This is a genomic window from Delftia sp. DT-2 (assembly GCF_028401915.1).
In the GTDB taxonomy this organism is placed as follows: Bacteria; Pseudomonadota; Gammaproteobacteria; order Burkholderiales; family Burkholderiaceae_C; genus Comamonas; species Comamonas tsuruhatensis.
This window is the reverse complement of sequence record NZ_JAQOTI010000011.1, coordinates 1-54770: the sequence shown is the minus strand read 5'-3', so window position 1 is coordinate 54770 and position 54770 is coordinate 1. Positions and strand designations below refer to the sequence as shown.

Genomic DNA, 54770 nt, shown 5'->3' with positions numbered 1-54770 from the left:
AGCGGCCCAGGCGCGCCCACAGCGCATCGGACACGCGGCGCGTGGCCTGCAGCATGTGGATGGTCAGCGGCGCAATCAGGCGCAGGCCGCCGGCGCGGCCCGTGCGCAGCCGGTGGGCATCGTCCATGCGCTTCCACTGCACGAAGAAATGCTCGGTGAAACGCAGCATCAATGCCAGCTGCAGGGCCACCTGTTCGGGGGAGATGCCGATGCGCTCCAGCGGCGCCAGCAGCCGCTCCAGCACATCGACCAGATCGCTGGGGCGCGTGCTCACGGTCAGCGCCATGCCCAGCGTGGAGGCGCAGACCAGGCGCAGCGCGCTGGAGGCGGCCAGGGCGTAATGCTGCATCCACACATGGAAGGCAGCCACCAGCAGGGCGGCCACGGTCACCGACAGCATGAGCCGCCGTGCGCCCTCGGTGGCGCGGCCCAGCGACAGCCACAGCAGGCCGCAGGCGGCGCCGGCCAGGGCCAGCAGCCACGGTGAATCGATGAGGAACAGGCCCGTTCCCAGCAGCGCCATGAGCAGCAGCTTGCGGCCCGCACTCCAGGCATGGAGCCAGCTGGTGTATTCGCTGTAGAGGCTTCCCATGGCGGCCGGCTCCTGCGTCAGGACTGCGTCTGCAGCCGCCGGGCCACGTCGGCTTCATAGGCTGCGCAGACCTCATGGCCGGGGCCGTCTGCGCGCACCTGGCCGCGCTCCAGCCAGAGCACGCGGCCAAAGCTGCGCACGTGGTCCAGCACATGGGTGGAGACCAGCACCTGCTGCTCGGCGGCCGCGATGTCTCTGGCCAGCCGCGCCTGGCCCGGCAGGTCCAGGCTGGCGAAGGGCTCGTCCAGCAGCAGCACGCGCGGCGCGGCAATGAGCAGGGCCAGCCAGCACACCTGCTGGCGCTGGCCCTGGCTGAGCCCGGCCACGGCGCGCGGTGCCCAGTCGGCCAGGCCGCGGCTGCTCAGCAGGGCGCGGGCGCGCTCCGTGGCCTCGCGCCGCGAGATGCCCGAAGGGCGCAATCCCAGGGCCAGCTCTTCCTCCACGGTGGGGAAGATGATCTGGTCGTCGGGGTTCTGGAACATCAGCCCGACCTGGCCCGGCCGCCTGGCGCGGGCCTCGTGCAGTTCGGTGCCGTCCAGCAGCACGCGCCCGGCCTGCGGCGCATCCAGGCCGCACAGCAGCCGGAACAGACTGGTCTTGCCCGCGCCGTTGTCGCCGATGAGTCCCACGCGCGGCTCGTCCAGCTGCAGGTCCAGGCCATCAAAGACGGTTGTGATGCCACGCCGCAGGCGCACCGCTTCCACGCGCAGGCTGGCGGCGCAGGCGGGGCAGTCGGCAGTTCGGGAGGATTCAGCCATGGCGAATGAAAGCGGGTACTTACCTGTAATGCACGCAACCACAAGGAATCTTGCCGTTGTACAGGCCTGTCGGGGGCGGATTCTAGCAATGCCGTCCAGGCCGTACATCAAGGCTTGAAAGACGGCAATCGATATAAGCACCGTATTTTTTATTCTTTTGTTTGAACAACGTTTTGCAACACACTCGTTAGAACACTAATGACGGCAGATCCTGGGGATTCGCCTGTGCTTGGCGACGACGCAAGACAACGCATGCCCATCGGCTTGCAACTGCGTCCAACTGCGCAGCACAGGGCCCGGAAATTGCGCGCCATTGCCTGGAGATGGCGGTGCAAAGGCTGCCGTTGCCGATCCCAGGACCGTTTTCACTGCCGAACCGAGACTCCATGACCGTCCAGACCGCCCATTTGGCCCCGGAAAACGCGCTGATCCGCCTGCGCGACCTGCAAAAGAAATTTGTAACAGCCGATGGCAAGCACTTCGATGCCGTGCGTTCGGTATCACTGGACATCGGCCAGGGCACGGTCTTCGGCCTGATCGGCAAGAGCGGTGCGGGCAAGTCCACGCTGCTGCGCCTGATCAACCTGCTCGAGCGTCCCGACAGCGGCGAGGTGGTGGTGGCAGGCCAGCGCCTGACCGATCTGGGCCGCCGCGCGCTGCGCGAGGCGCGCCAGAACATCGGCATGATTTTTCAGCAGTTCAACCTGCTGCAGAACGCCAGCGTGTTCGAGAACGTGGCCTTTCCGCTGCGCATCCATGGCGGCCACTCGCGCGCCCAGATCGAGCAGCGCGTGCGCGAATGCCTGGACATCGTGGGCCTGGCCGACAAGGCCGGCAGCTATCCGGCCCAACTGTCCGGAGGTCAGAAGCAGCGCGTGGCGATTGCGCGTGCCCTGGCGCCGCGCCCGCAGGTGCTGCTGTGCGACGAGCCCACCTCGGCGCTGGACAGCGAGACCACGCGCTCCATCCTGGCCACGCTGGCGGACATCAACAGCCGCCTGGGCGTGACCATCGTCATCGTCACGCACGAGCTGGCCGTGGTCGATGCGCTGTGCAGCGAGGTGGCCATCATCGAGCAGGGCCAGGTGGCCGAACGCTTCACGCTGCCCGCCCTGCCGCAGGGCCGTGCCTACGAGGCGCCGCAGCGCGCCACGCTGCTGGGCAGCGAACTTGAGGCCCTGCGCGTGGAGCGTGCCGACAAGGCCCTGCGCGAGCGCGGCGCCACCCGCCCCGTGGTGCTGCGCGCCGTGGGCGGCTCCGAGCACTGACGGGCTTTCGCCCGGTCCCGTTTTCCTCTTCTTTTAGCTTCCGCATTCCCATGTCTGAAAACATCGTCGAAATCCTGCCCGAGCTGTGGCTGGCCATGGGCCAGACCCTTTTGATGCTGGGCATCGGCCTGTCGGCCGCCGTGCTGATCGGCGGCCCGCTGGGCGTGCTGCTGTTCCTGCTGGGCCCCGGCCAGTCGCTGGACAACCGCCCGGCCTTTGCCGTGCTGAACTGGACGGTCAATACCGTGCGGTCCTTCCCCTTCATCATCTTGCTGGTCGCGCTGGTGCCCTTCACGCGCTGGCTGGCCGGCACCTCCATCGGCCCACTGGCTGCGGCCGTGCCGCTGTCCGTGGCGGCCATTCCCTACCTGGCACGCCTGGTGGACCAGTGCCTGCGCGACGTGCCGCGCGGCGTGATCGAGGCCGCGCACGCCATGGGCGCCTCGGAGCTGCAGATCGTCTGGCGCGTGCTCATCGTCGAGGCGCGTTCGGGCCTGGTGCTGGCGCTGACCGTGCTGGCCGTGAGCTTTCTGTCGTACTCGGCCATTGCCGGCGTGGTGGGCGGCGGCGGCATTGGCGATCTGGCCATCCGCTACGGCTACTACCGCTTCCAGACCGATGTGATGGTGCTCACCGTGACCATCCTCGTGGCCATGGTCCAGGTCATCCAGTTCGTGGGCAACACGGCGGCCCGCCGCCTGGACAAGCGCGGCTGAGCGCGCTGTCCAGACCCGCTTTCTTCTTTCTTCCCGCTCCCTCCCAAAAAAAGGATTCCGACATGACCGCATCCCTTTCCTTCGTGCGCCGCCACCTGCTGGCCTCGGCCGCCGCCCTTGCCGCCGTCAGCGTGCTGGCGCTGCCCGCCCATGCCCAGGCCGACAAGAAGCAGCTGGTGATCGGCGGCACGGCAGGCTCCAACATCGACCAGCTCAAGCAGGGCATCGTGCCGCTGCTGCAAAAGAAGGGCTACCAGGTCAAGCTGGTGGAGTTCAACGACTACGTGCAGCCCAACCTGGCGCTGGCCCAGGGCTCGCTGGATGCCAACTTCTTCCAGCACCGTGTCTACCTGCAGAAGTTCGCGGCCGACCAGAAGCTGGACCTGGTGGAACTGGTGCAAGGCCCCATTGCCCCCCTGGGCGTGTACTCCAAGACCCGCAAGACCCTGGCCGAGGCCAAGGAAGGCGACCGCGTGACCCTGCCCAACGACCCGAGCAACCTGGCCCGCGCGCTGGTGCTGCTGGAGCAGGCCGGCCTGATCAAGGCCAAGCCCGGCATCGACCCGCTGCGCGTGTCCGAAAAGGACCTGGCCGAGAACCCGCGCAAGCTCAAGTTCATCCCGCTGGAAGCCGCGCAGCTGCCGCGCTCGCTGGGCGATACCGAATACGCCATCATCAACGGCAACTTCGCCATCTCCTCGGGCCTGAAGCTGACCGAGGCCGTCTCGCTGGAAAAGACCCCCGACCACTACCTGAACGTCGTGGCCATCAAGAAGAAGGACCAGGGCGCGGCATGGGCCAAGGACCTGGCCGAGGTCTACCGTTCGGCGGAGTTCAAGGCCGTGGTGGACAGCAAGTTCCAGGGCTATGCCAAGCCCACTTTCCTACAGTAAGCGCCGTGCAGGCAGCCACATAATGGCTGCCTGCGGGAGGTACGCCTCCCACCCGTTTTTCGCCACTTCCTCCAGGAGCAATGCATGAGCCAGATCAAGGTCGCTGTCATCGTGGGCAGCCTGCGCAAGGATTCCTTCAACCGCAAATTCGCCGACGCCATTGCGCGCCTGGCACCCGAAGGCCTGGTCTTCGAGCAGGTCGCCATCGATGCCCTGCCGCTGTACAACCAGGACCATGACGGCAATGAGGTGGACGTGGTCAAGCAGTTCCGCGCCCAGATCCAGTCGGCCCAGGCCGTGCTGTTCCTGACGCCCGAGTACAACCGCTCGATTCCCGGCGTGCTCAAGAACGCGCTGGACCAGGGCTCGCGCCCCTACGGCAAGAGCGTCTGGGCCGGCAAGCCCGCTGCCGTGGCCGGCGTCTCCGTGGGTGCCATCGGCACGGCGCTGGCGCAGCAGCACCTGCGCAATGTGCTGGCCTACCTGGACATGCCCACGCTGGCCCAGCCCGAAATCTTCATCCAGGCCAAGGACGGCCTGTTTGCCGAAGACGGCTCCATTGGCGCCGGCAGCCGCGACTTCGTGAACGGCTTCGTGCAGAAGTTCGCGGCCTGGGCGCGCAAGCACCAGTGAGCGGTGCGGCAAGGCCGCTCAAGACACAAAAAAGCCCGGCAATGCCGGGCTTTTGCGTTGCAGCTCCTGTGAGCGCAGAGGTCAGGACGCGTCAGGAAGCGGGAGACGGGTTGGCAATCGCCGCAGCAGGGCGCGCGGCGGACGACGCCTTCTCGCGCGCCTGGGCCTGGTCGATGGCGTCGATGATCACCACGCCGGTCGACTTGACACCGGGCGCCGAAAAGCCGGCACCGGGCGTCACGCCGGGATGGGCCAGCAGCTTGCGCGTCATTTCCTGGTTCAGCTGCCGCTGGCTGGGCTTGGCGGGGGTGGGCGCTGCGGCGGGCTGATCGGGCTCCTCGGGCGCAGGTGCCTCGTCGGTGTTGCGCACATAGCTGCGGTACACGCGGGAATTGAGCTGCTCCTGATCCTGCTCGCGCTGGTACTGCAGGAACTGGTAGACACCAATGCCCACCACGGTGATGGCCAGCAGGGACACGGCGATCACCGTGATCACCAGGTTTTCATCGGACGGAGGGCGGGCATGGACAGGGCCGCGGGGCCGGACATGGGGGCGGGGACTTGTGGCTGGCATGGATGGAAGGCAGTGAATGCAATGAGGCTGCCTGGATATCGGCAGGTCCGCCGGCTTTCTGAAATGCAGTCGGTTCGTGTCGGACAAAGCCGCGAATATGGCGGTGATGGTTCAGCCTAACAGCTTCGTGTGTCTGTAAAAGCGCGCAGCGCATTGCATTTTTCAAAGGAGGCGCTAGGGCGGATACCTCTTTTATTCGCACCAGTCCATCGGGAGCAATCCGGGCTGCCCGGGGCCGGTCGCTCTCGGGCGCCGTCCAAAGAAAAAGCGCCGGGGCCGAAACCCAGGCGCTTGTTCTTTGGGCGTACAGCCCTCGGCTGACCGCGATCCGCAATCAGGCGGCGATGGCCGCTTCCTGATTGGCGGCAGCCGCTGCACGCACGATGTCGTTGCGGGCCGATTCCAGGGCCTTGGCCTTGGACTCATCGCCCATGGCCACGCCTTCTGCGCGCACGATGCTCACATCGGTGATGCCCAGGAAGCCGAACACCGTCTTCAGGTAGCTTTCCTGGTGCTCCAGGGCCTGGCCCATTTCGCTGGTGGAGTACACACCGCCGCGCGTGGAGGCCACGATGACCTTCTTGCCCTTGGCCAGGCCTTCGGGGCCGGCTGCGGTGTAGCGGAAGGTGCGGCCGCCCTGGGCGATGCGGTCGATCCAGGCCTTGAGCTGGCTGGAGATGGTGAAGTTGTAGAACGGAGCGCCGACCACGACCACATCGGCCGCCAGGAACTGGCTCACCAGGGCTTCGGAGATGGCGTTCTGTGCGCGCTCGGCTTCCGTCGTGGCGGCCTGGCCGGTGCGAAAGCCCATGGACACTGCGTTCAGGTGGTCGGGGGCGTTCACGGCCAGATCCAGGTACTCGACCTTGGCGCCGGGGTTGGCGGCGACCAGGGCAGCCACGGTCTGGGCGGTCAGCTGTCGGGACACCGAAGCGGCGCCGGTGATGGAAGAGTCGATGTGCAGCACTTGCATGGAAAAGCTCCTGGGATGTCGGTTGGGATCGCGGTTGGGATCGGCCATTCGGGAAAGCTTGTAGGGCCGACGATGGGATCAATTGTGAATTTGGACAGAGTCTTTGATAAGCCGCAGAAATTGCGATAGATTGTCCTGAATTTGCAGCCAATGAGCACAGGGAGGGACGAGCGACATGATGGATCTCAACGACATGCTGTACTTCGCCGAGGTCGTGGAGCGCGGCGGCTTCGCCTCTGCCGGGCGGGCGCTGGGCATACCCAAGTCCAGGCTGTCGCGGCGCGTGGCCGAACTGGAGGCCCGGCTCGGAGTGCGCCTGCTTCAGCGCACCACGCGCAAGCTCTCGCTGACCCAGGTGGGCGAGGCCTATCTGCGCCATTGCCAGGCCATGCGCGATGCGGCCCTGGCCGCCGCCGACACCGTGGCCGAGGTGCAGACCGAGCCGCGCGGCACCATCCGCGTGAGCTGCCCCGTCACCCTGGCCCAGACCGTGCTGGGCGAGCTCATGCCCCAGTTCCTGCAGCGCTGCCCGCTGGTGCATGTGGAGATGCAGGTGACCAACCGGCCCGTGAACCTGGTGGAGGAGGGCATCGACGTGGCGCTGCGCGTGCGCCCCAGCCTGGAGGACAGCGGCTCCATGGTCGTCAAGCGGCTGGATGTGGCGCGCCAGATCCTCGTTGCCAGCCCGGAGCTGCTGGAGCGCCAGGGCACGCCGCGTGCACTGGCCGACCTGCAGCACCTGGACAGCATGTCCATGTCGGCGGTGGATGGCCAGTCCAGCCTGCTGCTGGTCGGCCCCGAAGGCCGCGAGCAACGCCTGCAACTGCAGCCGCGCTACGTGGTGGATGACCTGCTGACGCTGAAATTCGCGGCGCTGGCCGGCAGCGGCATGTGCTGGCTGCCCGACTACATGTGCCATGAGGAACTGGCCGAAGGCCGGCTGGTCCATCTGCTGCCGGGCTGGGAGCCGCCGCAGGGCATCGTGCATGCGGTCTTCCCCTCGCGGCGCGGCCTGGCGCCGGCCGTGCGGCATTTCCTGGACTTCCTGGGAGAGACCGTGCCGGGGCGAAACAGCCACGCCACGCGCGAGCCGGCGGTGCGCTGAGGCTGCACCCCGCCACGCCATAAGAAAACAACAAATCGTTCGTTGGGATCGTCGGCGGCGTTCTCCACAATCGGGGCCCATGTCCAGCAATGGACAGTCCAGGAGAACCCATGAATCCCCACCGCATCATCATCGTGCCCGGCTGGCGCAACTCCGGCCCTGACCACTGGCAAAGCCTGTGGGCACAGCAGCTGCCGCATGCCGAGCGGGTGGAACAGGACGACTGGCTCGTGCCGCACCGCGAACCCTGGGTGGCCGCGCTGGAGCAACTGGTGCTGTCCCGGCCCGAGCCCGTGGTGCTGGCCGCCCACAGCCTGGGCTGCATCACGGCCGCGCACATGGGGCCCGAGGCCAGCGCCCGCGTGCAGGGTGCGCTGCTGGTGGCGCCGGCCGATCCCGAGCGCCGTGCCCAGCTGGCCGACTTTGCGCCCGTGCCCTATGCGCCGCTGCCCTACCGCAGCGTGCTGGTGGCCAGCAGCAACGATCCCTACTGTCCGATCCGCCGGGCCGGCGCCTATGCGCGGGCCTGGGGAAGCGAGTTCGTGCGGCTGCAGAACGCGGGACACATCAATGTCGAATCGGGTTTCGGCGACTGGCCCCTGGGCCTGGCGCTGCTGCAGTCGTTGATGCAGGGTGACAGCTGGCAGCCCGCGCAACCCCGGCCTGCCGTGCGTGCGCCGCGCGTTGCCGGTGCACGGGCAGCGGTGCCGGCAGGCGCGGGCGCCCCCTGGGCCGCCGGGCTGTGAGGTGGCCGCTGGCGAAGACGGTAGGCCAGGCTTCTTATATGGAAGCAGGCCATTAACAAACAAAAATATATTCTTTTGAGTTTTAAGCCAGCGTTCGCACAATGTGACTGTCTGTGAATCCACCGCAGAGATGTCCACTAATAAAAGGCAGCGAACCATGCATTCTTTGAAGCTCAAGACTTTGTTGGCCACCCTGGCGCTGGCCGCCGCAGGAACCGTATCGGCGCAGAACCAGCTGCTCAACGTCTCCTACGACGTGGCGCGCGAGTTCTACAAGGACTACAACGCCGCCTTCGTCGCCCACTACAAGAAGACCAAGGGCGTGGACATCAAGGTGGACCAGTCGCACGGCGGCTCCAGCGCCCAGGCGCGCGCCGTCAACGACGGCCTGGCTGCCGATGTGGTGACCTTCAACACCACGACCGACGTGCAGTTCCTGGCCGACAGCGGCGTGGTCGCCAAGGACTGGGCCAAGAAATTCCCCAATGACGCATCGCCCACCACCTCGACCATGCTGTTCCTGGTGCGCAACGGCAACCCCAAGAACATCAAGGACTGGAGCGATCTGACCCGTCCCGACGTGAAGGTCGTGGTGGTCAATCCCAAGACCGGCGGCAATGGCCGCTACGCCTACCTGGCGGCCTGGGGTTCGGTGCGCGAGAAGGGCGGCACCGATGCGCAGGCGGCCGAGTTCGTGCAGCAGCTCTACAAGAACGTGCCCGTGCTGGGCAAGGGCGGCCGCGATGCGACCAGCATCTTCCTGCAACGCAACATCGGCGACGTACTGATCACGTTCGAGTCCGAAGTGGTTTCCGTGGAGCGCGAATTCGGCAAGGGCAAGGTCGATGCCGTCCATCCCTCGGTGTCCATCGTGGCCGAGAACCCCGTGGCCGTGGTCGAGCGCACCGTGGCCAAGAAGGGCACGGGCCAGCTGGCGCACGACTACCTGGCCTGGCTGTACTCCGACGAAGCCCAGGAAATCGCCGCACAGCACGCGCTGCGTCCCCGCTCCGAGGCCGTGCTCAAGAAGCACGCCGACGTGTTCAAGCCCATCAAGCAGTTCACCGTGGCCAAGTACTTCGGCTCGCTGTCCGAAGCCCAGAAGGTGCACTTCAACGACGGCGGACAGTTCGACAAGATCTACGTCCCCGGCAAGTAAGCACGCAAGCAGGCATGAAGGCGGCGAAGTCCGCCTGAGGCTCCCTCCCCACACTGGCTGATTTGGAATCCAACATGGTGTCTGCCGTTCCGACCAGCCCAAGGCCTGGCGCCGACGCTCCTGTGCCCGCACCGTCCGGTGCGGCGCGCAAGGGGCGCGGCGCCAAGCGCGTTTTGCCCGGCTTCGGGCTGACCTTGGGCTATACGCTGTTTTATCTGAGCCTGATCGTGCTGATCCCGCTGTCGGCACTGCTGTTCAAGACCTTCTCGCTCACCTGGCCCCAGTTCTGGGAGGCCGTGGCCTCGCCGCGCGTGCTGGCCTCGTACCGGCTGACGTTTGGCGCCTCGTTTGCGGCGGCCTGCGTGAACCTGGTGTTCGGCCTGCTGATCGCCTGGGTGTTGGTGCGCTACAAGTTTCCGGGCAAGAAGATCGTCGATGCCCTGGTGGACCTGCCCTTTGCCCTGCCCACGGCCGTGGCCGGCATTTCGCTGACTGCCTTGCTGGCCGGCAATGGCTGGGTGGGCCAGTACCTGGAGCCCTACGGTATCCAGCTGGCCTTCAATCCGAACGGCGTGGTGATTGCGCTGATCTTCATCGGCCTGCCTTTCGTGGTGCGCACGGTGCAGCCTGTGCTGGAGGATTCGGAGAAGGAGCTGGAGGAGGCCGCCACCAGCCTGGGCGCCTCGCGCTGGCAGATCTTCTACAAGGTGATCCTGCCGGCCATCACGCCCGCGCTGCTCACGGGCTTTGCCATGGCCTTCGCGCGCGCCATCGGCGAGTACGGCTCGGTCATCTTCATCGCGGGCAACATGCCCATGATTTCCGAGATCACACCGCTGATCATCATCGGCAAGCTGGAGCAATACGACTACGCAGGCGCCACGGCCGTGGCCGTGGTGATGCTGCTGTTCTCCTTCGTGATGCTGCTGGTCATCAACGCGCTGCAGGCATGGCAGCGCAAGCATTCGGGAGGGGCTTGAGATGGCGTTGTCTCCACAGGAAGCATTGCTTCTCAAGATCATTGGCGCGGTGCTGGTCGCCGTGTTGGTGCTGTACAGGCTCACGGCGCCCCCGAAGGGCCGGCGTGAAAAGCTCTCCACCACCGAGCCGCGCGCCGTGCGCTGGATTCTCACGGGCATTGCGCTGACCTTCATCGGCCTGTTCCTGGTGCTGCCGCTGGCGGCCGTGTTCACCGAGGCGCTGCGCAAGGGCTGGGATGCCTATGTCGCCGGCCTGCAAGAGCCCGATGCCTGGTCGGCCATCAAGCTGACGCTGATCACGGCGCTGATCGCCGTGCCGGTGAACCTGGTGTTCGGCGTGGCGGCGGCTTGGTGCATTGCCAAGTTCCAGTTCCGTGGCAAGGCCTTCCTGATCACGCTGATCGACCTGCCGTTCTCGATCTCGCCCGTGGTGGCGGGCCTGATGTACGTGCTGGTGTTCGGTGCCCATGGCTGGTTCGGCCCCTGGCTGGCCGAGCATGACATCAAGATCATCTTCGCCGTGCCCGGCATCGTGCTGGCCACCATCTTCGTGACCTTCCCCTTCATCGCGCGCGAGCTGATCCCGCTGATGCAGGCGCAGGGCAGCGACGAGGAGCAGGCCGCCATCGTGCTGGGCGCCACGGGCTGGCAGACCTTCTGGAAGGTCACCGTGCCCAACATCAAGTGGGGCCTGCTGTACGGCGTGATTTTGTGCAATGCGCGTGCCATGGGCGAGTTCGGCGCGGTGTCGGTGGTCTCGGGCCACATCCGTGGCCAGACCAACACCATTCCGCTGCATGTGGAGATCCTCTACAACGAGTACCAGTCCGTTGCCGCCTTCGCTGCCGCATCGCTGCTGGCTCTGCTGGCCCTGGTGACCCTGGTCATCAAGTCGGTGGCCGAGTGGCGTGCCGAGCACCAGGCCAAGGCCGCAGCCGAGCTGCCTCCCGAGCGCCCCACGCCGGCTTCCCAGGCATCCCGTGTGCCGCAGGTGTCCTGAGGCCCGCCCCGACCAGAAAAGAGCAAGAGCAAGACCATGAGCATTGAAATACGCAACGTCAGCAAGCAGTTCGGCGATTTCCAGGCCCTGCGCGATGTGAGCCTGGACATCCAGTCCGGCGAACTCATCGCGCTGCTCGGCCCCTCGGGCTGCGGCAAGACCACGCTGCTGCGCATCATCGCGGGCCTGGAGACGCCCGACGTGGGCAGCATCCACTTCAGCGGCGAAGACACGACCGACGTCCATGTGCGCGAGCGCAACGTGGGATTCGTGTTCCAGCACTACGCGCTGTTCCGCCACATGACGGTGTTCGAGAACGTGGCCTTCGGCCTGCGCGTGAAGCCCCGCAGCCAGCGCCCCAGCGAAGCCCAGATCCGCGACAAGGTGATGAGCCTGCTCAAGCTGGTGCAGCTGGACTGGATCGCGGACCGCTTTCCGTCCCAGCTGTCGGGTGGCCAGCGCCAGCGCATCGCGCTGGCCCGCGCCCTGGCGGTGGAGCCCAAGGTGCTGCTGCTCGACGAGCCCTTCGGCGCCTTGGATGCCAAGGTGCGCAAGGAGTTGCGCCGCTGGTTGCGCCACCTGCATGACGAGCTGCATGTGACCTCCATCTTCGTGACCCACGACCAGGAAGAGGCACTGGAAGTGGCCGACCGCGTGGTCGTCATCAACCAGGGCCGCATCGAGCAGGAAGGCACGCCCCAGCAGGTCTGGGACAACCCGGCCACGCCCTTCGTCTACGGCTTCCTGGGCGATGTCAACCTGTTCAAGGGCCGCGCCAGCGATGGCCGTGTCTACCTGGACGACGGCACCCAGCTGGACAGCCACGACGCCAAGGGCGCCAGCGACAGCAAGGCCTTCGCCTATGTGCGCCCGCACGATCTGGAGGTGGAGCGCTACTCGCCCGGCCAGAACCTGGACGTCCAGGGACGGCCCACGGGCATCGTCGTGCAGCTGGCCCGCGCCATCGTCGTGGGGCCCATTGCGCGCCTGGAACTTATTCCATCGGAGAGCACCGAAAGCACGGACAATGCCGAAGAGGGTGGCCTGATCGAGGCGCAGATTCCTGCGCAGCAGTTCAGGGACATGGCGCTGCGCGAGGGGGAAACCCTGGTGGTGACACCGCGCCGCGCCAAGGTGTTCCTGGACGAGGCGGCTGGCATCTGACGGCGTGGCAACGGTTTCCTGCACCCGCTGAACAGGGCTGCAGCGCCGGGCCGGCGCCGCAGCCCTGATTTCATTCAACCGGGTGACGAAAGACAAGAATGCTTCAATGGTTTGACAACGCTCCGCGCCGCATCCTGGCGCTCATCAGCCTGGCCTGCGTGGCCATGCTGGCCTTCGGCATGTATCTGCAGCATGTGGTCGGGCTGGAGCCCTGCCCGATGTGCATCGTGCAGCGCTACGCGCTGATCGGCGTGGCCATCTTCGCGGGCCTGGGCAGCGCACGCGGCGGGCGCGGCTGGCTGATGGGTTGGGGCATCGCGGCGCTGGTCGCCGCAGGCTTTGGCGCCTTCGTCGCCGCGCGCCAGAGCTGGCTGCAGTGGTATCCGCCCGAGTTCGCCACCTGCGGCCGCGACTTCTACGGAATGATCGAGAACTACTCCATCAGCCGTGCCGTGCCCATGATCTTCCGTGGCTCGGGTGACTGCGTTGCCGTGGACTGGAGCTTCCTGGGCGGCTCCATCGCCAACTGGTCCTTCATCTGCTTCGCCATCATGAGCTTGGCCGTCTTGGTGCTGCTGGTGCGCGGCGCTGCCCGCAGGCGCTGAGCCCTAGGCTGAGGCTTGCGCCAGTCGCCGCTGCAGCGACTGCGCCAGGGTGCTCAGGATGAGCCAGCAGGACGTGGCGCCCGCGTCCAGCACGCCGATGGAGCGCGGCCCCAGCCGGGCCGAGCGCCCGATGCGGGCCTGCAGGTGGCGCGTGGATTCCTTGCCTGCCTCGGCCGCGGCCTCCATGGCCTGCAGCGCCTCGCGGAAACCGGCGCCGGCCTGCAGCGATTGCCGGTAGGCCTGCAGGGCCGGGGCCAGCGTGTCGATGAGGGTCTTGTCGCCCACCCGGGCCTTGCCCATCTCCTGCACATCGGCGACGGCCCGCGCCAGCGCCTGGCCGAACAGGGCGGCATCCATCTCCTGCTCCGGCCCAAGAACATCGGCGAAGCCTTGGAAGAAGCTGCCGTACAGCGGGCCCATGGAGCCGCCGATATCGTCCATCAAGGCCTGGGACAGCTGCTGCAGCGCCGCAGGCAGCTGCGCCGCCTGGCCGGCGTCCATGGCATCGAGCCGTGCGCCGCAGCCGGAAAAGCCCTTGGCCATGTTGATGCCGTGATCGCCATCGCCGATCAGGCCGTCGATCTCGCTCAGGAACTCCCGGTGGCCGACGATGGCCGTGATCAGCTCGCGCACGATGCTGCCCGCGCCATCGAGCGCGATGGCCGGCCCTTGGCTGGTGCGCCTTGCGGCTGGGGGGCGGGCGGTTTGTGCTTGTTCCTGCGCCTGTGCCGGCGTCCGTGCCGGAACAGAGGGCGGCGTTGGAATGGCGTCCTGCGGCTGGGGCGGCAGCCCGCCGGCCAGGGTGAGGGCGACTGACTGGCAGGGCGTGTTGAGGCAGGCCAGCAGCTCGTCGTCCAGCTGCATCAGCGTGAGCGTGATGCCCATCATCTCCAGCGAGGTGAAGAGATTGCCCACCAGCCGGAAGGCCACCTGAATGCCGCGTTCTTGCAGGCGCCGGGCCACCTCGCCATAGAGGATGTACTGCTCCATCAGCGGCGTGGCGCCCAGGCCGGACAGCAGCACGGCCACGCGGTCGCCCGGGGAGAAGGGCAGGTCGGGCAGCAGGGTGTCCAGCATGCGCTCGGCCATATCGGCCGCCGTGGCCGTGCGGTGCACGGACATGCCGGGCTCGCCATGGTGGCCTATGCCCACCTCCATGCTGCCGCGCTCGATATGGAAGTTGGCCTTGCCCACGGCGGGAATGGTGCATGCCGACAGGCCGATGCCGATGCTGCGCGTGCGGGCCATGGCGTGCCGGGCGAGGGCGATCACTTCGTCGAGGCTGGCACCCATGGCCGCCCGGGCGCCCGCCACCTTCCACATCAGGATCTCGCCGGCCACGCCGCGGCGGCTGGCCTCGTCGCCCCGCGCGGCTGAAGGCACGTCGTCGTTGGCCACCACGGTCCTGACCGCCATGCCTTCGGCCGCGGCCATCTGCACGGCCATGGCCACATTCATGTTGTCGCCCGCGTAGTTGCCATACAGGCAGGCCACGCCGGCGCCGCCATCGGCCGCGCGCATGGCGTCGTAGAAGCTTCTGGCCGTGGGGGACGAGAAGACCTCGCCCACGGCGGCGGCGTCGCACAGGCCTGCGCCCACATAGCCCAGAAAGGCCGGCTCGTGCCCCGACCCGCCGCCCGTCACGATGCCCACCTTGCCCCTGCGTGGCGCGCCATGCAGGCGCACGACGCGGGGGTTGCCCGCGTCGATGCGCAGGGTGTCGCCATGGGCGGCGATCCATCCCTGGAGCATGTCCTCCACCACCCGGTCGGGGTCGTTGATCACGCGGTTGGTCGTCATGCCTTTGTCTCCTCCAGGTGCAGTCCCGGCGGGTGTGCCGAAGACTGTTCATATGATCATTGAGTGGTCATTTTTGATTTGTTGAAATTGGCGTGTCAATGCCTTTTGGCTGTTCAATAGCCAAGGGAAAACGATAGGATTTGATGAATTTTGTAAAAAATTCAACGGGTTACGTACTAATCTTGCCGGCTCACATAGCTATCGTTGTTTGACAACTGCTCTTCGATTGAGAAGACTCTCGTAAAACATTGATCAAATGATCATGTGATGGTCTTTTGTAATGAAGGGGATGCCATGAAGCTGGCCATCGGCTGCGACGAAGCCGCCTGCGACCTCAAGAACGCCGTGAAGCAGCATCTGCTGGCCCAGGGCCACGAAGTGGCCGACTTCGGCACGCATGACGGCGAGCCGGTGCTCTACCCCGACATCGGCATCGCGGTGGCGCAGGCCATCGTCCAGGGCCGCCATGAGCGCGGCGTTCTCCTGTGCGGCACGGGCATAGGCATGGCCATTGCGGCCAACAAGGTGGCAGGCATCCGCGCCGCGCAGGCCCATGACACCTATTCGGCCGAGCGCGCCAGCCGCAGCAACGACGCGCAGATCATCACGCTGGGCTCGCGCGTGATCGGGGTGGAGCTGGCCAAGGCCATCGTGGACCGCTTCCTCGCATCGCGCTTCGATGGCGGCAGCTCGGCCCTGAAGGTGGATGCCATCACCGGCTTCGAACGCTCGCAGGCCGCCGCGGCCGGGCGCGGGCAGGGCGCGTGACCATGGACACCGGCACCAGCACCGGCACCGCACTGCTGCAGGCGCGCGGCGTGGCCAAGAGCTTCGGCGGCGTGCCTGCGCTGCGCAACGGCTGCCTTGAGCTGCAGGCCGGCAGCGTGCACGCGCTGTGCGGGGGCAATGGCGCAGGCAAATCCACCTTCCTGAACATCGTGATGGGCCTGTTGCGACGCGATGCCGGCGAGATACTGCTCAAGGGCCGGCCGGTGGATTTCGCCACGCCGCACGAGGCGCTGGCGCACCGCCTGTCCATCATCACGCAGGAGCTGTCGCCCATCCCGGGCATGAGCGTGGCCGAGAACATCTTCCTGGGCCGCGAGCCCCGGCGCGCCGGCATGGTGGTCCGCCATGCCGCGCTGCTGGAGCAGGCGGATGCGCTGCTCAGGCAGCTGGGCTTCGATATCGATCCGCGCGCGCAGATGGGCCGCCTGAGCCTGGCGCAGACCCAGCTGGTGGAGATTGCCAAGGCCCTGAGCCGGCAAAGCGAGCTGATCATCATGGACGAGCCCACCTCGGCCATCGGCGAAAGCGAGACCGCCATCCTCTTCGACGCGATACGCCGCGTGACCGCGCAGGGCGCCGGCATCCTCTACGTGTCGCACCGCCTGACGGAGATCTTCACCATTGCCGACAGCTACACGGTGTTCCGCGATGGCGGCTTCGTGCAGACCGGCGCGCTGGCCGATATCGACCGGCGGCAGCTGGTGAAGCTCATCGTGGGCCGGGAGGTCCGCGCTGCCGCCAGCGAGCGCAGGGCTGCGGCGCAGGGCGAGCTGCTGCTGTCGGTGCAGGGGCTCACGCGCCGGGGCGAGTTCGAGGACATCAGCCTGGACGTTGCCCCCGGCGAGGTGCTGGGCATCTACGGACTGATGGGATCGGGCCGCAGCGAATTCCTCAACTGCCTGTACGGCCTCACGCGCGCCGACCAGGGGCAGGCGAGCCTGGACGGACGGCCCCTGCCGCGCGGCAATCCGGCGGCGTCGATCAAGGCGGGCCTGGCCCTGGTGACCGAGGACCGCAAGGCCACGGGGCTGGTGATGAGCTCCTCGGTGCGCTTCAACGCCAGCTTGCCCGCACTGCCAGGCCTGCAGCGCGCCGGGGTGGTGGATGGCGCGGCAGAGCGCGTGCTGGTGGGCGGCCTGCTGCAGCGCCTGCGCGTGAAGCTGGCCAGCCCGGCCATGCCGGTCTCGGGCCTGAGCGGCGGCAACCAGCAGAAGGTGGTGCTGGCCCGTTGCATGGCCACCAATCCCGTCTGCCTGCTGTGCGACGAGCCCACGCGCGGCATCGACGAAGGTGCCAAGCGCGAGGTGTACGCCTTCCTGGCCTCGCTGGCCGCGCAGGGCCATGCCGTGGTGGTGGTGTCGTCCGAGGCGCCGGAGCTGCTGGAGCTGAGCGACCGCATCGCCATCTTCCGCAAAGGCCGGCTTGACCGCGTGGTGGCCGGCCACGGCATCACGCAGGAGGCGCTGATGCACCTCGCGTCCTGAGCCCGGGCGATGCCCATGCAGCGTTTTTCCCCTTGCCTTTCACAACACACAGGAGACATGACCATGCCGTTTTTCCGCTTCACCACCGTGCTTGCAGCCGCGCTTGCCGGTGGGCTGTTCCTGGCCGCAGCGCAGGTCCGGGCCCAGGCTCCGGCCCCGCTGGCGGCACCAGTACCAGCACCAGCGCCGGCCAAGCCCTACCGCATAGGCGCGGCCGTCTATGGGCTCAAGGGCGAGTTCATGCAGATGTGGACCAAGGAGCTGAAGGCGCATCCGGCCGTGAAGGACGGCACGGTGCAGATCACCGTGTTCGACGGCAACTACGACGCGCTGACGCAGAGCAACCAGTTCGACACCATGATCACGCAGAAGTACGACGGCATCCTCTTCGTGCCCATCGACCTGAAGGCGGGCGCGGCGCCCGTGCACAAGGCGGTGAAGGCCGGCATTCCCGTGGTGGGCTCCAACACGCGCGTGCAGGGCGATGTGCTGACCTCCTACGTGGGCAATGACGATGTGGTGGCCGGCCGCATGCAGGCCGAGGCATTGATGAAGGCCATCGGCGGCAAGGGCAATATCGTCGTCATCGAGGGGCCCATAGGCCAGTCGGCACAGATCGAGCGGGCGCGCGGCAATGACGAGGTGCTGGCCCGCCACAAGGACGTGAAGGTGCTGGCGCGCAAGACCGCCAACTGGTCGCGCGCCGAATCCATGGGACTGATGGAGAACTGGCTGACCGCATTCCCGGGCCAGATCCAGGGCGTGATCGCCCAGAACGACGACGAGGCCCTGGGCGCGGTACAGGCCATCAAGACCAAGGGCATCGATATCAAGACCATCCCGGTGGTGGGCGTGGACGGCGTGGCCGCCGCCATCACGGCCGTCAAGCGCGGGGAGATGACCACCAATTTCCAGGATGCCCAGGCCCAGGCGCAGGGCGCGCTGGATGTGCTGCTGCGCCAGCTTGTCGGCCCGTCCTACCGGCCGCGCTCGGTGGTATGGAGCGAGTATGCCCAGGCCATGCCCTGGGGCGATGGCACGGCCAAATCCTACGAGGTGCCCTGGACCGCCATCGTGCCCGCCAATGCCGACGCCTTCTTGCAGAAGGTGCGCAAATGAGCGCCGCCGGCCTGGAGCGGGACTTCGACGGCCGCACGGCCCTGGTCACCGGCGGCGCGGGCGGCATCGGCCTGGCGATTGCCCGGCAGCTCGCCCAAGGCGGTGCGCGTGTCGTCCTGCTGGACCTGGAGCGGCAGGCACTGGACGTGGCCGCTGCCAGCCTGGCGGAGCCCAGGCGCCACCTGGCGCTGGCGGTGGATGTGACCAGGCCCGAGGGCGTGGAGCAGGCGGTGGCCACGGTGCTGGAGGCCACGGGCCGCATCGACATCCTGGTCAACAGCGCCGGCGTGGCGCTGCTGGAGCCGGCCGGCGAAATCAGCGAGGCGGCGTGGGAGCGCACGCTGGCGGTCAACCTCACGGCGCCGCTGCTGCTGGCCCAGGCGGTGGCCCCGGCCATGCGCCGCCAGCGCCACGGCCGCATCATCAACCTGGCCTCGCAGGCCAGCGTGGTCGCGCTCCGGCGCCATGCCGCCTATTGCGCCAGCAAGGCGGGCCTGGTGGGGCTGACGCGCGTGCTGGCGCTGGAGTGGGCGACGGACGGCATTACCGTCAACGCCATCTCGCCGACCGTGGTGGACACGCCGCTGGGCCGCAAGGCCTGGGCCGGGCAGGTGGGGGAGGCCATGCGGGCACTCATCCCCACGGGCCGCTTTGCGCAGCCCGAGGAGGTGGCGCGGCTGGCCGTGTTCCTGGCCGGTACGCACGCCGGCATGCTGACGGGCGAGAACATCGTCATCGACGGGGGCTACTCCATCCAGTGAGCGGCCTGCCGGCCCCACGCCTTTCTTCCATCAACGCGGGAGTCCTCCATGACGAATCTTCAAGCCGCATCTTCGCCGCCGCTCTTGGGGCGGCGCGCGCTGGACCTGCGCAGCCTGCGCGAGCGCTACGGCGTGGTCATCGCGCTGGTTGCGCTGTGCGCGGCGCTGGCGCTGGCCAACCCCCATTTCATGACCTGGGGCAACTGGGCCGACATCCTGCGCCAGACCTCCATCAACGGCATCCTGGCCATCGGCATGACGTGCGTGGTGCTGACGGCGGGCATCGACCTGTCGGTGGGCGCCATCCTGGCGCTGGCCGGCATGGTCGGCGCCTGGCTGGCGGCCGATGGCCAGGGGCTGGCGGTGAGCGTGGGCGCCGGGCTGGGCGTGGGCATGCTGCTGGGCGGCGTCAACGGCCTGCTGGTGGCCTGGTTCGCGGTGCCGCCCTTCGTGGCCACGCTGGGCATGCTCAGTGCGGCGCGCGGCCTGACCTACATCTACAACGACGGCATGCCGGTGTCCGAGCTGCCCGACGGCTTTCTTGCCATCGGCGCCGGCCAGCTGGGACCCGTGCCCATGCCCATCGTGATCTTTGCCGTTGCCGTCGCGGTGTTCGCCTTCGTGCTGCGCTACACCGTGTATGGCCGCTACATCTACGCCGTGGGCGGCAACCTGCGCAGCGCCAAGACCAGTGGCATCAACACCCGCGCCATCGTGCTGCTGGTCTATGTGGTCAGCGGCCTGCTCGCGGGACTGGCCGGCATTTTGCTGGCGTCGCGCACCACGGCGGCGCTGCCGCAGGCCGGCGTGTCCTACGAGCTGGACGCCATCGCGGCCGTGGTGATCGGCGGCACCAGCCTGTCGGGCGGCACGGGCAGCCTGGGCGGCACGGTCGTCGGCGTCCTGCTCATCGGCGTGATCAACAACGGGCTGAACCTGCTGGGCGTGTCCTCGTATTACCAGCAGCTGATCAAGGGCGTGATCATCGTCGGCGCCGTGCTGCTCGACAGTTCGCGCCGCAGGGCATGAAGCGCTGCGCCCACGTCCTGTCCACCATCTGCAACCCGGGAGAGTTCCATGCAAAACACCCTGCCTGACGCCGCCGATACGAACATGCTGGCCGTGGTCTGCCACGGCCCCAGGGATTACCGGCTCGAACGCGTCGCACGTCCGCAGGCCGGGCCGCGCGAGCTGGTCATCCGCGTGGCTTCCTGCGGCATTTGCGCGGGCGACTGCAAATGCTGGGCTGGCGCGCCGCGCTTCTGGGGAGATCCGGAAAAAGGCCGCCCCGCCTATGTGCGCCCGCCGGTGATCGCGGGCCACGAGTTCTGGGGCCATGTGGTGCAGGTGGGCGAGGGCGCGCAGGAGCACCACGGCGTGCAGCTGGGTGACCGGGTGATCGCCGAGCAGATCGTGCCCTGCCATGCCTGCCGCTATTGCAGGACCGGCTTTCGTTGGATGTGCGAGGTACACGATGTCTACGGCTTCCAGGGCCAGGTGGCCGATGGCGGCATGGCCGAGTACATGCGCCTGTCCGCCCGCGCCGTGGTGCACCGGATTCCCGAGAGCGTGGCCTTCGAGGATGCGGCCATCACCGAGCCGCTGTCCTGCGCCATCCATGCCGTCAACCGCGGCGACATCCAGCTCGATGATGTGGTGGTCATCGCCGGCGCGGGCACGCTGGGCCTGCTCATGGCCCAGGTGGCGCGCCTGAAGACGCCGCGCCGGCTGGTGGTCATGGACTTGTCGGACCAGCGCCTGGCGCTGGCACGCCGCTGCGGCGCCGACGTGACCATCAACCCCGCGCGCGAGGATGCCCGCGCCATCGTGCACGCACTGACCGACGGCTATGGCTGCGATGTGTACATAGAGACCACGGGCGCGCCCTCGGGCGTGACGCAGGGGCTGGACCTGGTGCGCAAGCTCGGCCGCTTCGTGGAGTTCAGCGTCTTCGGGCGCGAGACCACGGTGGACTGGTCCATCATCGGCGAGGAAAAGGAGCTGGACCTGCGCGGCGCCCACCTGAGCGCCCATTGCTACCCCATCGCCATCGACCTGCTGGCGCGCGGGCTGGTCACCTCCGAGGGCATCGTCACCCACCGCTATGCGCTGTCGGACTGGGAGAGCGCCATCCGGGTGGCCGATTCCATGGACTCGGTCAAGGTCCTGCTGCTGCCCCACGCTGGCGAGGCCCGGTGAGCGGCGCTACACTGCGCGCCTTTCCCGGCACCCTTGGAGGCACCCTTGACTGAAAGCGACCTGACGCGACTGGCGACCCTGTACTACGTCGATGGATGCACGCAGGACCAACTGTCCAAGGAGTTCGGCATCTCGCGCGCCACCGTCGGGCGGCTGCTGCGCCGCGCGCAGGAAGAGGGCATTGTCGAGATCCGCGTGCGGCCGCATTCGCTGGTTTCCGCCGACCTGGAGCGGCAGTTGACCGAGCGCTTTCACATCAAGCGCGCGCTGATCGCGGTGGACCACAAGGATGCCGACCGGCAGCGCGAACTGCTGGCAGGGCTGGTGGCCAGCGAGCTGGAGCGCATCCTGGTCGATGGCTCCATCGTGGCCGTGGGCATGGGGCGCAACGTGTCCTCGGTCTCCGAGCACGCCCTGTCCGCCACACGGCGGGAATGCCACTTCGTCAGCGCCATCGGCGGCTCCTACCGTGGCGGGGAGGCGATGAACGCCGACCACATCGCGCGCCGCCTGGCCGCGCGCTTTGGCGGCAGGTCCGAATCGCTCTATGCGCCGGCCCTGGTGGGCGATCCGCAACTGCGCAAGGCGCTGCTGGACAACGACACCGTCAGGCACACCCTGGACAAGGCGCGCCGTGCCGACATCGCCCTCATCGGCGTGGGCGATGTCAGCGTGGACAGCAACATGGCCCGCATGGGCTGGTTTTCCGCGCAGGAGATCTCGGACGCCCGCCGCGCGGGCACGGTGGGCGACATGATGGGCTACGACTTCATCGACATCCACGGCCAGCCTGCCGCAACCCCCATGCAGGACCGCGTCATCGGCCTGAGCCGCGAGGACCTGCTGCGCATACCCAACGTCATCGCCGTGGCGGCCGAATCCAGCAAGGTCACGGCCATCCTGGGCGCCCTGCGCACCGGCGCCATCGACACCCTTGCCACCACCACGGCCAACGCGGCGGCCGTGCTGCAGCTGGACGATGTCATGGGGACGACGCGCTGACGCAGCGGGGGAGGCGCGGCTCTTGGGCGGCGCGCCTAGTTCGACGCGCGGCGGTAGAAGGCCAGCGAGCCTGCCAGCGCCAGCAGCATGCCGCCGCACAGGCGGTCCAGCCACATCACGGCCCGCCCGCGCAGCAGCCGCGCGGCGCGTGATCCGGCGAAGGCATAGGCCAGCATCACCAGGAAATCGATGAGCGCGAACACCAGCGCAATGGCGATGTACTGCGGCGCCTGGGCGGCCGCCGGGTCGATGAACTGCGGCAGCAGGGCCGAGCAGAACAGGTAGCCCTTGGGATTGGTCACGGCGACCAGGAACGACTTGAGCAGCACGGTGCGGGCGCTGTAGCCGTCGGCGCCAGTCTCTGCCTTGCCGCCACCCTGGGGTGCCGACAGCGATCCGCCCTGGCTGCGCAGCATGCGCAGGCCCAGCCAGGCCAGGTACGCCGCTCCCGCCCACTTGACCACCGAGAACCAGAACTCCGAGGCCGCCAGCAGCGCGCCCAGGCCCAGCGCGACAGCGCCGACCAGCACGAAGTCCGACAGCACGGCGCCCAGCATGCCCGGCAGGGCGCGGCGCACGCCGTGGCGCGAGCCATTGGCCAGGGCCAGCAGCACGGTGGGACCGGGGGTGATGATCGCGATCAGCGCGACCAGGGAGAAGACGAGCAGGGTGGCGAGGGTCATGTCGGCGAAGGCTCATGCGGTTGGCAACAGCCTGCCACTGTGCCAGCTTTGCCTGCCTTGCGCAGCCCCTGCCGACCCGGGGCAGGGCACACGGGGCAGGGCACACGGGGCGGGCAGGCGTCAGTCGCTGCCCACGCCGCCGGCGGCAAAGACCGGGCCGCGCGTGCCGGGTACCCAGCCCGGGTAGGTTTCCATCACTTCGGCGAACAGGGCCGAATCGATCCAGCGCTGCAGCCAGGCCTGCAGGTGCGGCCAGGGCTGCTCGTTCCATTGCGACTCGTCGATGCGCGCGTACTGGCGCACGAAGGGGCGCAGCGCCATGTCGGCCAGGCTGGGGTTCTGGCCGAACAGGTAGCCGGTGGCCTCCAGCTGGTCGTCCAGCTCGGCCAGCCAGGTCAGGGCATCGGCCTGGGCGTGGTTGACCTCTTCGGCCGTATAGCGCTCGGGGTACTTGCAGCGGTCCAGGGCGTGCTTGAAAAAGCCGTCGTTGCGCTCGATCAGCGCCAGCATGTCCTGCAGCGAGCCGCTGGTCGGTGCCAGCCAGCCATCCGGGTCATTGGCGCGCAGCGCGTGCAGCATGACATCCAGGCTCTGCTCGATCACGCGGCCGTCCTCCAGCACCAGCACGGGCACCGTGCCCTTGGGCGATGCATCGAGCAGCGCCTGCGGCTTGTTGCGCAGGTTGATTTCGCGCAGCTCGCAGGCCAGGCCGGCATGGGCCAGCGCCAGGCGGGCGCGGATGGCGTAGGGGCAGCGGCGAAACGAGTAGAGAACCGGCAGGGTCTGGGTCATGGAGCGGGAGCGGGGCTAGGGGCCAAAAGCGGCAGATGATAGCGCCGGGGCCAAAGTCGGAAGGCCTGCGGGTCTTGCCGCGGGCGTCCGTGGCTATTGCAGCTGCGCCAGCAGCCATTGCCTGAAGGTCTTGAGCGCCGCGCTGGGTGCGCGCGAGCGCAGGTGGGTCAGCCAGTAGGCGCCCGTGTCCACCTCCTGCTCGAAGGGGCGCACCAGCCGGCCCTGCTGCAGCAGGTGCTGGAACATGCGCGCCGGCAGCAGGGCCACGCCTGCTCCCTGGGCGGCCGCTTCGGCCAGCGTCAGCGAGGAGTCGAACATGGCCCCGCGCGCCAGCGGCGCGCTCTGGTCCAGCGTGGCGAACCAGCTCTCCCATTCCTGCAGGCGGTACGAGCGCAGCAGCGTCTGCCCGGCCAGGTCGGCCGGCTGGCGCAGGCGCTGGGCCAGGGCCGGGGTGCACATGGGCGTCAGCGGCGCGCGCAGCAGCAGCTCGGCGCGCGTGCCCTGCCAGGCGCCGTCGCCGAAGCGCACGGCCGCATCCAGCCCTTCGCCGGCCAGGTCCACGCGGTTGTTGTGCGTGAGCAGTCGCAGGTCGATGTAGGGGTGCTGCTGCTGGAACTGGCCCAGCCTGGGAATCAGCCAGCCGATGGCGAAGGTGCCGACCACGCCCACGGTGAGGACCTCGCGCGGGCGCGGCTCGGCCACCTGCTGCAGCGAATGCTCTATGCGCGCAAAGCTCTCGGCCACGGCAGGCCACAGCGCATGGCCTTCGTCGGTCAGCGCCAGGCCGCGCGGCAGGCGCCGGAACAGCGGCTTGCCCAGGCGCTCCTCCAGGTTGCGGATGTGCTGGCTGACGGCGGCCTGGGTCACGCACAGCTCGTCGGCCGCCCGCGTCAGGTTGAGATGGCGCGCGGCCGCGTCGAACATGCGCAGGGCATTGAGGGGCAGTTGCATGGTGAGCCAATAGTTTTTCTAAGGGATGCTGCCAATTATTCACGCTGGTCGCAGATTGGGCGCGGCGCTATCGTTGCGTTTGTCGATCTGCAACTGAAAAGGAAAAACAATGCAAAGACGCGATTTTCTGATGACGGGCGGCGCGGCCGCCTGGATGGCGGCCGGGCTGGCAGGCTGCGCCCTGCCATCAAAAAAACAGGGGGCTGCCGACCAGGCCTTCAGGACCGAGCTGGCGCGCATCGAGAAAAGTGTGGGCGGCCGGCTCGGTGTGGCCGTGCTGGAGGCGGAGTCGGGCGCCAGCGTGGACCACCGCGGCGACGAGCGCTTTGTCATGTGCAGCACCTTCAAGCTGCTGCTGGCCGCCCAGGTGCTGGACCGCGTGCAGCAGGGTGATGAGCGCCTGTCGCGCCGCGTGCACTACGCCAGCTCCCGGCTGGTTCCCTACTCGCCGGCCAGCGGCCCGCGTGCCGGTGACGGCGGCGGCATGACCATCTCCGAGCTGTGCGAGGCCGCCGTGGTGCTCAGCGACAACACGGCCGCCAACCTGCTGCTGGACGCCAGCGGCGGACCGCAGGCGCTGACGCAGTGGCTGCGCGCCAGCGGCGACGAGACCACGCGCCTGGACCGCATGGAGCCCGAGCTCAACGAAGGCCTGCCCGGTGACGAGCGCGACACCACCACGCCGCTGGCCATGGTGCAAAGCATGCAGCGCCTGCTGCTGGGATCGGTGCTGGACGGCCATGGCCGCGCCCTGCTGCAGCAATGGCTGGTGGCCAGCCGCACGGGCGACAAGCGCCTGCGCGCGGGCATGCCGGCCGGCTGGCGCGTGGGTGGAAAGACGGGCACCGGCGATCGCGGCACGGCCAACGATGCCGTCATCGCCTGGCCCACGCCGCAAAGCGCACCGCTGCTGGTGACCGGCTACCTCACCGAATGCCCGGCCGACGCGCCACAGCGCGATGCGGCGCTGGCAGCGGCCGGCAAGGCGGCCGCACGCTGGCAGGCAGCAGTGCAAGGCTGAGTTGCGCCACCATGTCGCTTGATTTGGGCGATTTCAAAAAAATTGGCGCGGCCTGAAGACGAGAGACACCGAGGAAGGGCCTGGGCCGGCCGCGCCGCCCCCGCACCGAGGGTGTCGCCGGCCGCCCGTATGCCCCCCTCGTGAGGGGGAAGGCGCACAGCGCCTCAGGGGGTTACAACTTCTTGACCAGGACCTGACTTTTGCGGTCCCAGTTGTACTTGGCCTTGCGCGCCTCGGGCAGCCAGTCGGGGTCCACGGGCTGGAAGCCGCGCTTGATGAACCAGTGCATGGTGCGCGTGGTCAGCACGAACAGGCTGTCCAGGCCCTGGGCCTTGGCGCGCTGCTCTATGCGCTTGAGCAGCTTCTCGCCGTCGCCCGTGCCCTGGCTCTTGGGCGAGACGGTGACGGCCGCCATCTCGGCCGTCCTGGCGCTGGGATAGGGGTAGAGCGCGGCGCAGCCGAAGATCACGCCATCGTGTTCGATGATGGTGTAGTGGGCGATGTCGCGCTCGATCTCGGTGCGGCTGCGCTTGACCAGGGTGCCGTCCTTCTCGAAGGGCTCGATCAGCTGGATGATGCCGGCCACGTCGTCGGGCGTGGCCTCGCGCAGCTCTTCCAGCTTCTCGTCGATGATCATGGTGCCGATGCCGTCGTGCACATAGATCTCCAGCAGCAGCGCGCCGTCAATCGCAAAGGGCAGGATGTGGCTGCGCTCCACGCCGTGCTCGCAGGCATGCACGCAGTGCTGCAGGTAAAAGCCCGTGTCCGTGGGCTGCTCGGGCGTGGGCAGCTCGGCCAGCATGCGGCGGGCCGTGGCCAGCGGCAGCTCGGTGTCGATGGGGTTGGTCTCATCGGCCGGGCCCGTGGGGTCCATGCGGATGCCCGGCACCTCGGTCATGAAGATCAGCTTGTCGGCCTTCAGCTCGATGGCCACGCGCGTGGCCACCTCTTCCATGCTCAGGTTGAAGGCCTCGCCGGTGGGCGAGAAGCCGAAGGGCGACATCAGCACCATGGCATCCATGTCCAGTGCGCTGCGGATGCCGCTGACATCGACCTTGCGCACCAGGCCCGAATGCTTGAAATCCACGCCGTCCACGATGCCCACGGGCCGCGCCGTGAGGAAGTTGCCCGAGATCACCCGCACCCGTGCCCCCGCCATGGGCGTATTGGGCAGGCCCTGGCTGAAGGCGGCCTCGATCTCATAGCGCAGCTGGCCAGCGGCTTCCTGGGCGCAGTCCAGCGCCACGGAGTCGGTGATGCGCACGCCGCGCGAGTACTGGGCCTCATGGCCCTTGGCGGCAAGCTGTTCGTTGACCTGGGGACGGAAGCCATGGACCAGCACGATCTTCACGCCCATGGCCTGGATCATGGCCAGGTCCTGGACGATGGAGCTGAGCTTGCCCGATGCGATGGCCTCGCCCGTCAGTCCCACCACAAAGGTCTGGTGTCGGAACTTGTGGATATAGGGAGCCACGGACCGGAACCAGGGGACGAAGGTGAAGTTGAAGACGGTGGACATGGTGGTCAGTCGGGGCATCGGGCCGATGCCGGGCAGAAAAAAAAGGCCTGCGGACAGGTCCGCCAGGACATGCTCGCGCAGGCAGGCGCCAGTGTAGCGGCATGGCGCGGCACCTGCGCACAGAAATGGGATGGAACGCCACGCAAATCGACCCTGCTGCACGGTGCCGGCGGCACAAGGCACAGGACCTTGTCCGACGGGGGCCCGCCTGCAAGCCCGTGTAAGCTTCGCCACCATCGGTGAACCACGCAAGGCGCCCCCATTCATGCCATTGAGCGCTTCCATGTTTTTTCCGTTGCTTGCGCGGCCTGCGCGCGTTTTGCCGTGGCTGCCGTGGCTGGCGGCGCTGGGCATGGTCGCAGGGGCGGCCCAGGCTGCAGGGGAGGCTCCGGCCTCCCAGGCCGCCGCCGCGATGAGCTTCGTGCAGGCCCGCCAGGCGCTGCTGGAGGGCTCCGACCAACTGGCCGCCTCGGCCAAGGCCGTGGAAAGCGCGCGGCTCAGACGCCAGGGTACGCAGGGGCTGGGCGGGCCTTCCGTGGCCATCACGGGCCTGGGCTACCGCTACTCGGCCAATGCCGACATCGATCTCGATCCTGCGCGGCGCACCCTGGACGGCGTCCTCGGCCAGCTGCCGCCCTCGGTGGGGCCGGCCATTCCCTCGCTGCCGCAACTGCCCACCTCCTATGCCTTGCAGCGCAAGAGCACGAATGCCTCGGCCAGCCTGTCCCTGGTCTGGCCGCTGTACCTGGGCGGCCTGTCCGATGCGGTGCGCAGCGGCCTGGACGCTGCCACGGACGAAGCCCTGGCCGATGCCGCCAGCAGCAGCCACGCCCTGCATTCGCTGCTGGTGCAGCGCTACTTCGGCGCCCAGCTGGCCGAGCGTGCGGCCCGGCTGCGCGAGCGTGCGCTTGAAGGCGTGCGCGTGCATGACGCGGCGGCGCAAAGCATGCTCAAGGCGGGCGTGATCTCCCGGCTGGAACGCCTGCAGGCCCGTGCCGCGCTGGCCGATGCCGAACAGCAGGCGCGCAAGTCGCGCGACGACGCAGACCTGGCCGCAGCGGCGCTGGCGCGCACGGTCAAGGCGCAGCGGCAGGTGCTGCCCAGCACGCCGCTGTTCGTCAGCAGCCGGCCTTTGCCGCCGCTGGACGGCTTCGTCGCTGCAGCCCAGGCGCACCATCCGGGTCTGGACAAGGTGCAGGCCAAGAAGCGCCAGGCCGAGTCGCTGCACGACGCCCAGGAGGCGCTGCGCCGGCCGCAGCTGCTGGCCTTCGGTTCGCGCGAGGTCAACACCAGCGGCAAGCCCAACTGGGTGGCTGGCGTGGCCGTGCGCTGGACGCTGTGGGACAGCATCGACCGCGATGCGCTGGCCGCCTCCTCGCAGCGCAAGATCGAGCAGGCCGAGCTGACCCGAGCCCAGGCGCTCAGCGACATCGCGCTGCTGGTCGAAAAGAACTGGCTGGGCGTGGAGCAGGCACGCCGCCAGTACCAGGCCCAGCAGGCCCAGGAGGATCTTGCGCGCGAGCTGCTGCGGCTGCGCGAGGCCGGCCTGCGGGAAGGCACCAGCACCACGCTGGACCTGATCGATGCCAGCCTCAATCTCGCCAAGGTCCAGACCCAGCGTGCCGAACTGGCCAACCAGTATGTGCAGGCCCTGGCCGCACTGCTGGAGAGCACGGGCCAGAGCGAGGAATTCGACCGATTCATGGCCCAGGCCGACATACAGATCCCACCCGACGCACCATGAGCACAGCCACGCCCGACCATCCCCGCAGCGCCACCGAAGCACCCGGCCCCGCGCCCGTGCCGCCGGGGCGCAGGCGCCCCTGGCTGGCCCTGGCCATCGTGCTGGCCGTGCTGCTGCTCGTGGCCTGGGGCTTTTGGCGTGCGGCGCAGCCCGCCCCCCTGTATTTCCAGGGCCAGATGGAGGCACGCGAGACCGACATCGCGCCCAAGGTCACGGCGCGCATCGCCAAGGTGCGGGTCACCGAAGGCCAGAAGATCCAGCCCGGCGATCTGCTGGTGGAGATGGACAGCCCCGAGGTGCGCGCCAAGCTGGCCCAGGCCGAGGCCGCGCGCGATGCCGCCCAGGCCCAGGCCGACAAGGCGCAGGCCGGCGCACGCCCGCAGGAAGTGCAGATGGCGCGCCTGAACTGGCAGCGCGCCCAGACGGCCGCCGACCTGGCCCAGACCTCGCTGCGCCGCGTGCAAAGCCTGTTCGACCAGGGACTGGTTGCGGCCCAGAAGCGCGATGAAGCCGATGCCAACTGGCGCGCCTCGCGCGACCAGGCGCTGGCTGCGCGCGCGCAATATGAAATGGCGGCTTCGGGTGCGCGCCAGGAGGATCGCAGTGCCGCCCAGGCCCAGGCACGCCAGGTGCAGGGCGTGGTCGCCGAGGTGGAGGCTGCGCGTGCCGAGACCGAGCTGCGCAGCCCCGTGGGCGGCGAGGTGGTCCAGGTGCTGGCCCGCCAGGGCGAGCTGTCCCCGCAGGGCGTGGCCGTGGTCACCGTGGTGGACCTGGCCGACCAGTGGGTGGTGCTCAATGTGCGCGAGGACCAGCTTGCACGCTTTGCCCAGGGCAGCCGCTTCACCGGCCGCCTGCCGGGCCTGGACAACCGCGAGGCCGGCTTCGAGGTCTACTACCTGGGTGTGCTGCCCGACTTCGCCACCTGGCGCGCCACGCGCGCCGGCCAGGGCTTCGATGCGCGCACCTTCGAGGTCCGCGCGCGGCCGCAGCAGCCCATTGCAGGCGCGCGGCCCGGCATGAGCGTGGTCGTGGAAGGCGGCCGTTGAGCGGCCGGCGGCAGTGAGCGCGAACCCGCCCACGGCCTTTGCCGCCAGCCTGCGGCGCGAATGGCGTCTGCTGCGCGGACGGCCCTGGGACCTGGCCATGGTCAGCTGGGTGCCGCTGCTGGCGCTGCTGCTCATGGTCTGGATCTTCTCGGCAGGCCTGGTCCAGCGCCTGCCCGTCGCTGTCTGGGACCAGGACCACAGCGCCCTGTCGCGCCAGCTGGTGCGCATGCTGGACGCCACGCCGGGCCTGGCCGTGCAGTCGCAGGCGCTCAATGCCTCGGAGGCGCAATGGGCGCTGCAGTCCATGAATGCCTATGCCGTGGTGCAGATCCCGCCCGGCTTTGCGCGCGACATCAAGCGGGGCCAGGGGGCCGACGTGGTGCTCATGCACAACGCCCAGCTGGCCACGCATTCCAGCCTGATCCAGCGCGACCTGCGCCAGGTGGTGGGAACGCTGTCGGCCGGCGTGGAAATGCAGGCCCGTGCCAAGCGCGGCGACCCGGCCCAGGCGCTGCGCGTGCGCATGGAGCCTATACGCACCAACCTGGTGTCGCTGTTCAACATCTCCACCAATTACGAGCAGTTCCTGGCGGCGGCGCTGATTCCCGCGCTGCTGCACATCCTGGGCATGACGGCCGGCGCCTGGTCCGTGGGGCGCGAGCTGCGCGACCGCACGCTGGGCCAGTGGATGGCCGAGGCTGCGGGCCCGGGAAGGCCCGGCTGGAGCGCCATTGCGGGCGCCTTGGCAGGCAAGCTGGCGCTGTCCTGGGCCAGCCTGGGCCTGGGCGGTACGCTGGCCATGCTGTGGCTCACGGCCGGACGGGGCTGGCATCCGGGGCAGGGCGCTGCCAGCCTGGCCTGGGTGGCGCTGGCCCTGCTGCTGCTGATCGCCGTGAGCCTGGCGGCGGGGGCGCTGCTGGCGGCGCTCACGCTGTCGCTGCGCACGGCGCTTTCGGGGGCGGGCCTGCTGTCGGCGCCGGCCTTTGCGTTCAGCGGCGTGGGCTTTCCGCTGCTGGCCATGCCGGATTCGGCGCGTGCCTGGGCCCTGTCCATGCCCTATACCCACTATGCGCGGCTGCAGATAGAGCAGCTGCAGATGGGCGCGCCCATCGTGCAGAGCCTGCCCGTGGTGGCCGGGCTATTGCTGGCCGCGCTGGTGTTGCTGCTGCTGGCCACGGCAGGCCTGGCGCGCGGCCTTTCCCGCCCCGACAAATGGGGAGGGCGCTGAGATGGCCAGGGGCTTTGCGCATGACTTCATCAGCGCCTTGCGTGCCGTGTTCGGCGATGTGGGCGTGCTCATGCTGCTGGTGGGCGCGCCCGTGCTCTACGGCTTCTTCTATCCCTGGTTCTATGGGCAGGAGGTCGTGCAGCGCGTGCCCGTGGCCGTGGTGCAGCACGACGGCAGCGGCCTGGCGCGCCAGATGCTGCGCTTTGCCCAGGCCAGCCCGCGCATCGAGGTGACCCTGGTCACGGGCGACGAGGCCCAGGCGCAGCAGGCCCTGCTGGATGGCCGCGTCATGGGCTACGCGCTGCTGCCGCGCGACCTCAAGCGCCGCGTGGTGCGCAGCGAAGAGGCCGTGGTCCCCGTCTATGCCAACGGTGCCTACCCGCTGGCCGCCAAGCAGGTGCAGTACGGCTTTGCCGAGGCCTTCGGCACGGTCTCGGCAGGCGTGGAGCTGCGGCGCCTGACGGCCGGCGGACAGAGCGCACTGCAGGCCCAGGCCAGCCGCTCGCCCGTCAACCTGCAGATGCAGGCCCTGTTCAATCCGACGGAAGGCTACGGCAGCTTCGTCGTCGCCGCCGTGGCCATCATCATCCTGCAGCAGACACTGCTCATGGGCGGCGCGCTGCTGGTGGGAACCTGGCGCGAGCAGGGATTGGACCGGGCGCCGGCACGCACCTGGCTGGCGCGGCTGCTGGCGCTGTGCACGCTGGGCTGGCTCTCGGGCCTGTACTACTTCGGCTGGATCTTCGTCTGGCACGACTATCCGCGCGGCGGCAATCCCTGGGGCGCGCTGGCGCTGCTGGCCGTCTTCGTCCCGGCTGTGGCGGGAGCGGCGGCGCTGCTGGGCTGGTGGCTGGCCAACCGCGAGCGCGCCATGCAGGTGGTGCTGTTCACCTCCATCCCGCTGGCCTTCGTCGGAGGCTTCAGCTGGCCGGCCGAAGCCCTGCCGCAACTGCTGCAGGCGCTGCGCTGGCTGTCGCCCAGCACGGCGGCCATCCAGGCCTCGCTGCGACTGAACCAGGCCGGCGCGCCGCTGGAGGCGGCGCTATGGCATCTGTCCGTGCTGCTGGCCCTGGCGCTGCTGGGTTGGGTGGCCGTGCTCTGGCTGGGCAGCCGCCGTGCGGACCTGCCCGGGGATGGCCGCAAGTAGACCGATGCTGCGTCCAGCACAGGTCCGCCTTGGCGGGTCCCATCATGGGTTGGACGGCGCCGCTCAGTCGCAGCGAATCGTGTCGCCTTCCAGCACGCAGATCAGCCCGTTGTAGGCGGTCAAGGTGTCGCGATACCGGCGATAGAGGTTGCCTTTGATGTCGAAGCAGCTGTCTGCCTTGCACCGGTCGAGCTTTACGGTGCGGGTGCCGGCTGGAGGGGTCAGGACAATCTTGGGTGGCTCCTGGAGCAAGGGCATATTCGTGCCGCAGGATGCATTCACGTTGGAGATCTGCGCATTCATGCGCATGCGCTTTTCGCCTTCGGAGAGGCTGCGGATGCTGGAGACGAATTCCAGCTCCTTGCGAGCCTGGCTGCAGCCCGGGGAGGCTGATGCAGGCGTGGGCTGCTGCGCCTGCTGGTCGATCATGCGCTGCTGGCTATCGATCTGGCGCCGCTGTGCGTCGACGGCCTGCTGGCGGTATTTGCGCTCGTTGGCCTGCGCGGCCTCGGCGCGCTCCTGGAGAATCTCCGCATCCGTCTTTCGGCGCTCGATCATGCCGCCGACTTGCGCGCTGCTGCATGGACGGTCGGAGAAATTCATTTCTCCGGATGGATCCTTGCATTGATAGATCTGCGCCATGGCTGGAACTGCGAATGTCAGGCCGCACAACAGTGCAATGGCTTCACGCATGGATTCTCTCCACAAGAGGTCTGGACCACAATTTCCGATGGCCTGGCATGGCGTCCGTTCCGACATGCGCTTCACACTTCAGGCCGGCGCGCCCGCGCCGCGACCCCGTCCCTGCATGGCCAGCATCAGCAGCACCACGCCCACGATGGGCAGCAGCCAGGTGTTGATGCCGTCCCAGCCGGCCGTGTGCAGCAGCTGGCCCGAGCCGAACGAGGCCACGGCCACGGTGCCGAAGACCAGGAAATCGTTGAGCGCCTGCACCTTGGCGCGCTCGGCAGGGCGGTAGCACTCGGTGACCATGGCCGTGGCGCCGATGAAGCCGAAGTTCCAGCCCACGCCCAGCAGCACCAGGGAGCCCCAGAAGTGCAGCAGCTCCAGCCCCATCAACGCCATCAGGGCCGAGGCGGCGATCATCACCAGCCCCAGCGCCGTGATGCGGCGCTTGCCGAAGCGCGCGATCAGCCGGCCCGTGAAGAAGCTGGGCGCGAACATGGCCAGCACATGCCACTGGATGCCCAGCGCCGCCTCGCCCACCGTGTGGCCGCAGCCCACCATGGCCATGGGCGCGGCCGTCATCAGAAAGGCCATCAGGCCGTAGCTGACCACGCCGGCCGAAGCCGCCACGATGAACTGCGGCGTGCGCGCAATCTCGGCCAGCGGCCGGGCCTCGCCCGCCACGGCGCGGGCCTGGGGCGGCGGCAGCTTCAGGCCCAGCAGCAGCGGCAGGGCCAGCAGGGCGAGCACGGCCTGGCTGTAGAAGCTGCCTGCGAACGGTGTCATGGGCAGGGCGTCGCGCGTCCAGATCACCACCTGCGGGCCGATGATGGCCGCGATCAGCCCGCCGATCATCACGCGCGAGATGGCGCGCGCCTGCTCGGCGGGGTCGGTCATGGCGTCGGTGGCCGCGAAGCGGTAGCTCTGCACGCAGGCCGCGTAAAAGCCCGCCAGCGCCGTGCCGATGCAGAAGGTCACGAAATCGGAGTGCGCAATGCCCTGGGCGGCGATCACGCCCGAGACCACGCCCAGGATGGCGCCCAGCACATAGGCCGTGCGCCGCCCCATGCGCTGCATCAGCCAGGCCGCGGGCAGCGTGGATAGCGCCAGGCCCAGCTGGTAGATGCTGACCGGCAGCGTGGTGGCCGTGGGATTGGTGGACAGCTGCTGCCCCACCAGGCCGCCCAGCGAAATGATGATGGGCGGCGACGCGCCCCCCAGCGATTGCGCGGCCACGAGCAGGCCGAGGTTGCGGCGCTGCAGCGCTGGAGTGTGTTGTTCTGGTGTCATGGCTTGTGCGGCGGAAAGACCGCATCTTCACCGAAAAGCATGAGGGCTGGGTTAAGCGCCGATTCAGCCAGCCGGGCCGGTGGTCCAGTCCGCGATGGCCAGTCCGGGTTCGGGAATGCGGCTGAACACCCGGTCTCTTGTGACCAGCACCGAGCGCTCGCCGGCCTGCGCGGCCTGCTGCTGCAGGAGCAGGGCGTGCGCGGCAATCATCATGTCCATGGAGGCCAGCGTGATGCCGGCCGCCTCGCAAGCGGCGCGCAGGTGGCCGTAGGCATCGGCCACCTGGGCCGTCCAGGGCAGCACCTCGACGCGGGCCAGGAACCCTGTCACCCGCAGCGACAGCCCGGCAGGGTGGCCGCGCTTGGCGACCCCGTACATCAGTTCGGCCTGCGTGACCGCCGACACTGCGATCTGGTGCATGGGTACGCGAACCAGCTGTTCGCGCACGGCAGGGATATCGCCTTTGATGATGTGGCTGGCGATGTTGGTGTCCAGCAGGTAGCGTGTCATCGCGTACTGCCTTCGTCGGCAAACGGATCGCGGCCTGACTCTGGCTGCGCTCGGTCAGCGGTGTCCATGAAATCGGCCGGCACGTCGGTGGTGGCGTCGAGCGCAAAGAACTCTTGCCATGAGTCGGGACGGCGCGACAGGATCACGTCGCCCGTGATGGGGTCGCGACGTATGTAGACCTCTTTTTCCTCGAACCGGAATTCATAGGGAAGGCGCACGGCCTGGCTGCGACCGGTGGTGAAAAGCTTGGCAGTCTGCGTCACGGCGATTCCTCCTGTTGGTATGTATCAAAGTATATATCCGCGCTGTGACTTGCTGTACGCCTCCTGGAAGATTTGGTGGATCAGCTCCCTGAACCATTTGTGCCCCGCGTCATGGTCGTTGCGCGGATGCCAGACGGCGTCGATGGACAGGGCCAGCTCGGGCAGGGGCATGGGGCGCGCCACGCAGTTGGAGCCGGACAGCACGCTGTGCATCCAGTGCGCGGGCATGGCGGCCACCAGGTCGGTGGATTCGATGACGGGCACCATGCCCAGCCAGGTGGGCACCTGGAACATCACGCGCCGCGCCAGCCCGCGCTCGGCCAGGAGTTCGTCCACGATGCTGCTGCCCACGCCCGTGACCTTCAGGTGGCCCTGCTCCAGGTATTTTTCCAGCGTGAGCGGGGAGGCGGCGGCCGGATGGTCCTTGCGCATCAGCACCATCCACTGGTCGTCCAGCAGGCGCCGTGACGCCGACAGCACCGAGCGACCGCGCGAGACGGACAGCCGTATCTCCACGCCTTCGTACTCGACGCGGTCCGAGGGCTGGCGGCCGTCGAAGGACTGCACCGACAGGCTGATGCCCGGCGCCACCGCACGCAGATGGATGCACAGCTGCGGGAGTAGCAGCACGCCCACGTAGTCGGACAGGCGCAGGTGGAAATTGCGCCGCGCCGTGGCCGGATCGAAGCCCTTGCTGACCTCGATGGCGCTTTCGATCTCGCTGAAGGCCTTGCGGAAGCTGCGCGCCAGGCGCACGGCCTCGGGCGTGGGCGACATGCCTTCGGCCGTGCGCAGCAGCAGCGGGTCGTTGAACTGGGTACGCAGCCGGCGCAGCGCATGGCTGACGGCCGAGGAGGTGATGCCCAGCCGCGCGGCGGCCTTGCCCACGCTGCGTTCTTCCACCAGGGCCTCGAAGATCACCAGCAGGTTGAGGTCGATGCTGCGCAGGTTGACCGGAGCCCGGGGCGCGCCGTCCGCATGTTGAATGCTGTTCATTTTGATGATGACAAAGATGAGCTTGACTGAATTTTACGTGCGTCACGACAATGCACCAGCTTTGAAATGAACGCCCATGAATTCACCCAGTTTCAACCGCTGTGCCGTTGATTGCGACGCAGTCGAAAATCCAGCGGAACAATATCTGTTTCCGGAAAATTCCTGCGATACCCATTTCCATGTATTTGGTCGTTCCGATGATTTTCCGTTGATTGCGGAACGCGCCTATACGCCGGCTGTCGCGTCCATGGACGATTATTGGAAAGCCTTTCGCCCATTGGGCGTGGGCCGCTGCGTTCTGGTCCAGCCCAGCGTGTATGGCCGCGACCACGGCCTGCTCAAGCAGACGCTGCGCCATGCCGAAGCGGGCCGCATGCGTGGTGTGGCCGTGATCTACGAGGACACGCCGGATGCGGAGATCGAAGCGCTGCACGCCCTGGGCGTGCGCGGCGCTCGGTGCAATGCGCTGTTTTCGGGCGGGGTCTCCGTCTCCAGCCTGCGGACCGTGGCCGACCGCATCCGGGGTCTGGGCTGGCATGTGCAATTGCTGGTGAACGTGGATGACGACCCTGGCCTGGCGCAGCGCGTGGCCGACATGGGCGTGGCCGTGGTGGTGGATCACTTCGGCCACCCGTCGCGCCAGCTGGGCGCCGGCGGGCCGGGCAGCCGCAACCTGCAGGCGCTGATGAAGGAAGGCCGGGCCTGGGTGAAGTTCTCGGGCGCCTACCGGATATCGGCAACGGCATCGGCCGCGGACCCGGCCGTGGTTCCCATTGCACATGCCCTGGTGCAGGCCAATCCGCACCGGATCGTATGGGGGTCGGACTGGCCGCATCCCGGAATAAAGGCCCGTTCGAATTCCGCTAGCGAATTGGCGCAGGCACTGGTGGATTGGGTTCCAGAGGAATACAGGCATACGGTATTGGTCGATAACCCCGCGCGCCTATATTGGGGTCATTGATTTTCAAATAGCAGGAGACAGAGAAAATGAATCGAATCACATCGGGCCGCAGAGGCTTTATACGCACGGCGGTATCTTTCGCGGCGCTGGCTGCGGCATCGGCCGCATCTGCAGTGCAGGCGCGCGGATTTCCCGCCAAGCCGCTCACGCTGGTCGTGCCCTTTGCGCCGGGCGGCAACGTGGACATCGTGGCCCGCACGCTGGGCATTCCGCTGGCCCGGCATGCGGGGCAGTCCGTGATCGTGGACAACCGTGCGGGCGGCGGTGGTGCCGTGGGCTCGGGCTGGGTGGCGCGCGCCGAGCCGGACGGGCATACGCTGCTGGTGGCCACGCCGGGCCAGTTGGGCACCTTGCCCGAGATGATCAAGCTGCCCTACCGCGCCGACAGCTTTGCGCCCATTGCCGTGGTCAGCCGCACGCCCGTGGTCGTGGTGGTGCGCGCCAACGACGCGCGCTTCAAGACCGCTGCCGATTTCATCAAGGCGATGAAGGCCAAGGATGGCAGCGTGACCGTGGGCCATGCCGGCCCGGGCTCGCCCAATCACCTGGCCGTGCTGCAGCTGGAAGATGCCGTGAAGGTGCGCGTCAATCCCGTGCCCTACAAGGGATCGGGGCCGGCCCTGGTCGATCTGATCGGCGGGCAGATCGATGCCGTGGTGGACCAGATCACCAGCTCCACGCCGCATATCAAGAGCGGCGCCTTGCGCGCGCTGTTCGTGCTGGGGCCGCGCGCCGGGGGCGGGCTGGCCGATGTGCCCGACCTGGCCCAGCTGGGCCTGCCGGTGTTCGATGCCACCACCTTCGTGGGCGTGTTCGCGCCCAAGGGTGCGCCCACGGCCAGCGTGGACAGCCTGTATGGCTGGATCTCCCAGTCTGTGGCCGACCCGGAGTTCAGTCGCCTGATCCGCGAACTGGGCAGCGAGCCCTTCCCGGCCAGCGCGGCCGTGCTGCAGCGCCTGGTCAGCGAAGAGGCCGCGCTGGCGGCGCGGCTGACCCGGCAGGGGCGCCTGCGCGCGGAGTAGCCACAGGCGGGTTGGAGCACGCTTCAGAACCCGGCCGCCAGCCCGTCGCGGCGCGGGTCGCTGGCGATCTGGTAGCCCTCCACGGCGGGATCGCCCATGCGCCAGATGAACTGGCCGGCGCCGAAGTCCTGGTAGGGGTCGTGGATGATCTCCACCTGGTGGCCCAGCGCCTGCAGGCCGGCGATGGTGGACGGGTCCATGCCGCCTTCCACGTTGATGGCCAGGCCTTCGTTGACGCGCCAGCGCGGCGCATCGCAGGCCGCCTGGGGCGACTGGCGGTAGTCCAGCATGCGCACCACAGTCTGCATGTGGCCCTGGGGCTGCATGTTGCCGCCCATGACGCCGAAGCTCATCACGGGCTGGCCGTCGCGGGTCAGGAAGGCCGGAATGATGGTGTGGAAGGGGCGCTTGCCCGGGCCCACCAGGTTGGCGCGGTTGGGGTGCTGGGGGTCGGTGCCGAAGCCGTGGCCGCGGTTTTGCAGGCTGATGCCGAAGGTCGGCTCCACCACGCCCGAGCCAAAGCCCGAGAAGTTGCTCTGGATGAAGCTGACCATCATGCCGTTCTCGTCGGCTGCCGTCAGGTAGATGGTGCCGCCGCGCACGGGGTTGCCGGCCTTGAAGTCCTGCGCACGGCGCGGATCGATCAGCCTGGCGCGCGAGGCCAGGTAGGCGTCGTCGAGCATCTGTGCGGGCGTCACCTCCATGTCCGCATCGGCCACGTAGCGGTAGATGTCGGCAAAGGCCAGCTTCATGGCCTCGATCTGCAGATGCTGGGAGGCCACGCCATCCACGGGCAGGCTGGCCAGGTCGAAGTTGGACAGAATGCCCAGCGCGACCTGCGCGGCAATGCCTTGCCCGCCCGGCGGGATCTCGTGCAGCGTGTGGCCGCGGTAGTCCTTGGCCAGCGGCTGCACCCATTGCACCTCGTGCGCGGCCATGTCGGCCATGCCCAGGCAGCCGCCGTGCTGCTGCACGAACGAGGTCACGGCCCGGGCAATCTCGCCTTCATAAAAGGCCTTGCCGCGCGTGGCGCCAATGGCGCGCAGGGCGCGCGCTGCGGCGGGAAAGCAAAACAGCTCGCCCACCTCGGGCGCGCGGCCCCGGGGCAGGAAGCTTTCCCTGAACCCCGGCTGCGATTGCAGCTCGGGCGCGCCTGCGGCCCATTTCTGCTGGACCACGGGCGGCACCAGGTAGCCGCGCTCGGCGATCTCGGCGGCCGGCTCCATCAGCGCGTCAAAGGGCAGCTTGCCGAAGCGCTCGTGCAGGGCCACCCAGGCGCTGACGGCGCCCGGCACGGTGATGGAGTCCACGCCCCGGCGCGGCGGCTTGTCCTGGGGGCCATAGCGCTGGTGGAAGTACTCGGGCGCCCAGCCCTGCGGTGCGCGGCCGCTGGCGTTGAGTCCGTGCAGCTCCTTGCCATCCCAGAGGATGCAGAAGGCGTCCGAGCCCAGGCCGTTGCTCACCGGCTCGACGATGGTCATGGCCGCCGCCGCCGCAATGGCCGCGTCCACCGCGTTGCCGCCTGCCCACAGCATGCGCAGGCCGGCCTGCGCCGCCAGCGGGTGGGAGGTGGACACGGCATTGCGCGCGAACACGGGCACCCGCCTGGAGTCGTAGGGGTTGCCGGGAGAGAAGGGAGAGGAAGAGGCGTGCATGAAAGAGCCTGCCTCAGTCGGCGGTGATGCCCATGGTCTTCACGTCACGGCTCCAGCGCGTCAGCTCGCGGTCGATCTGCTGCTTGAAGGACTTGGGGTCGCTGGTCTCGGGGTCCAGGCCCTGGGCCTCGAACTGGGCCTGCACTTCGGGGCGCTCCATGATCTTGCGCACTTCCAGGGCCAGCCGCTCGACGATGGCCGGGTCCGTGCCGCCCGTGGTGAACAGGCCGTACCAGGACGTGAAGGCATAGCCGGGCAGGCCGGCCTCGGCGACGGTGGGCACGTTGGGCAGGTTCTTGACGCGCTGCTTCGTGGTCACGGCCAGGATGCGGGTCTGGCCGGTCTTGGCCGATGTGATGGCAGGCGGAATGCCCGAGAAGATGGCCTGCACCTGGCCGCCCGACACATCGGTGATGGCCGGGCCGTTGCCGCGGTAGGGCACGTGCACCAGGTTCACGCCGGCCTGCTGCGCGAACAGCGCGCCGGCCAGGTGCAGGGTGGAGCCGTTGCCCGACGATGCGTAGTTGATGCTGCCCGGCGCCTTGCGCGCGGCCTCGATCATTTCCTGCACCGTCTTGTAGGGCAGGGCGGCGTTCACCAGCAGCGCGTTGCCGGATTCGGCCACCAGGGTGATGGGCTCCAGGTCCTTGCGCGGGTCGAACGACAGCTTCTTGGCCAGCACGGGCGCCACGGTGTTGCTGCCGATGGAGCCTAGCAGAAGCGTGTAGCCGTTCTTGGGTGCCTTGGCCACCACTTCGCTGGCGATCAGGCCGCCCGCGCCGCCGCGGTTCTCCACCACCACGCTCTGGCCCAGGCGCTGCTGCAGCTCCTTGGCCAGGATGCGGGCCACGATGTCGTTGGCGCCGCCGGCGGCAAAGCCCACCATGATCTTCAGCGGCTGCGAGGGCCAGGCATCGGCGGCGGGCGCCGCCCAGCCGGGTGCGGCCCAGCCGGGCGTGGCGCAGGTCAACAGGGCGGCGCAGCAGACGAGCAGGCGGCGGGACACGGGTGCAGGCATGGAGATCTCCAGAAATCCGGGAAGTGGGAGGGTGTGATCAGGACGATCGGCTATCGGTTGCCAGCGATTTTGATGATAGAAACTGTTTGGTGAAAGCTGGAATTTCTTACGAATCTTGAAAGCAAAACTTTTATGCCAAGCCTGCGCATTCTTCGCACTTTTCTGGCCGTGGCGGCCGAGGGCTCCTTCACCGCGGCAGGCCAGCGCGTGGCGCTGACCCAGGTGGCCGTGGGGCTGCAGATGCGCACGCTGGAAAACGACCTCAAGCGTAAGCTGTTCGCGCGCCAGGGCAAGCTGGTCACGCTCAATGAGCAGGGCCGGGCGCTGGTGCCCATTGCCACCCAGCTGGTGGCGCTGTACGAGCAGGCCAAGCACGGCACGCGGGCCGATGCACCGCTGGCCGGCACCGTGCAGTTCGGCTCCATCGTCTCGGCGCTGAGCCAGCTGGTGCGCGCCACGCTGGAGCTCAAGCGCCACCATCCGGCGGTGGACCTGCATGTGGTCTCGGGCAAGTCCAACCGGCTGATCGCCCAGGTGGAGAACCATGAGCTGGACGCGGCCGTGGTGGTCTACAACCCGGCCATCAAGCGCCCCTCGCTGGTCTGGACACCGCTGTACGCCGAGCCCATGGTGCTGCTGGCGCCGCGCGCCGCCCGGCCCGCGGCGCCCGCCGACATGGTGGAGCGCTATCCCTTCATCCGCTTCGACCGCACCGAGCACACGGGCGAGCTGGTGGAGCGCACGCTGCGCCGCCTGCGCGCCAAGCCCCAGGAGTTCCTGGAGCTCAACTCCATCGAGACCATCGTGGAGCTGGTGCGCGACGGCATGGGCGTGGCCATGCTGCCCAATCTGGCGCGGCATGGCTGGGAGGGCGACCCGCGCCTGCGCGTGCTGCCCCTTGCCCAGACTGCCGAGAGCCGGCAGATCGCCCTGGTGCAGCTGCGCACGGCGGCGCGCGCCGAGATCATCACCGCCGTGGGCCAGCAATTCGTGGCGGCGCTGGCGGTGCCGGACTGAGTGTGCCGGACTGAGCGCGCCGCTGTGGCTGTTGCGCCGATCCGCGTGTCTTAAGTTGCGTATTGCGCGAGCCCGTGGCCCATGGACCAGTTCTCCTTGTCCACCTCGACCAGGTTGACGAACACGTCCTCGGGCCGCAGGCCGGGGCTTTCGACCAGCAGCTCGGCGATGCGGCTGAACAGCGCCATCTTCTGCTCCAGGCTGCGGGTGTTGCTGACCGTGAGCTGCACCAGCACCAGATCGTCGCTGCGCGCCACGCCCAGGTAGGAGGCGCCGTAGCGGAAGTTGTCGCCGTCATGCTCGGTGATGGTCATGAACTGGTCGTCCTCCGGCACGTTGAAGGTTTCGCGCATGGCGCGGTAGAGGCTGTCGCAGATGGCCTGGCGGTAGGCGGGGGACTTGCCGGCGCGCATGTTGATCCGGGTCATGGGCATGGTGTGGCTCCTTTGCGTTGAGTTGAGTTGCGTTGCTTTGCGTTGTGGGAGCCTCGAAGGTAGGCCGTGCCAGCTATTTTGAAAAGCCATGATTGCTGATATCAGTAATAATGGATTGAAATGATTCAACGACCTCTGGACCTGGATGCCGTGCAAGGCTTCGTGCACATCGCGGACCTGGGCAGCTTCACGCGCGCGGCCGAAGCCATGCAGACCACGCAGGCTGCCGTCAGCCTCAAGCTCAAGCGGCTGGAGCAGCGGCTGGGCTGCAGGCTGGTCGAGCGCACGCCGCGCCACGTGCAGCTGTCGGCGCTGGGTGCCGACTTCCTGCCCCATGCGCGCGAACTGCTGCAGGCCCATGAGCGCGCACTGGCGCTGGCCGTCAGCACGCGCCAGCGGCTGACCATCGGCATCAGCGACCACGTGGCCGGGCCTGAGCTGCCGGCACTGATCGCCCGCATGAATGCGCAGGACCCGCAGCTGCTGATCGACATCCGCATCGCATCGTCCGGCCCGCTGCTGCAGGGGTTCGACCGGCGCGAGTACGACACGGTGATCGTTCGCACGCATGCCGGGCGTGACGACGGCGAGCTGCTGGCCGAGGAGCCCTTCGGCTGGTTTGCCGCGCCCGGCTGGCAGCACCGCGCGGGCGAGTCCCTGCCGCTGGCCACACTGGCCGAGCCCTGCGGCGTGCGCGCCATGGCCGGGCAGCTGCTGGATACGGCGCGCATGCCGTGGACCGAGGTGTTCGTGGGCGGCGGCGTGGCCGCTGTCTCGGCCGCCGTCATGGCGGGGCTGGGCGTGGCCGCGCTGGCGCCGCGCATGCTGGCCCTGGGCGCCGTGGACGTGGGCCCGCGCCTGGGCCTGCCCACGCTGCCGCGCCTGCCCGTGCTGCTGCACACCCGCGTGCGCGAAGGCCGGCCGCGCGCGGCGCTGGATGCGCTGGGCGCCGCCTTCAAGTCCGCCGTGCGTGGCTAGCAGCCAACAATCGGCCCGGCATGGCGCGCAGCCGCTTGTGCCTGCGGGGCAACGGGCGATAGACTCGCACCCCTCCCATCCACCCTCACCCTTTCGAGGTGCACCATGCCCCGCCGCACAGCTTCCTGCTGAACGACTTCGTCACACGCTGATCCTGGCCTTGCCCCGGATGTCTTTTGCGTGTGCGCTGCGGTGCGTGGCCTTTTGAGGGCTTGCGGCTGACCGTCCTTTTTGCGGACGGCCCCGACAGTCCTGCCATCTTCCCCTTCGACAGCCTGCCGGCCCGGCCACCACGGGCCAGGCCGCGCTGTCGCTGTATCCCCTGCATTGCGGCGCCTGGCGTCGTCGTCGGCTTTTCCCGCCCCATGGCATGGCGCCGTGGGGTGCTGCATCGTTTTCGGAAAGCACGACATGACCCCATCCATTTCTCCAGGCCCTCGTTTTCTTTCGAGCATCGAGATCCTCAAGTACCCCCGTACGCCGCACCTGCGCGGCTCGCGCCTGCAGGCCGGTGACCAGGACGACGCCGTGCCCTATGAGCGGCTGGCCGGCCGGCACATCGTCGTCGAGGAAAAGCTCGACGGCGCCAACGCCGCGCTGAGCTTTGCCGGCGACGGCCAGCTGCTGCTGCAGTCGCGCGGCCACTACCTGGACAGCGAGCGGCCCGGCGGGCGCGAGCGCCAGTTCAACCTCTTCAAGCAATGGGCCCAGGCCCACGAGGGCGCGCTGCTGTCCCTGCTAGACGACCGCTACCAGGTGTTCGGCGAGTGGATGTATGCCAAGCACTCGCTGTTCTACGACGCGCTGCCGCACTGGTTCTGCGAGTTCGACATCTGGGACCGCTCGGCGCAGTGCTTCCTGGACACGCCGCGCCGCCATGCCCTGCTGGCCGGCGTGCCCGTGGTCTCGGTGCCCGTGCTCTACCGCGGGGCGGCGCCCCGGCGCATGCAGGACCTGCTGGCGCTGCTGGCCCCTTCGCTGGGCCGCAGCGCGCGCTGGCGCCAGGCCTTCGAGCAGGTGGTGGCCCGCCAGAAGCTGGACCTGCCGCTGTGCTGGCGGCAGACCGACGGCTCCGAGCTGGCCGAAGGCCTCTACCTCAAGGTGGAGGAGGACGGCCAGACCGTGGCGCGCTACAAGTTCGTGCGGCCGGACTTCGTGCAGGTCATCCTCGACTCGGGCTCGCACCACAGCGAGCGGCCCATCGTCCCCAACGGGCTGCGCGAAGGCGCAGACATCTTTGCGGCCGATGTTTCAAAAAGCTGGTGAGGCCTGCAGCGCAGACCCATCGCAAGGAGATTTCCATGACGAACTGGAAACAGATCCAGTCCCTGGTGCCGCAGCCCGGCGCCGACCCCGACTTCGCGGCCTGCCTGGCCGCCTTCCCCCTGCTGGAGCAGGCCAAAACCACGCCGCAGGACCCGGTCTACCACGCCGAAGGCGATGTCTGGACGCACACGCAGATGGTGGTGCGCGAGCTGCTGGCCGATCCCGGCCATGCGGCACTCACCGCCACCGAGCGCGAGACGGTCTTCCTGGCCGCGCTGCTGCACGACGTGGCCAAGTGCTCGACCACCGTGGTGGGCGAGGACGGCCGCATCGGCCAGCCCGGCCACTCGCGCCGGGGGGCGCTGGATGCGCGGCTCATGCTCTGGGAAGCCGGCGCGCCCGTGGACCAGCGCGAAGCCATCTGCCGGCTGATCACCGTGCACCAGGTGCCGTTCTTCGCCTTTGCCGATTCGCGGCGCGGCCACTCGCCCGAGTTCATCGTGCGCGAGCTGTCCTGGCAGGTGGACCTGCACCTGCTCACCCTGCTGGCGCGGGCCGACATGCGCGGTCGCATCTGCCCGGACATTGCGTCCGTGCTGGTCAACATCGAGCTGGTGCGCGAGTTCGCGCTGGAAGAGGGCTGCCTGCGCACGCCACGCCGCTTTGCCTCGGACGAGACGGCGGTGCGCTACTTCCGCGGCGCGCAGCTGCATCCCGACTATGCGCTGCACGAGCAGACCGGCTCGCGCGCCATCGTCATGTGCGGCCTGCCGGCCAGCGGCAAGAACACCTGGGTGGCCGCCCACCATGGCGACCTGCCCGTGGTCTCCTTCGACGATGCGCGTACGGAGCTGGGCCTGCGCCACGGCCAGAACGAGGGCGCGGCCGCCCACCACGCCGTGGACAAGGCCAAGGCCCTGCTGCGCGCGGGCCGGCCCTTTGTCTGGAACGCCACCCACCTGTCGCGCCAGATGCGCGGCAAGACCGTGGACCTGTGCCTGGCCTACGGCGCCCGCGTGGAGCTCGTGCACCTGGAAGCCAGCCGCCCAACCCTGCTGGCCCGCAACCGCGCGCGCGACACCACGCTGACCAACGCGGCCCTGCTCTGCCTGCTGCAGCGCTGGGATGTGCCTTTGCCTACCGAGGCGCATGCGCTGTCGTTGCTGGTCAATGAGGGGTAGGGGAGGGGGAGGGTTGCTGTACCGCTGTCAAGCGGCATGCTCGCCGCGTGCCCGCTTCATCTCCAGATAGGACTGGGCTGCTTTCTGGTCGTCGGCCCGGTATGCCACGTTCATGTCCGGGCGATGCACGTCATCGCCCGGACCCTTCAGCCCTGGCAATGCCCGCAGATGATCAAGCAAGGTGGTCTGCGTGTTGGCCGAGGTGATCAAGGGGCGCAGATAGGCATCGAGGTGTCTGCCTTGCGGGTTCTGGATCTCCTGGGTCAGTGCCTTCAGATAAGCCTCCTTGCTGGAGGCCAGCCAGTCGATGGCAAAGCCCGCGCGGTGGCACAGCTCGGCATGGATCAGCAGCATGCTGCGTCCATTTCCGTCGAGAAAGGGATGACCCCAGGCAAACGCGCCCATGACAGCACCAGGTTTGTCGCGCAGGGTGCCTGCATCGTTGCCCATGTCCAGGCCCCATTCGACGGCGCGCTGGCACAGCTCTGACACTTCGAATTGCAGGCCTGCACCCCTGCCGACGAGCCGGCCCACGCCCAGCGCACGCCTGTCCTGGCCGGCCCAGGGGTAGAAGTCGGAAAACAGGATGGCGTGAACGCGCAAAAAATCGCGGTAGCCAATCCGGCCCCGGATGCTTGCCAGAAAGGCAAGTGCTTCTTCCAGGTTGGCCTCGAAAAAGAGGTGTTCCTGGATCTTGACCTCACGGGCGTCTTTCAGTCCTTCAATGTTGCGCAGGTAGCCCGCGCTTTCGAAGTCCCCGAACGGATCGAACATCCTGCACCTCCCTCATGTGATTGGTCATCAGCCTGGCAAGCTGCCGGCCATTGATGACATGTTTTTTCTTCAAGGCCACGAGCAGCTTGCCCGTGCTGTCGAGCTCCACTTCATCTCCTGCAGCGCGTGTGACTGCCTGTGCATAGTCGTCCAGTCCGGTACGCTGGTGTTGGATGTGGTGCGTGCGGGCCAGCCGCTCGACAAACTGGCGTACACCTTTGGTGGGCAGGGCGTTCACGTCTGCGGGCAAGGTTTCGCCGGGTTCATCAGGTGCCGAGGGATTGCGGACATAGCGCACGGCGACATCGCCCAGATTCAGCCTGCGTGAGATGCGCTGGCTGCCTGCATCGATCAGCAGCGTGGCCTGGCCCGCCTCGTTGACCAGATCCACGCTGCGAAACCTGATTCCCAGTCTGTCCAGCACCTCCCTGACCAGCTCATCGCTGGGGGCGAGCAACTGCGGATCGCCGCTGGCGTCGGGCCTTGCCTTGGCATAGATGCCGGCGCCCAGGCGGATCAGGCGGCCGTCCGAGACCAAGTCATGCAAGGCCTCGCTGAGGTGGGAAGCGCTTGCCAATCTGCTCAGATCACGCCGGAGCACGATGTTGCCGGAGCGCTTGCTCAGCGATATCTGAAGTTTGCTGTCCAGGTTCATTCTCTGCCTCAGACGATCTCTACATGGTCTGATTCTAAGGTGTTGTTTTTTTCTTTTATAACAATGGGTTGTGTGCGGATTTCATGCCGCTTGACCAGCAGGGATTGCGATGAAGTCCAACCCCAATTCCAGTGCTGGACGCAATGGCAATCCAAGACCCGATACCGGCAAGCCATGCTCGCTGTTGAGATGACACCCGGACCTTGCACCGGCCGTGTGCGCAGACAATGAAGGTTTGAAGACCGCCGCCCCTTCTGTCTGCCACTTCGAAAGCCATCCATGAACCTTTCCTCCCAGCTGCTGTCCACCCTCGCGCCGCTTGGCCGCATCCGCGCCTCCATCAACACCGGCAATCCCATTCTTGCGCGGCTGGATGCCTACGGCCGGCCTGCGGGCGTGTCCATCGACCTGGCCCGGCGCCTTGCGCAGCAGCTGGGGCTGGAGCTGGAACTGGTGGTCTTCGACACGGCCGCCAAGTCGGTGGATGCCGTCACGCGCGAGGAGGCCGACTTCGGCTTCTTTGCCGTGGACCCCGTGCGCGGCGCGGGCATCGGCTTCACGGCACCCTATGTGCTGATCGAGGGCAGCTACCTGGTGCGCCAGGATTCGCCGCTGACCGACAACGCCCAGGTGGACCGGGCCGGGCACACAGTCGTGGTCGGCAAGGGCAGCGCCTATGACCTGTACCTGAGCCGCGAGCTCAAGCATGCGCAGATAGAGCGCGCCGTGTCCTCGCCCGCCGTGGTGCAGACCTTTGTGGAATCGACGGCCGACGTGGCCGCCGGCGTCAAGCAGCAATTGGAGGCCGATGCCGCCCGCCTGCCCGGCCTGCGCCTGCTGCCGGGCCGCTTCATGGTGATCCAGCAGGCCATGGGCCTGCCCAAGGGGCGGGGCGACGAGGCCCTGCGCGTGCTGGCGGCCTTTGTGGAAGAGGCCAAGGCCTCGGGCTTTGTGGCCGAGGCACTGCAGCGCCACGGCATCCAGGGCGCAGCGGTTGCGCCTGCGGCCTGAAGGTCAGGCGCCGCGCAGCACCAGCAGGTCGATGCTGGCCGGCACGCCCAGGCGCACGGCAAAGCCGGCCCACAGGCCTGCGCCGGCGCTGACGAAGAGCTTCATGGCGCCGACCTCGTACTCGCCGCGCACAAAGCCGTCATTGGCGGGCGCCACCAGCCATTGGTCCATGCCCAGGATCAGGCCGCCGTGCGTATGGCCCGACAGCTGCAGGCCCACGCCGTGGGCCGCATTGTCGCGGGCGGTCTTGGGCTGGTGGGCCAGCAGCAGGTGGTATTGCGCACCGGCCTCTTTGGCCTGGCGGGCCACGGTGTCGATGTCGGGCGGCACGCCTTCGGGCACGGACGGGTCGGTGTTCTGGCGCGACAGGCGGCCATAGGCCGGATCGCCGATGCCCGACAGCGCCAGGCGCGCGCCCTGCACATCGATCAGCTGCATGCGGTTTTCCAGCAGGTTCAGGCCCAGGCGGCGGAATTCGGCCATCCAGGCGTCGTAGCCGCTGTAGTACTCATGGTTGCCGGGCGCTGCCCAGACGCCGTGGCGTGCCTTGAGCTGCGCCAGCGGCGCGATGTTGGCGCGGCCGCTGTCCACGTCGCCGTCCACCATGTCGCCGGGCAGCACGATGAGGTCGGGGCGCGCGCCCAGCGTGCGGTCCACGATGGTCTGCACATAGCGCGCGTCGTTGATGGGGCTGGCGTGGATGTCGGCCAGCACGGCCACGCGCAGGCCTTCCAGGCCGGCGGGCAGGCCGGGCAGGCGCAGCGTGCGCTCGTGCACCTCGGGCGGGCGCAGCGCATTGGTCACGCCCCAGGCCGACAGCAGGCCTGCCAGGGCCAGGGCGCCGGACGTGAGCAGCGGGGCGTGGAGGCGCTGCTTCCAGTCCTCGCGCCGGGCCACGGCGGCCAGCGCCCAGAGGCCGTCGCGCAGCACGATGAAGACGGCCAGCATCAGCAGCAGGGCCAGCACCCAGCCGCCCGGCACCTGCAGATAGGCCAGCGTGCGGTACTCGACCGTGCCCTCGCGCAGCAGCACCAGCAGCAGGGCGGGCGTGCAGCCCAGGGCCGCCGTGGCGACGGCCGCCATCAGGCGGGCGCGGCGCGGCATCAGGCGGACGGGCCACCACAGCCACAGGGCCAGTAGCGGGATGACGAGGGCGGCAAGAGTAACCATGGGGAGCAGATCGAGGAAGGCGGGTGAGGCGGCCAGCGCCGGGAGCGGGCGGCAAGGCGAGCGCCGATTGTGCGCAATGCCTTGCATGCCGCTGGCCTGACTTGGCGAAGGCCCTGGCATGCGGGGGTTTTCATGCGGGCGGCACAGGGCCGGCGTATGGAAATCTGCAGCCGCGTGGCGCCGCCGGCATGGCGCGGGGATAATCCAGCCCCTTATGCCTTTGAACTTATGCCTTTGAAGATCAGCTTCCCTGAATCCCTGCCCGTATCCGCCCGCCGTGAGGAAATCATGGAGGCCATGGACCGGCACCAGGTCATCATCGTGTGCGGCGAGACGGGCTCGGGCAAGACCACGCAGCTGCCCAAGATCGCGCTGGCGCTGGGCCGGGGCAAGGTCAACGCCACGCCCGACGACAAGGGCCAGGTGCGCGGCCACCTGATCGGCCACACGCAGCCGCGCCGCATTGCCGCCAGCTCGGTGGCCAAGCGCATTGCCGAGGAGCTGAACACGCCGCTGGGCGATGTGGTGGGCTACAAGGTGCGTTTCCAGGACCGGCTGTCCAAGGACGCCTCGGTCAAGCTGATGACGGACGGCATCCTGCTGGCCGAGACGCAGACCGACCCGCTGCTCAAGGCCTACGACACGCTGATCATCGACGAGGCCCACGAGCGCAGCCTCAACATCGACTTCCTGCTGGGCTACATCAAGCAGATCCTGCCCCGGCGCCCCGACCTCAAGGTGGTGGTGACATCGGCCACCATCGATGCCGAGCGGTTCTCCAGGCACTTCGAAGGCCCCAAGGGGCCTGCGCCGGTGATCATGGTCTCGGGCCGCACCTACCCCGTGGAGATGCGCTGGCGCCCGTTCGAGGAAAAGCGCGACCATGACCTCAACGACGCCATCGCCGAAGGCGTGGACGAGCTGTGGGCCGGCGGCGCGGGTGGCGACATCCTGGTCTTCCTGCCCGGCGAGCGCGAGATCCGCGAGGCGGCCGACCACCTGCGCAAGCACCTGGCACAGCAGCCCGTGCTGCGCCATGCCGAGGTGCTGCCGCTGTTCTCGCGCCTGTCGCAGGCCGAGCAGGACCGCATCTTCGACAGCCACACGGGCCGGCGCATCGTGCTGGCCACCAACGTGGCCGAGACCTCGCTGACCGTGCCCGGCATCCGCTATGTGATCGATGCGGGGACGGCGCGCGTCAAGCGCTATTCCTTCCGCAGCAAGGTCGAGCAGCTGCTGGTCGAGCCCATCAGCCAGGCGGCGGCCAACCAGCGCGCCGGCCGTTGCGGCCGCGTGGCCAACGGCATCTGCATCCGCCTGTACGACGAGGCCGACTTCGGCACGCGCGCGCGCTTCACCGACCCTGAAATCCTGCGCTCCTCGCTGGCCGGCGTCATCCTGCGCATGAAGTCGCTGGGCCTGGGCGACGTGGTGAACTTTCCCTTCCTCGAAGCGCCCTCGGGCCGTGCCATTGCCGACGGCTACCAGCTGCTGGGCGAGCTGGGCGCCGTGGACGAGCGCGGCGAGCTGCTGCCCATGGGCCGCGAGCTGTCGCGCCTGCCGCTGGACCCGCGCGTGGGCCGCATGATCCTGGAGGCGCGCACGCGCGGCGCCGTGGCCGAGGTGCTGGTCATCGCCTCCGCCCTGTCCGTGCAGGACGTGCGCGACCGGCCGCTGGAGGCCCAGCAGCAGGCCGACCAGCAGCACGCCAAGTTCGACGACGAGAAAAGCGAATTCAGCGGCTACCTGCGCCTGTGGAAATGGCTGCAGGATGCGCGCGGCGGCAAGGTGGTGGCCAAGAGCCGCAAGGAAATGGCCACGGCACAGGCGCCGGCTGCCAAGCCGTCGGCGCGCAATGCCGCCTTCCTGCCCGTGGCCCAGCGCAGCGGCGGGCAGAGCGTGGCCGCCCCGGCGGCCGAGGCGCTGGCGGCCTTCCATCCGCAGGACACCGGTCCCGGCACGGATGACGAGCCCTCTCACAAGCTCAGCAACCGCCAGTGGGAGCAGCTGCTGCGCCAGAACTTCATCAACATCCGCCGCGTGCGCGAATGGCGCGACATCCACTCGCAGCTGCTGACCGTGGTCAACGAGCACAAGTGGAAGGTCAACACCGAGCCTGCGGGCTACGACGCCGTGCACCTGTCCATGCTGTCCGGCCTGCTGGGCAACCTGGGCTACAAGGGCGATGAAAGCGACGCCTACCTGGGCGCGCGCGGCATCCGCTTCCATCCGCACCCGGGCGCCCACCTGTCCAAGAAGCCGGGGCGCTGGATCGTTGCGGCCGAGCTGGTGGAAACCTCGCGCCTGTACGGCCGGGGCATCGCCGCCATCGATCCGCAGTGGCTGGAGGAAGTCGGCGCCCACCTGCTCAAGAAGCAGCTGCTCGATCCGCACTGGTCCAAGAACCAGGCCGACGTGGTGGCGCTGGAGCGCGCCACGCTCTACGGCCTGGTGGTCTACAACGGCCGGCGCATGAGCTATGGCCGCATCGATCCGCAGTCCGCGCGCGAGATCTTCATCCGCCAGGCCCTGGTGGAGGGGCAGTGGGACACGCGCTGGCACTTCCTGCCCGCCAACCTCAAGCTGGTGCGCAAGGTCGAGGAGCTGGAGCACAAGAGCCGCCGCCAGGACGTGCTGGTCGATGACGAGCTGATCTACGCCTTCTACGACCAGCAGATCCCCAAGGACGTGTTCAGCGGCGCCACCTTCGACCATTGGTTCCGCGAGGCGGCCAAGGAAAACGCCGACCTGCTGCGCCTGTCGCGCGACGAACTGATGCGCCACGAGGCGGCCGGCATCACCACCCAGGCCTTTCCCAAGGTGGTCAAGCTCGGCGGCGTGGACTGCACGGCCAGCTACCTGCACAGCCCGGGCGACGCGCGCGACGGCATCACCGTCACCGTGCCGCTGTTCGTGCTCAACCAGGTCAGCGACGAGCGCGTGGAATGGCTGGTGCCCGGCATGCTCAAGGACAAGCTCCAGGCCCTGCTCAAGAGCCTGCCGCAGCGCCCGCGCAGCCGCTTCGTGCCCCTGCCCGAAAGCGCCCAGCGCCTGGCCGAACTCTTCACCACGCCCGAGCGCTGGGGCCAGGGATCGCTGATCGATGCCCTGCTCAAGCAGGTGCGCGACGAGACCTCGCTGGACGTCAAGCGTGCCGACTTCAAGCTGGACATGCTCAGCCCGCACCTGTTCATGAACTTCCGCATCACGGACGAGCATGGACGCCAACTGGGCCAGGGCCGCAACCTGGGCGCGCTCAAGGCCGAACTGGGCGCCAAGGCGCGCGGCGCCTTCCAGGCGCTGGCCGCGCTGAAGGTGGCTTCGGTCACCGAGGCCCCTGCTGCACCCGCTGCCACCGCGCCCGAAGCCGGCAGGAAGCCTGCACCCGCTGCCAAGGCGGAAAAGCCCGACCAGGCCACGCCTGCCAGGAATGCCAAGCCCAGCCAGCCTGCCGACAGCCGCTACAAGGAATGGAGCTTTGGCGAGCTGCCCGAGCTGATGGAGATCGGCCGGGGCGGGCAGACGCTGATCGGCTTTCCGGCGCTGATCGACCATGGCGATGCCGTCGGCATCGAGGTCTTCGACGAACCCGAGGTCGCGGCCGCGCGCCACCGCGTGGGCCTGCGCCGCCTGTTCGCGCTGCAGATCCGCGATGCGCTCAAGTACCTGGAAAAGAACATTCCAGACCTGCAGAAGATGGCCGTCGCCTACATGCCGCTGGGCACGCAGGAGGAACTGCGCGAGCAGATCATCGACGTGGCCATAGACCGCGCCTTCCTGCAGGAGCCGCTGCCCACCAACGACGCGCAGTTCAAGCAGCGCGTGCAGGACGGACGTGGCCGGCTGACGCTGATCGCCAACGAGGTGGCGCGCATGGCCTCCACCATCCTGGTCGAGTACGCGGCGGCCCAGCGCAAGATCAAGGACACCAAGAACGCGCCCGACGCCACGGCCGACGCCGCCCAGCAACTGCAGCGCCTGGTGCCCAAGAACTTCATCGCGGCCGCGCCCTGGACCCAGCTGCAGCACTACGCGCGCTACCTCAAGGCCATCACCAGCCGGCTGGACAAGTACCGCGCCGACCCTGCGCGCGACGCCAGCCGCCTGGCCGAGCTGCGCCCGCTGGAGCAGCGCTACTGGCGCCTGGTGGCCGAGCGCAAGGGCCACATCGATGCGCGCATGCAGGAGTACCGCTGGATGCTGGAGGAGCTGCGCGTGAGCTTCTTCGCCCAGGAGCTGCGCACGCCTTACCCGGTCAGCATCAAGCGGCTGGACAAGGTCTGGCAGCAACTGCAGAACTAGCGCCGTGCCGGCCTGCGGCCCTTCCGTGATCGGGAGGGCCGCAGGCCATGGTTCAACGCGGCATCGCCACCTTCACCGGCACGCAGCCGGTTGGAGCGATGCAAGGCCCAAGGCCGTATGCGCCATCACAGAGATGGCGCATTTTTCAAAGCACGGGCGATCTGTGCAGAACCTGCACAGATGCTGGCCGCTCCATGGCGTTGCGGCGGGCCCTGTGCGTTTCTAGACTGCTGGCATCAACCACTTCCCGTTTTCAGGAGCACTGCATGTCCCTCGCAGAACAGGCCAGCCAGGCCACCCAATCCACCAGCCATCCCACCCTCCGCGCCCTGTCAGGCGCGCCGGGGCGCAGCCAGTTGCCACGGGGTGCCACGGCGCTGCTGGTCATCGACTTCCAGAACGAGTACTTCAGCGGCCGCCTGCCCATCCCGCGCGGCCCGCAGGTCCTGGAGCAGGCCCGGCGCCTGCTGCAATGGGCCGATGCCGGGCAGGTTGCCGTGTTCCACATCCAGCACATTGCCCCGGAAGGTGCGCCCGTGTTCGCCGTCAATGGCAGCGCCGTCCAATTCCACCCCGGCCTGCAGCCGCGCGCGGGCGACACCGTGGTGCAAAAGCGCAGCGTCAGCGCCTTCGTCGGCACCGACCTGGCCGACCAGCTGCGCGCGCGTGGCATCACCACCGTGGTCATCTGCGGCCTCATGACGCACGCCTGCGTGGCCGGCGCCGCACGCGATGCCGCGCCGCTGGGCTTCGAGGTCGTCGTGGCCAGCGACGCCGTGGCCACACGTGCCATCACGCGCAGCAATGGCGAATCCGTGGACGCCGACAGCCTGCACCGTGCCGCGCTGGCCGAGATCGAGGATGTGTTCGGCGATGTCATGCCCACCGCGCATGTGGTGCAGCTGCCCCTGCGCTGAGCCTGCAGGCAGGGCCCGCGCATCGTCTCCTAGCGAGAATCCACGGCGTTGCCGTACTCCGTCGTGGTGCTGGCCGCATCCTTGCGCACCGGCAATGCGACCTGCTCGAACACATTGGCTTCGATCACAACGCCTTTGGACTCCAGCAGGTTGATGCCTGCCTGGGGTTCCTCTTCCTTCTTCCTGAACAGCCCGCTGCGCTTCACGATGAA

General features: G+C 68.2%; 52 protein-coding genes and 1 pseudogene (1 of these 53 running past the window's edge). 32 read left to right on the top strand and 21 right to left on the bottom strand.

Annotated elements, in window-relative coordinates:
* On the bottom strand, positions 1 to 592 hold the 5' portion of the coding sequence (locus tag PO605_RS20340; protein ID WP_017406442.1) for an energy-coupling factor transporter transmembrane component T family protein. The gene continues 2 nt to the left of window position 1, outside the view; the window shows 592 of its 594 coding nt (coding positions 1–592); the start codon lies at positions 590 to 592; the stop codon is cut by the window's left edge — 1 of its three bases falls inside, at position 1.
* 17 nt (positions 593 to 609) lie between these two features.
* Positions 610 to 1350 carry an energy-coupling factor ABC transporter ATP-binding protein gene (locus tag PO605_RS20335; protein WP_272206799.1) on the bottom strand — a complete coding sequence of 247 codons (741 nt, stop codon included), beginning with the start codon at positions 1348 to 1350 and terminating at the stop codon, positions 610 to 612.
* A gap of 386 nt (positions 1351 to 1736) precedes the next feature.
* Here PO605_RS20335 and PO605_RS20330 point away from each other — a divergent pair, with 386 nt between their 5' ends.
* From PO605_RS20330 to PO605_RS20315, 4 genes are all read left to right on the top strand, one after another.
* Positions 1737 to 2618, top strand: coding sequence for a methionine ABC transporter ATP-binding protein (locus tag PO605_RS20330; RefSeq protein WP_046985622.1), 882 nt, complete (start codon positions 1737 to 1739; stop codon positions 2616 to 2618).
* A 50-nt stretch (positions 2619 to 2668) separates the two neighbouring features.
* Positions 2669 to 3334, top strand: coding sequence for a methionine ABC transporter permease (locus PO605_RS20325; protein ID WP_012206396.1), 666 nt, complete (start codon positions 2669 to 2671; stop codon positions 3332 to 3334).
* Between the two features lie 62 nt (positions 3335 to 3396).
* Positions 3397 to 4227, top strand: a complete 831-nt coding sequence (locus tag PO605_RS20320; protein ID WP_017407338.1) for a MetQ/NlpA family ABC transporter substrate-binding protein — start codon at positions 3397 to 3399, stop codon at positions 4225 to 4227.
* Between the two features lie 84 nt (positions 4228 to 4311).
* Positions 4312 to 4860 (top strand): NADPH-dependent FMN reductase, encoded by a 549-nt coding sequence (locus PO605_RS20315; RefSeq protein ID WP_016448265.1) that lies wholly within the window; start codon positions 4312 to 4314, stop codon positions 4858 to 4860.
* Positions 4861 to 4951: 91 nt separating this feature from the next.
* On the opposite strand, the gene PO605_RS20310 is transcribed toward PO605_RS20315, so the two are convergent.
* A complete protein-coding gene (locus tag PO605_RS20310) occupies positions 4952 to 5356 on the bottom strand; it encodes a hypothetical protein (RefSeq protein ID WP_272206798.1) in 405 nt (134 codons plus the stop codon).
* 412 nt (positions 5357 to 5768) lie between these two features.
* On the bottom strand, positions 5769 to 6407 hold the full coding sequence (locus PO605_RS20305; protein WP_016448263.1) for an FMN-dependent NADH-azoreductase: 639 nt from the start codon (positions 6405 to 6407) through the stop codon (positions 5769 to 5771).
* 175 nt (positions 6408 to 6582) lie between these two features.
* On the opposite strand from PO605_RS20305, the gene PO605_RS20300 reads away from it, so the two are divergent.
* From PO605_RS20300 to PO605_RS20270, 7 genes are all read left to right on the top strand, one after another.
* Positions 6583 to 7512, top strand: coding sequence for a LysR family transcriptional regulator (locus tag PO605_RS20300; RefSeq protein ID WP_016453282.1), 930 nt, complete (start codon positions 6583 to 6585; stop codon positions 7510 to 7512).
* 110 nt (positions 7513 to 7622) lie between these two features.
* On the top strand, positions 7623 to 8258 hold the full coding sequence (locus PO605_RS20295) for an RBBP9/YdeN family alpha/beta hydrolase (RefSeq protein WP_047326869.1): 636 nt from the start codon (positions 7623 to 7625) through the stop codon (positions 8256 to 8258).
* A gap of 157 nt (positions 8259 to 8415) precedes the next feature.
* Positions 8416 to 9417 carry a sulfate ABC transporter substrate-binding protein gene (locus tag PO605_RS20290; RefSeq protein ID WP_026062880.1) on the top strand — a complete coding sequence of 334 codons (1002 nt, stop codon included), beginning with the start codon at positions 8416 to 8418 and terminating at the stop codon, positions 9415 to 9417.
* A 74-nt stretch (positions 9418 to 9491) separates the two neighbouring features.
* Complete coding sequence (gene cysT / locus PO605_RS20285) at positions 9492 to 10397, top strand: sulfate ABC transporter permease subunit CysT (RefSeq protein WP_013801696.1); 906 nt, start codon at positions 9492 to 9494, stop codon at positions 10395 to 10397.
* A gap of 1 nt (position 10398) precedes the next feature.
* Positions 10399 to 11397, top strand: coding sequence for a sulfate ABC transporter permease subunit CysW (gene cysW / locus PO605_RS20280; RefSeq protein ID WP_016453281.1), 999 nt, complete (start codon positions 10399 to 10401; stop codon positions 11395 to 11397).
* A gap of 36 nt (positions 11398 to 11433) precedes the next feature.
* Complete coding sequence (locus tag PO605_RS20275; RefSeq protein WP_016448258.1) at positions 11434 to 12561, top strand: sulfate/molybdate ABC transporter ATP-binding protein; 1128 nt, start codon at positions 11434 to 11436, stop codon at positions 12559 to 12561.
* A gap of 98 nt (positions 12562 to 12659) precedes the next feature.
* Positions 12660 to 13166 carry a disulfide bond formation protein B gene (locus tag PO605_RS20270; RefSeq protein WP_047475157.1) on the top strand — a complete coding sequence of 169 codons (507 nt, stop codon included), beginning with the start codon at positions 12660 to 12662 and terminating at the stop codon, positions 13164 to 13166.
* A gap of 3 nt (positions 13167 to 13169) precedes the next feature.
* On the opposite strand, the gene dhaL is transcribed toward PO605_RS20270, so the two are convergent.
* Positions 13170 to 14966 carry a dihydroxyacetone kinase subunit DhaL gene (gene dhaL / locus PO605_RS20265; protein WP_047475158.1) on the bottom strand — a complete coding sequence of 599 codons (1797 nt, stop codon included), beginning with the start codon at positions 14964 to 14966 and terminating at the stop codon, positions 13170 to 13172.
* Positions 14967 to 15260: 294 nt separating this feature from the next.
* On the opposite strand from dhaL, the gene rpiB reads away from it, so the two are divergent.
* The 7 genes from rpiB (at position 15261) to PO605_RS20230 (ending at position 22320) form a co-directional block, all read left to right on the top strand.
* Positions 15261 to 15734 (top strand): ribose 5-phosphate isomerase B, encoded by a 474-nt coding sequence (gene rpiB / locus PO605_RS20260; RefSeq protein ID WP_012206383.1) that lies wholly within the window; start codon positions 15261 to 15263, stop codon positions 15732 to 15734.
* A 2-nt stretch (positions 15735 to 15736) separates the two neighbouring features.
* Positions 15737 to 17239: a sugar ABC transporter ATP-binding protein gene (locus PO605_RS20255; protein WP_047475159.1), complete on the top strand. Its 1503-nt coding sequence runs from the start codon at positions 15737 to 15739 to the stop codon at positions 17237 to 17239.
* Between the two features lie 63 nt (positions 17240 to 17302).
* Positions 17303 to 18358, top strand: a complete 1056-nt coding sequence (locus PO605_RS20250) for a substrate-binding domain-containing protein (protein WP_272206797.1) — start codon at positions 17303 to 17305, stop codon at positions 18356 to 18358.
* A complete protein-coding gene (locus PO605_RS20245) occupies positions 18355 to 19119 on the top strand; it encodes a GolD/DthD family dehydrogenase (protein ID WP_043790231.1) in 765 nt (254 codons plus the stop codon). Before PO605_RS20250 ends, PO605_RS20245 begins: the two co-directional genes overlap by 4 nt.
* Positions 19120 to 19167: 48 nt before the next feature.
* Positions 19168 to 20148 carry an ABC transporter permease gene (locus PO605_RS20240; RefSeq protein WP_272206796.1) on the top strand — a complete coding sequence of 327 codons (981 nt, stop codon included), beginning with the start codon at positions 19168 to 19170 and terminating at the stop codon, positions 20146 to 20148.
* 48 nt (positions 20149 to 20196) lie between these two features.
* Positions 20197 to 21318: an alcohol dehydrogenase catalytic domain-containing protein gene (locus PO605_RS20235; RefSeq protein ID WP_047474998.1), complete on the top strand. Its 1122-nt coding sequence runs from the start codon at positions 20197 to 20199 to the stop codon at positions 21316 to 21318.
* Positions 21319 to 21363: 45 nt separating this feature from the next.
* A complete protein-coding gene (locus PO605_RS20230) occupies positions 21364 to 22320 on the top strand; it encodes a sugar-binding transcriptional regulator (protein ID WP_272206795.1) in 957 nt (318 codons plus the stop codon).
* Between the two features lie 35 nt (positions 22321 to 22355).
* On the opposite strand, the gene PO605_RS20225 is transcribed toward PO605_RS20230, so the two are convergent.
* The 3 genes from PO605_RS20225 to PO605_RS20215 all read right to left on the bottom strand — a co-directional run bounded on the left by PO605_RS20225 (position 22356) and on the right by PO605_RS20215 (position 24746).
* Positions 22356 to 23003, bottom strand: a complete 648-nt coding sequence (locus PO605_RS20225) for a LysE family translocator (RefSeq protein ID WP_016448251.1) — start codon at positions 23001 to 23003, stop codon at positions 22356 to 22358.
* Positions 23004 to 23123: 120 nt separating this feature from the next.
* The gene (locus PO605_RS20220) at positions 23124 to 23795 is read right to left on the bottom strand and encodes a glutathione S-transferase (RefSeq protein ID WP_016453271.1); all 672 of its coding nucleotides are present in this window, start codon (positions 23793 to 23795) and stop codon (positions 23124 to 23126) included.
* Between the two features lie 93 nt (positions 23796 to 23888).
* Positions 23889 to 24746 (bottom strand): LysR family transcriptional regulator, encoded by an 858-nt coding sequence (locus tag PO605_RS20215; RefSeq protein ID WP_012206374.1) that lies wholly within the window; start codon positions 24744 to 24746, stop codon positions 23889 to 23891.
* 109 nt (positions 24747 to 24855) lie between these two features.
* On the opposite strand from PO605_RS20215, the gene bla reads away from it, so the two are divergent.
* Positions 24856 to 25767, top strand: coding sequence for a class A beta-lactamase (gene bla / locus PO605_RS20210; RefSeq protein WP_012206373.1), 912 nt, complete (start codon positions 24856 to 24858; stop codon positions 25765 to 25767).
* A gap of 172 nt (positions 25768 to 25939) precedes the next feature.
* Here bla and argA read toward each other — a convergent pair whose 3' ends face one another.
* Positions 25940 to 27286 carry an amino-acid N-acetyltransferase gene (argA, locus tag PO605_RS20205; protein ID WP_012206372.1) on the bottom strand — a complete coding sequence of 449 codons (1347 nt, stop codon included), beginning with the start codon at positions 27284 to 27286 and terminating at the stop codon, positions 25940 to 25942.
* Between the two features lie 283 nt (positions 27287 to 27569).
* Here argA and PO605_RS20200 point away from each other — a divergent pair, with 283 nt between their 5' ends.
* From PO605_RS20200 to PO605_RS20185, 4 genes are read left to right on the top strand one after another with little or no spacing between them, the layout of a single operon-like run.
* Complete coding sequence (locus tag PO605_RS20200; RefSeq protein WP_272206794.1) at positions 27570 to 29030, top strand: TolC family protein; 1461 nt, start codon at positions 27570 to 27572, stop codon at positions 29028 to 29030.
* Positions 29027 to 30076, top strand: coding sequence for an HlyD family secretion protein (locus PO605_RS20195; protein WP_016448246.1), 1050 nt, complete (start codon positions 29027 to 29029; stop codon positions 30074 to 30076). The genes PO605_RS20200 and PO605_RS20195 overlap by 4 nt, the downstream gene beginning before the upstream one ends.
* A 13-nt stretch (positions 30077 to 30089) precedes the next feature.
* Entirely contained in the window at positions 30090 to 31304 is a 1215-nt protein-coding gene (locus tag PO605_RS20190; protein ID WP_272206793.1) for an ABC transporter permease, read from the top strand.
* A 1-nt stretch (position 31305) separates the two neighbouring features.
* The gene (locus tag PO605_RS20185; RefSeq protein ID WP_209672347.1) at positions 31306 to 32451 is read left to right on the top strand and encodes an ABC transporter permease; all 1146 of its coding nucleotides are present in this window, start codon (positions 31306 to 31308) and stop codon (positions 32449 to 32451) included.
* 63 nt (positions 32452 to 32514) lie between these two features.
* On the opposite strand, the gene PO605_RS20180 is transcribed toward PO605_RS20185, so the two are convergent.
* From PO605_RS20180 to PO605_RS20160, 5 genes are all read right to left on the bottom strand, one after another.
* Entirely contained in the window at positions 32515 to 33144 is a 630-nt protein-coding gene (locus tag PO605_RS20180; RefSeq protein WP_034367434.1) for a DUF4124 domain-containing protein, read from the bottom strand.
* 78 nt (positions 33145 to 33222) lie between these two features.
* Positions 33223 to 34428 (bottom strand): MFS transporter, encoded by a 1206-nt coding sequence (locus PO605_RS20175; RefSeq protein ID WP_016448243.1) that lies wholly within the window; start codon positions 34426 to 34428, stop codon positions 33223 to 33225.
* Between the two features lie 63 nt (positions 34429 to 34491).
* On the bottom strand, positions 34492 to 34938 hold the full coding sequence (locus PO605_RS20170) for a type II toxin-antitoxin system VapC family toxin (RefSeq protein WP_034367439.1): 447 nt from the start codon (positions 34936 to 34938) through the stop codon (positions 34492 to 34494).
* Complete coding sequence (locus PO605_RS20165; RefSeq protein WP_047467905.1) at positions 34935 to 35201, bottom strand: antitoxin; 267 nt, start codon at positions 35199 to 35201, stop codon at positions 34935 to 34937. The genes PO605_RS20170 and PO605_RS20165 overlap by 4 nt, the downstream gene beginning before the upstream one ends.
* A 24-nt stretch (positions 35202 to 35225) precedes the next feature.
* On the bottom strand, positions 35226 to 36197 hold the full coding sequence (locus tag PO605_RS20160) for a LysR family transcriptional regulator (protein ID WP_046988493.1): 972 nt from the start codon (positions 36195 to 36197) through the stop codon (positions 35226 to 35228).
* 76 nt (positions 36198 to 36273) lie between these two features.
* On the opposite strand from PO605_RS20160, the gene PO605_RS20155 reads away from it, so the two are divergent.
* Both PO605_RS20155 and PO605_RS20150 read left to right on the top strand, forming a co-directional pair.
* On the top strand, positions 36274 to 37158 hold the full coding sequence (locus tag PO605_RS20155) for an amidohydrolase family protein (protein ID WP_272206792.1): 885 nt from the start codon (positions 36274 to 36276) through the stop codon (positions 37156 to 37158).
* A 26-nt stretch (positions 37159 to 37184) separates the two neighbouring features.
* Positions 37185 to 38180: a tripartite tricarboxylate transporter substrate binding protein gene (locus PO605_RS20150; RefSeq protein ID WP_272206791.1), complete on the top strand. Its 996-nt coding sequence runs from the start codon at positions 37185 to 37187 to the stop codon at positions 38178 to 38180.
* 23 nt (positions 38181 to 38203) lie between these two features.
* Here PO605_RS20150 and PO605_RS20145 read toward each other — a convergent pair whose 3' ends face one another.
* Positions 38204 to 39835, bottom strand: coding sequence for a gamma-glutamyltransferase family protein (locus PO605_RS20145; protein WP_272206790.1), 1632 nt, complete (start codon positions 39833 to 39835; stop codon positions 38204 to 38206).
* A gap of 13 nt (positions 39836 to 39848) precedes the next feature.
* Positions 39849 to 40853: a Bug family tripartite tricarboxylate transporter substrate binding protein gene (locus PO605_RS20140; RefSeq protein WP_272206789.1), complete on the bottom strand. Its 1005-nt coding sequence runs from the start codon at positions 40851 to 40853 to the stop codon at positions 39849 to 39851.
* Between the two features lie 132 nt (positions 40854 to 40985).
* Between PO605_RS20140 and PO605_RS20135 the strand changes: the two genes are divergently transcribed.
* Positions 40986 to 41870: a LysR family transcriptional regulator gene (locus PO605_RS20135; RefSeq protein ID WP_016448236.1), complete on the top strand. Its 885-nt coding sequence runs from the start codon at positions 40986 to 40988 to the stop codon at positions 41868 to 41870.
* 50 nt (positions 41871 to 41920) lie between these two features.
* Here PO605_RS20135 and PO605_RS20130 read toward each other — a convergent pair whose 3' ends face one another.
* Positions 41921 to 42304, bottom strand: coding sequence for a tautomerase family protein (locus PO605_RS20130; RefSeq protein ID WP_047474894.1), 384 nt, complete (start codon positions 42302 to 42304; stop codon positions 41921 to 41923).
* A 120-nt stretch (positions 42305 to 42424) separates the two neighbouring features.
* Between PO605_RS20130 and PO605_RS20125 the strand changes: the two genes are divergently transcribed.
* The 3 genes from PO605_RS20125 (at position 42425) to PO605_RS20115 (ending at position 45729) form a co-directional block, all read left to right on the top strand.
* Positions 42425 to 43282 carry a LysR family transcriptional regulator gene (locus PO605_RS20125; protein ID WP_272206788.1) on the top strand — a complete coding sequence of 286 codons (858 nt, stop codon included), beginning with the start codon at positions 42425 to 42427 and terminating at the stop codon, positions 43280 to 43282.
* Positions 43283 to 43693: 411 nt separating this feature from the next.
* Positions 43694 to 44548 carry an RNA ligase family protein gene (locus PO605_RS20120; RefSeq protein ID WP_272206787.1) on the top strand — a complete coding sequence of 285 codons (855 nt, stop codon included), beginning with the start codon at positions 43694 to 43696 and terminating at the stop codon, positions 44546 to 44548.
* Positions 44549 to 44583: 35 nt separating this feature from the next.
* Positions 44584 to 45729 carry an AAA family ATPase gene (locus PO605_RS20115; protein WP_272206786.1) on the top strand — a complete coding sequence of 382 codons (1146 nt, stop codon included), beginning with the start codon at positions 44584 to 44586 and terminating at the stop codon, positions 45727 to 45729.
* 27 nt (positions 45730 to 45756) lie between these two features.
* On the opposite strand, the gene PO605_RS20110 is transcribed toward PO605_RS20115, so the two are convergent.
* Positions 45757 to 46503 carry a Fic/DOC family protein gene (locus PO605_RS20110; protein WP_046987340.1) on the bottom strand — a complete coding sequence of 249 codons (747 nt, stop codon included), beginning with the start codon at positions 46501 to 46503 and terminating at the stop codon, positions 45757 to 45759.
* A complete protein-coding gene (locus PO605_RS20105) occupies positions 46451 to 47158 on the bottom strand; it encodes a hypothetical protein (RefSeq protein ID WP_016448230.1) in 708 nt (235 codons plus the stop codon). Before PO605_RS20105 ends, PO605_RS20110 begins: the two co-directional genes overlap by 53 nt.
* A gap of 279 nt (positions 47159 to 47437) precedes the next feature.
* Between PO605_RS20105 and PO605_RS20100 the strand changes: the two genes are divergently transcribed.
* Positions 47438 to 48169, top strand: coding sequence for an ABC transporter substrate-binding protein (locus PO605_RS20100; RefSeq protein ID WP_272206785.1), 732 nt, complete (start codon positions 47438 to 47440; stop codon positions 48167 to 48169).
* 3 nt (positions 48170 to 48172) lie between these two features.
* Here PO605_RS20100 and PO605_RS20095 read toward each other — a convergent pair whose 3' ends face one another.
* On the bottom strand, positions 48173 to 49339 hold the full coding sequence (locus PO605_RS20095) for a metallophosphoesterase (protein ID WP_272206784.1): 1167 nt from the start codon (positions 49337 to 49339) through the stop codon (positions 48173 to 48175).
* A 228-nt stretch (positions 49340 to 49567) separates the two neighbouring features.
* Here PO605_RS20095 and hrpA point away from each other — a divergent pair, with 228 nt between their 5' ends.
* Entirely contained in the window at positions 49568 to 53641 is a 4074-nt protein-coding gene (hrpA, locus tag PO605_RS20090) for an ATP-dependent RNA helicase HrpA (protein WP_047469312.1), read from the top strand.
* Between the two features lie 266 nt (positions 53642 to 53907).
* A complete protein-coding gene (locus PO605_RS20085) occupies positions 53908 to 54558 on the top strand; it encodes a cysteine hydrolase family protein (RefSeq protein WP_047469311.1) in 651 nt (216 codons plus the stop codon).
* A gap of 29 nt (positions 54559 to 54587) precedes the next feature.
* Here PO605_RS20085 and PO605_RS20080 read toward each other — a convergent pair.
* Positions 54588 to 54770, bottom strand: a pseudogene (locus PO605_RS20080) (right-handed parallel beta-helix repeat-containing protein); the annotation flags it as partial.

Excerpts from the sequence above, each read along its gene's own strand:
- PO605_RS20095 (WP_272206784.1), bottom strand. The coding sequence starts at position 49,339 with ATGGTTACTCTTGCCGCCCTCGTCATCCCGCTACTGGCCCTGTGGCTG.
- PO605_RS20180 (WP_034367434.1), bottom strand. The coding sequence starts at position 33,144 with ATGCGTGAAGCCATTGCACTGTTGTGCGGCCTGACATTCGCAGTTCCA.
- PO605_RS20240 (WP_272206796.1), top strand. The coding sequence starts at position 19,168 with ATGACGAATCTTCAAGCCGCATCTTCGCCGCCGCTCTTGGGGCGGCGC.
- PO605_RS20200 (WP_272206794.1), top strand. The coding sequence starts at position 27,570 with ATGTTTTTTCCGTTGCTTGCGCGGCCTGCGCGCGTTTTGCCGTGGCTG.
- PO605_RS20175 (WP_016448243.1), bottom strand. The coding sequence starts at position 34,428 with ATGACACCAGAACAACACACTCCAGCGCTGCAGCGCCGCAACCTCGGC.
- PO605_RS20085 (WP_047469311.1), top strand. The coding sequence starts at position 53,908 with ATGTCCCTCGCAGAACAGGCCAGCCAGGCCACCCAATCCACCAGCCAT.
- PO605_RS20275 (WP_016448258.1), top strand. The coding sequence starts at position 11,434 with ATGAGCATTGAAATACGCAACGTCAGCAAGCAGTTCGGCGATTTCCAG.
- PO605_RS20120 (WP_272206787.1), top strand. The coding sequence starts at position 43,694 with ATGACCCCATCCATTTCTCCAGGCCCTCGTTTTCTTTCGAGCATCGAG.
- PO605_RS20295 (WP_047326869.1), top strand. The coding sequence starts at position 7,623 with ATGAATCCCCACCGCATCATCATCGTGCCCGGCTGGCGCAACTCCGGC.
- rpiB (WP_012206383.1), top strand. The coding sequence starts at position 15,261 with ATGAAGCTGGCCATCGGCTGCGACGAAGCCGCCTGCGACCTCAAGAAC.
- PO605_RS20270 (WP_047475157.1), top strand. The coding sequence starts at position 12,660 with ATGCTTCAATGGTTTGACAACGCTCCGCGCCGCATCCTGGCGCTCATC.
- PO605_RS20215 (WP_012206374.1), bottom strand. The coding sequence starts at position 24,746 with ATGCAACTGCCCCTCAATGCCCTGCGCATGTTCGACGCGGCCGCGCGC.
- cysW (WP_016453281.1), top strand. The coding sequence starts at position 10,399 with ATGGCGTTGTCTCCACAGGAAGCATTGCTTCTCAAGATCATTGGCGCG.
- PO605_RS20195 (WP_016448246.1), top strand. The coding sequence starts at position 29,027 with ATGAGCACAGCCACGCCCGACCATCCCCGCAGCGCCACCGAAGCACCC.
- PO605_RS20225 (WP_016448251.1), bottom strand. The coding sequence starts at position 23,003 with ATGACCCTCGCCACCCTGCTCGTCTTCTCCCTGGTCGCGCTGATCGCG.
- PO605_RS20235 (WP_047474998.1), top strand. The coding sequence starts at position 20,197 with ATGCAAAACACCCTGCCTGACGCCGCCGATACGAACATGCTGGCCGTG.
- PO605_RS20135 (WP_016448236.1), top strand. The coding sequence starts at position 40,986 with ATGCCAAGCCTGCGCATTCTTCGCACTTTTCTGGCCGTGGCGGCCGAG.
- PO605_RS20115 (WP_272206786.1), top strand. The coding sequence starts at position 44,584 with ATGACGAACTGGAAACAGATCCAGTCCCTGGTGCCGCAGCCCGGCGCC.
- PO605_RS20160 (WP_046988493.1), bottom strand. The coding sequence starts at position 36,197 with ATGAACAGCATTCAACATGCGGACGGCGCGCCCCGGGCTCCGGTCAAC.
- PO605_RS20290 (WP_026062880.1), top strand. The coding sequence starts at position 8,416 with ATGCATTCTTTGAAGCTCAAGACTTTGTTGGCCACCCTGGCGCTGGCC.
- PO605_RS20140 (WP_272206789.1), bottom strand. The coding sequence starts at position 40,853 with ATGCCTGCACCCGTGTCCCGCCGCCTGCTCGTCTGCTGCGCCGCCCTG.
- PO605_RS20145 (WP_272206790.1), bottom strand. The coding sequence starts at position 39,835 with ATGCACGCCTCTTCCTCTCCCTTCTCTCCCGGCAACCCCTACGACTCC.
- PO605_RS20255 (WP_047475159.1), top strand. The coding sequence starts at position 15,737 with ATGGACACCGGCACCAGCACCGGCACCGCACTGCTGCAGGCGCGCGGC.
- PO605_RS20330 (WP_046985622.1), top strand. The coding sequence starts at position 1,737 with ATGACCGTCCAGACCGCCCATTTGGCCCCGGAAAACGCGCTGATCCGC.
- PO605_RS20305 (WP_016448263.1), bottom strand. The coding sequence starts at position 6,407 with ATGCAAGTGCTGCACATCGACTCTTCCATCACCGGCGCCGCTTCGGTG.
- PO605_RS20245 (WP_043790231.1), top strand. The coding sequence starts at position 18,355 with ATGAGCGCCGCCGGCCTGGAGCGGGACTTCGACGGCCGCACGGCCCTG.
- PO605_RS20150 (WP_272206791.1), top strand. The coding sequence starts at position 37,185 with ATGAATCGAATCACATCGGGCCGCAGAGGCTTTATACGCACGGCGGTA.
- PO605_RS20220 (WP_016453271.1), bottom strand. The coding sequence starts at position 23,795 with ATGACCCAGACCCTGCCGGTTCTCTACTCGTTTCGCCGCTGCCCCTAC.
- PO605_RS20110 (WP_046987340.1), bottom strand. The coding sequence starts at position 46,503 with ATGTTCGATCCGTTCGGGGACTTCGAAAGCGCGGGCTACCTGCGCAAC.
- argA (WP_012206372.1), bottom strand. The coding sequence starts at position 27,286 with ATGTCCACCGTCTTCAACTTCACCTTCGTCCCCTGGTTCCGGTCCGTG.
- PO605_RS20185 (WP_209672347.1), top strand. The coding sequence starts at position 31,306 with ATGGCCAGGGGCTTTGCGCATGACTTCATCAGCGCCTTGCGTGCCGTG.
- PO605_RS20170 (WP_034367439.1), bottom strand. The coding sequence starts at position 34,938 with ATGACACGCTACCTGCTGGACACCAACATCGCCAGCCACATCATCAAA.
- dhaL (WP_047475158.1), bottom strand. The coding sequence starts at position 14,966 with ATGACGACCAACCGCGTGATCAACGACCCCGACCGGGTGGTGGAGGAC.
- PO605_RS20300 (WP_016453282.1), top strand. The coding sequence starts at position 6,583 with ATGATGGATCTCAACGACATGCTGTACTTCGCCGAGGTCGTGGAGCGC.
- PO605_RS20105 (WP_016448230.1), bottom strand. The coding sequence starts at position 47,158 with ATGAACCTGGACAGCAAACTTCAGATATCGCTGAGCAAGCGCTCCGGC.
- PO605_RS20250 (WP_272206797.1), top strand. The coding sequence starts at position 17,303 with ATGCCGTTTTTCCGCTTCACCACCGTGCTTGCAGCCGCGCTTGCCGGT.
- hrpA (WP_047469312.1), top strand. The coding sequence starts at position 49,568 with ATGCCTTTGAAGATCAGCTTCCCTGAATCCCTGCCCGTATCCGCCCGC.
- cysT (WP_013801696.1), top strand. The coding sequence starts at position 9,492 with ATGGTGTCTGCCGTTCCGACCAGCCCAAGGCCTGGCGCCGACGCTCCT.
- PO605_RS20325 (WP_012206396.1), top strand. The coding sequence starts at position 2,669 with ATGTCTGAAAACATCGTCGAAATCCTGCCCGAGCTGTGGCTGGCCATG.
- bla (WP_012206373.1), top strand. The coding sequence starts at position 24,856 with ATGCAAAGACGCGATTTTCTGATGACGGGCGGCGCGGCCGCCTGGATG.
- PO605_RS20100 (WP_272206785.1), top strand. The coding sequence starts at position 47,438 with ATGAACCTTTCCTCCCAGCTGCTGTCCACCCTCGCGCCGCTTGGCCGC.
- PO605_RS20320 (WP_017407338.1), top strand. The coding sequence starts at position 3,397 with ATGACCGCATCCCTTTCCTTCGTGCGCCGCCACCTGCTGGCCTCGGCC.
- PO605_RS20155 (WP_272206792.1), top strand. The coding sequence starts at position 36,274 with ATGAATTCACCCAGTTTCAACCGCTGTGCCGTTGATTGCGACGCAGTC.
- PO605_RS20125 (WP_272206788.1), top strand. The coding sequence starts at position 42,425 with ATGATTCAACGACCTCTGGACCTGGATGCCGTGCAAGGCTTCGTGCAC.
- PO605_RS20335 (WP_272206799.1), bottom strand. The coding sequence starts at position 1,350 with ATGGCTGAATCCTCCCGAACTGCCGACTGCCCCGCCTGCGCCGCCAGC.
- PO605_RS20130 (WP_047474894.1), bottom strand. The coding sequence starts at position 42,304 with ATGCCCATGACCCGGATCAACATGCGCGCCGGCAAGTCCCCCGCCTAC.
- PO605_RS20315 (WP_016448265.1), top strand. The coding sequence starts at position 4,312 with ATGAGCCAGATCAAGGTCGCTGTCATCGTGGGCAGCCTGCGCAAGGAT.